Genomic DNA, 57671 nt, shown 5'->3' on the forward strand with positions numbered 1-57671 from the left:
GTTACCGCCCACCCGCCGCATTGGACCGCTACATCCGCCTCCGCGACCGCGAATGCCGGGCACCCGGCTGCAGCCGCCCCGCGCAGTGCGCGGACATCGACCACACCGAAGACTGGGCGAAGGGCGGAAACACCGACAAGGCCAACCTCGGCGGCTGGTGCGAACGCCACCACTACCTGAAAGATCAACCCGGCTGGCGATTCGAGCCGCAACCCGACGGCGCCATTGCCATCACCACCCCCACCGGCGGTACTTACCCCAGCCGACCCGAACCACTCCACGAACCCCGACCAGCGGGCACAGAGAAGTGCAGCGGCTGGCCGAGTTTCTAAGCGATGTCGAGCAGGTGTTCGATGCGGATGGGAAGGTCGCGCATGCGCTTTCCGGTGGCGTGGTGGACGGCGTTACGATGGCCGCCGCCGCGCCGATCATGCCCAGTTCGCCGATTCCCTTGACGCCGAGCGGATTCACCACCGAGTCGTCCACCTCGACGAATTCGATGTCGACGTCCGGGGCGTCCATGTTGACCGGGACCAGATACTCGCCGAGGCTGGCGTTCGCCCAGCCGAACCGTTCGGCCGCGCGCCGGTAGCACTCCAGCGCGCCGTCGCTGGACCACGGGTTCCCGCTCTCCGGATCGAGTTCGGCGTGGTTGCGGATCCGGATCTCCAGCGGATCGATGCCGAGGCGGTGCGCGACCTCGTCGAGCGTACACTCCAGCGCGATCATGCCGGACGCCTCGCCGGGCCCGCGGGTGAAGGTGGGCGACATGGTGTTGCCGCAGATCACCCGCACCTTCGCCGGTGGGATGCCCAGGTAGGCGGCGACTGTCCGCTGGGACGCCACGATCCCCTGGGTCGCGTCGTACAGGGTGAGCCGGTCGCCTCCTGTACGCGACCGCATCACGCGCACCCGGGAAGGTGGGCTCGAGTTCGAGGTTCGCCGTGCGGGTCAGCGCCGGTCCAGCAACTCCCCGAGCACGGCACGCAGGCGCGTGTGCGGCTCCGGATCGAGCGTCGCGGTGCGCCAGGCGAGGAACCCGTCCGGGCGAACCAGCGCCGCGCCGTCCGGCTCGATCCCGGCCGCGACGCAGAACTCCTCCTGCTGTTCGGCGGTCACCTCCGGGGCCTCGCCGCCGATCCGGTGGCACCGCAGGTCGATCCCGAACTCCCGCACCGCGGCGTCCGCGGCGAACCGCCACGGCCGGCCCCGCGGCCCGCACAGCAGCGTCCACGACGTGCCGATGAGGTCCACTGTGGACACCCGGCTCGCGCCGGAGCCCAGCCACACGTGCGGGAACCGGTACCCCGGCCACCCGCGGTTCTCCAGGACGTCCGGCGCACCGTCCGGCGTGCCGTCGGTGAGCACGGCCCCCTCGGGGTAGCCGTAGCACAGCATGCCGCGCAGGTAGGTGGCCGCCATCCTGGCGTGCAGATCGCTCAGGCCGTCCCGCTCGGACTGGAATCCCTCGTGCAGGCCGCGGGCCAGCGCCAGCGACGCCGTCGCCGCGACCCGGCGTTCCGGCTCGTAGGTGTCCAGCAGCCCCGGTCCGGCCACGCCGCCGAGCACCGCGGCGAGCTTCCAAGCCAGGTTGTGGCTGTCCTGGATGCCGGTGTTCATGCCCAGCGCACCGGCCGGGCTCTGCACGTGGGCGGCGTCGCCGACCAGGAAGATCCGGCCCTGCCGGAACGACGAGGCCATGCCGACGGCGGCCTCCCACGCGTTCACCTCGTGCAGCTCGATCTCGATGCTGTCGTCACCGATCGCGGCGTGCAGCAGCTCGACGGTCCGCTCCTCGGACAGCTCCGTGCGCTCGGCCGGTTTGCCCGGGTAGTCCATGATGGCCGTGGCCCACTGCTTCTCGCCGTCCATGGAGAACATCGCGGCGAAGACCTTGTCGTTGCGCACAAAGCACCCGTGCGCCTGCCATTCCTCCGCGAACCCGCCGAGATCCGCGCTGTAGAACGCGGTGTTGAGCTGTTCGATGACCTCCCGGTCCGGCATGGTGATGCCCAGCCGCTTGCGCACGCCGCTGCCGGCGCCGTCCGCGGCGACCAGGTAGTCGGCGGTGATCTCCCGCCGCGCGCCGGTGCCGGTGTCGGCGACCACGGCCCGCACCCCGGTGCCGTCGGCGGCGAAGTCGACCAGGCGGGTGTCGAACCGCACCGTGACGTCGCGGCGGCGGAGCTCGTCCAGCGCAACGTGGAGCAGCCGGCGGTGCCGCAGCTGCAACCGGGAATCGGCCGGGCTGGCGGTCTCGTGCCGCCGGAGGTAAGCCTCCGGCGCGTCGAGGCGGCCCATCGTCGTGCCCAACGCGCTGTCCCGGACCACACCGCGGGTCGCGCCGTAGCCGATCCAGCCCGCCTCCGCCACCGCGGGGCCCAGCCCCATCAGGCGGTATATCTCGTGGGTGCGCAGGCTCATCCCGGCCCGCGGCGGTTCCCTGGTGGGGTCGCGCTTGTCGATCACCAGCGGGCGGACGCCCCAGTGCGACAGGAAGACGGCGGTGGACACCCCGACCGGTCCGGCGCCGACGACCAGGACGGGCACGTGCTCAGCGGCCATGTCGTTCCCCCTCACCCCAGTTGAGCCCCAGCACTTTGCCAGCTCAAGTCGAGTTGAAGGCAAGCAGTCAACGAGAGCCGCCTCACCACCGGTGCCACACCCGGCCGGGGAGGCCGCGGATCAAGCCGGAATCGGGCGGCGATTCGGCGGCGATCAATTCCCGATCGCGTTCGCCTGCCGCGCCACCGGCCGCACTTACACTCACGACCCATGACCGAGGACGACCGATCGGCGATTCGCGCGGCCGATTCCGACCGCGAAAAGGTGGCGCGACTGCTGTACGACGCCATGAGCACCGGCCGGATCACCACGGAAGAACTGGAAAACCGGCTGGGCAAGGTCTATGCCGCCCGGACCATCGCGGAATTCGAACCCCTGCTCGCCGATCTGCCCGCCGGCGGCCGGGAAGAGCACGGCCCGCGGAAGTCGGTCGCCGTGATGTCCGGCCTCAGCCGCAAGGACGACTGGGTCCTGCCACCGAAACATTCCAGCCTGGCCTTCTGGGGCGGGGCCGACCTCGACCTGCGCCGCGCCCGGCTCACCGCGGGACACTCCACCATCAGCGCCGTGGCGATCATGGGCGGGATCAAGATCGTGGTGCCCGACGACGTGACCGTCGAGGTCGACGGCACGGGGCTGATGGGCGGGTTCCGCCTCGCCCGCGGCTCGGGACTCCCGCGGCCACCGGTGACCGCGCCGACGGTCCGCGTCACCGGGCTGGCCTTCTGGGGTTCGGTGAAGGTCGTTCGCAAGCCGCGGAATCCGTCCGGAAAACGCAGGCGCCGGTCACGGCAGTAGGGATTCCCTCATGAAGAACGTTTCACCGCCCCCGGAAATCGCCAAGCTCCCCCTGTTCCGGCAACTCTCCGCGGAAGAAACCGCGAAGGTCCTGCGCTACGGGCGCCGGGTGACCTTCCCGCAGGGCTGGCCGCTGATTTCCGAGGGCACGCCCGGAGACGCCGCCTACATACTGCTGGAAGGACAACTCACCGTCTGGCTGGGGCGCGAACTGGTCGCGACCCTGGACCCGGGCACCATCGTGGGCGAAACCTCCCTGCAGCAGGACACGTTGCGCGCGGCCACGGTGTCGGCGGCCACCCCGGTGCTGGCGCTGCGGCTGAGCTCGCGGAAGTTCGGCCGGCTCGTGGCGAAGCTGCCCGCGTTCGCCCGGGCGGTGGACGAGGCCATCGCGGGCCGGACCACCCGCGACTGACCGATCGGATCGACCGCGCACCCGCGGTGATCAGGCATCGCTGGGCCCGGGAACCCACCCCATGCGCTGTGCCCATTCGTCGGCGCGGCGGACCAGATCCCACACGTGCGGGTTCTTGGCCTCGGTGTAGCCGCCGCCGTCGTACCGGAAACGGGCCGCGAGGCGCCGCTTCACCGCGGCGAACCCGGCCGCCTCCTCCGGGTGTGCCCGGAGGAAGTCCCGGAGCAGCAAGGGAAACTGCTCGGAGAAGCTCCCCGCGCGCCGCACGTGGACATGTGTCCGGCGGGTGCCGGGGCGTTCCCGGAAGTACCGCTTCGTGCGTTCCGGGTTGTCCGCCCGGTATACGTACCCGAGTTCCTCCAGCGGGTCCCGGAACGCCGCGAGGGGTTCGAACGACACCACCGAAATCTGCACGTCGATCACCGGTTTGGCGGCCAGCCCGGGAACGGCGGTCGATCCGATGTGGTCGATCCGCACGGCCACCGCGCCCAGTGCGGCACGCAGCGCGGCGCCGAGTTCGGCGAAGCGCTCCGGCCACTCCGGGCCGTAGTCGGCGATCTCGATCACGCGGGTCATGGTCACAGTGTGGTCGCGGGGGTTCCCGTGGGCTATCCGGTGAGCGGCTTGAACGTCTTGCGCAGGTGCTGGATGTCGGTGGCGCTCCGGATCCAGGCGAGCGGGGCATAATGGCGTTCGACACCGTGCGGCGGGGAAAGCAGCGGCCGCCCGGCGGAGTCCCGCGGCCATTCCACGTCCGCGATGAGCGTCCGGGCGGGGATCAGCCAGTAGTCGCCGGGGACGTAGCTGCCACCGGACTGGAACCGCACCTGCACGCCGTCCTCCAGATCCAGCCAGGTGTCCTCGGCGACCCGGATCGCGCCCTCCTCCAGTTTCGGCGCGCCCCGGCCGGATGCCGCGCGGTGGTCCCACCGGCGCAGCAGCGGGTGCCGGGAGGTGTGGCGGGCCACCTGCGGGCGCGGTTCGGCGGAGAGACGGACGCGACGACCCGGCAGGTCGACCTCCTCGACCCGCAGCAGGGGCGCCACCTCTCCCCTGGCCGCGTACGCGTCGTCGGAGACTTCGGTCCAGTCGCCGACGTGCAGCGCGAGCTTGTCGTCGCGGCCCAGGGACGCCACGGTCACCCACGGGCCGTCGACCGAACGGATGCCGACCGCGACCGAACCGTTGTCCCGCGACCATTTGACCGTGGCCTTGCCCGCGTCGCCGCCGCGGTGGACCTCGACCCGGTAGAGCTGGTTCGCCGGTCCGCGGTAGGCGGCGTCCGGGGACAGGATGCACGGATCGTCCTCGACCCGGGCCGGTTTCTCGGTCCGCGCGGCGAGGTAGCTCGTGCGAGCCCGCCGGTCCCGCACCCATTTGTCGAACGCGGCCGCCGGATCGTTGCCGCCGTCGAGCACCAGCGGCCGCACCTGCCAGGCGACGCGGGTGCGGCCCGCGGTGTCGGGCAGCAGGGCGCCGAGCGCGGTCTCGGTGAGCGCGGGATCCTCCAGCACGGTCACGAACTGCTCGAAGGCCACCAGGTAGACCAGGAACGGGAACTTGTCCGGCAACGCGTCGGCCTCGCGTTCCGGGTCCAGGTAGGCGAAGGGCTGGTCCCAGTACGTCCACGGCCCGGGCTGCGCGGGAGCCGGGCCGTCCACCGGCCGCGGCGGCGCGGGCCGGGCCGAGTCCACCAGCACACCGTCCACATAGTACCGTCCACTGCGGATTTCCAGGCTGGCCGGATCCTTCTTCTCCGAGCGCGGCACGTACTTGATCTCGAAGCCGTCGGCCGGGCCGCCGTGCGCACCGATGACGTCGGCCGCGGTCCGGCGGGCCAGTGCGAGCTGGATCGCCGCCTGTTCGTTGGCGTCGGCGTCGAGCTGCACCCGGCCCTGTTGCAGCAGGACACCGGAATACTGTCCCGCCCGGTTCGTCAGCCGCGAGAAGTCGCCCTTCATGTCCATTCCTCCTAGGTGGCGTAAACGATTCCGGTGTCGGTGCCGGCCGGCGAGAACTCCAGCAGCCGGGCCCGCAGGTTGTCCGCGCGCTGCGGCTGGAAGAGGTCGTGGTAGACCCCGAGTTCCGAACCGTCCTCGGCGCCTCGGGCGATCTCCGGCGCGCAGCTCGCCGCGAGCTGCGCGTAGGCCGGGGTGCCGTAGCGGCGGCTGGTGAATTCGGGGCGCACCCGCTGCGCTTCCAGGGCACGCAGCGCGGGCAGCTCGCCCGGGTCGGCTTCGCCGCGCTCGGCGGCCTCGCGCAGTGCCGCCCAGACCAGGTCCGGCTGGCAGTGGTAGCGCCGGGGCGTCCGCGAACCCGGTGGCACGGAACAGAACCGCAGGCAGCCGAGCCCGCGCCGGGCCACGTTGACCCGCCCGTCGAAGACGCTGTTCTCCCCGATCCGGATGGCGTGCGTATGCACCTCGCCGAGCACCGTGCTCCGGTGGACGTGCAGGATCGCGTTGGCGGGCAGGCAGTCCGGCGCGGACAGCGCCTCGCGGTCCGGGCCGGTCGCGTCCAGCACGCTGTCCGCGAGGTGGATCGGGTTCGGTTCGGCGTGCACCTCGTCGGTGATCACCAGGATGGTGCCGAGGATCGAACGTTCGATCTGCAGGCAGGTTTCGGTGTTCTCCAGCACCACACTGGGTTCCTCGGGGTGGCTGGGTTCGCACCGCGGCTCCAGCGACCAGCCGGGGACCAGCGTGCTGTGCCGGATCACCACCGCGCCGACCGGCCCGGTCACGCTCACCCCGCGCCCGGTGACCAGCAGGCCGTCCAGGACGATCCGCGGCGGCGGCCGGTCGTCGTCCTCGCCGCACGGATTTCCGCGGATCTGCAGGGAATCCGGCCGGTTGCTGTACCAGTCGAGCAGCCGCAGCACCGGTCGCGCGCCCTCGGCCGCGCGGACTTCCAGCCGGTCCCCCGGGTCCAGGACGAACTCGAGCTGCTCCTGGTACGCGCCGCTGTGGGTGATCTCGATGATCGCCTCGGGCGCCCCGAAGTCCGCGTTGTCCCGCTTCCAGTGCTCGTAGGCCTGGGTGATCCGCTCGTGCTCCTCGCCGGGCCCGACGCGGTAGACGGCCACCGCCGGGCTGGTGGCCCGCGTCCGGGGGTACTCGCCGCCGCCGAGGTCGTCGGGGAACGCGTAGTGGTAGCTCACCCACACCCCGCGCTGCGGGGCGCCGCGCGAGCTGAACGCGATCCGCCCGAGCACCGGGTCGACCAGGACCTGGCCGCGGCGCGGCCGGTAGGCCCAGCGGGACAGATCGGCGACCACGATGTCGCGCAACGGCACCGGTTCGGCGTCGCCGTCGCGGTAGATGACGAAACTCTTGCCGGGCCCGTAGAAGTCGGCGAGCCGGTCGCGCAGCGCGCGCCGCCGGATGAACGCCGGGACGTTCTCCTCGGCGGCCAGGTGCGCCGGGGACGGCTCGGGCACCGGCCGGGTCACCAGCGGCACGTCGTTGCCGAGAATGGAGAACGTGTACAGGCTGCGCGCGCGGTCGATGCAGTACGCGGGCGCGCGGGTGATCGAGTACGGCTTCAGCCGCCAGACGAACAGCCCGACCTCCGGGGGCGCGTACCGGCCCTGCCTGCGCTCCCCGGTGATGCGCGGGGTCTCGACGGCGTGGGCCAGGCCGTCGAACGGGGTGCCGAGCAGATCGAGCCGGTCGCCTTGCCGCAGGTCGACGAGCGTGCCCCCGGCAGCCGTACGGACGTCCGCGCCGAACAGCCGTACCGGCTGGGTGGCGGCCACCAGCGGGAGGAACTCCACCGCGCGCGACGGCCAGCCGGCGACCGAGGCGGCGATCTCCTCCAGCAGCGGCAGGGTGCCCTTCCGCCGCCGCGCGGCGACCGTGTCGGCCACGTCGCGGCGCGGGGCGAGCCGGGCCGCGAGCTGCCGCGCCCCCTCCCCGGCGGCGAGGGCCTCGGCGTAGCCGCCGAGCAGCCGGTAGCCGACCAGGTCGCCGAGGTAGGGCACCACCCAGTCCTGGCAGGTCTCGATGAACCAGTTCTCGTACAGCTGCTCGACCTCGGCGGTGACCAGGTTCGCCTGTTCGGCGAGCACCGCGAGCAGTGCCCGCAGCGGCCCGCCGGTCTCGGCGTCGGAACGCCGGTGGTAGCGCGGCAGCAGTTCGAAAAGCCGGTCGGCGTCGGTCATGCTGGCTCCTTCGCGGGTCTGCGCGCGTCCGCGATCGGGTCGCCAGGGCGCGACTTGAGATCGCCCCGCACTTTGGCGGCCAGGGCGCCCTGCCGCCCCGATAGCGGGGCCTGTCGGCCGGGGCGCGCGCTGTGGTCGGCTTGAGTGCCGCGACTTGACTTGGGAGGTGTCATGCCTTGACCTCCTCGAGGATCAGCGTGTCCGGCACCGCCGGGGACAGCACCGCCAGTTGCGCGGGACGGATACCGCGGAACACCAGCACCGAGGTCCCCCCGGGCACCGGGCCCGCGTCGGTGATGTCCGGGTTGAGCCGCAGCAGTTCGGTGACCGTGATGCCGTTCCGCGCCGCGATCGCCCGCAGCGTCTCGTCCGGCGGCGCGACGACGTACCGGGTTTCGTCGAAGGTGGCCAGCCGGGCGGGGACGACCGGGCGCGGTTCGGTGAGCGTCTCGGCCAGCTCGGCCAGCCGCGCCGGGGTGATGTCGCCCGGGACCCCGGCGAACACGTCCACGTCGACGTGGTCCACCCCCGGCACCGACTGCGCGGCGACCACGACCTCGGACAGGTGGGCGGGCTGCCCGAGTTCCCGCCGGGCGAACCCGAGGCGGTCCAGGAGTGCGGCCCGGACGGCCGGTTCGACGGCGCGGAATTCGTGTCCGGTGGTTACCTTGATCCGGGCGGACACGACCAGCAGGACCAGTTCCCGCACCGCCACCGCGACCGGCAGCTGCGGCGAGCCGAGTTCGCTCAGCGCACCGTGCAGCGAGCGCACGATTCCCGAGGTCGCCTCGAGCGGAACGTCGTCCACCCCGGCCACGGTCACGTGCACGATCTCCCGGCCGCCGTCGGAGAGGCGCCGTGCGCTCGCCCGCCCGATCCCGGCCCGGGCCCGGGCGAAGTCCTGGTAGTCCGGCACCGACACGAGCCGGTCCAGCGCGGTGACCGCGAGCGGGATGCCGCGCCGGATCTGCCCGGTGTCGTCCGGATCGGCGCCGCCGGTCGCCGGGAGCGGATTGGTCACCCCGGACACCCACAGCGGCCGGGTGAGCAGCTGGATCACCTTGCCCGCGGCGACGTTCCCGGCCCGGCCGATGCCGATCCGGTAGCTCGCCACGACGTTCTCGTGACCGGTCGGCAGCCGCGCGCCGTGCACCCCGTCGCCGAAGGTCACCGTGGTCCGCCCGGTCCGGTCGGCGCCGGTGACGTAGACCTTCTCCGCGGGACCGCGCCCGGCGAGACTGTCCACTTCGGACCACAGCACGCCGTCCACCCGGATCTCCAGAGTGCTCCGGGCACCGCGTGGGTTGTCCGCGGGCAGCCAGGTGAGCGGGCCGGAGAACAGGGTGAAGCTCTGGTTGGTCTTGCTCGCGTCCCCGCTGCCGATGGGTTCGTTCTTCGACGCCCCGTGGGTGGCGGCGGTGACGTTCGCGTGCAGGTGCACGCTGTCCCGGCGGTAGGTGTAGGCCAGCGGCGCGGCCAGGGTGAGCACGGTGTGCACCGGATCGCCGGGGCGGTCGGGGTCCACCGTCTGCCGGACCGCGCCGATCATGGCGAGTTCGGTGCCGCGCACCCCGCGGGTGTCCGGGATGTCGGTGCGCTCGCCGGTCACCACGATCCACCGGCCGGGTTCCAGCGCCTGGTACAGCGCGGCCAGTTCGATCTCGCGGCCGCCGACGTCCGCGGTGATGGGCTCGGTGGCCAGGTGCAGCGATTCGCCGCGCACGTACACCGTGGTGTCGCGGATGTGCGAGAGCAGCGTGTCCTGCGCGTCCAGCCAGTCGGCGTCCAGCGTCAGCTCGGTGACCTTGCCGGTGATCCCGAAATCCGCCCGGGACACCACGCGGACGCCGCGCACGCGGGTGATCACCTCGCTCAGCGCGCGGTCGCCGGGCACGCCGCCGTCCTGCCCCTTGCGCGGCCGCTGCACGACCACCCAGGTGTCCGGTGCGATGCCTTCGTACTGCGCGTCGAGCGCGAGCACGTTGCGGGCGGTCAGCGCGAGCGACGCCTCGAACGAGACCTGCACGGTGGACGGGGCTCCCTCGCCCGCGGCCGTCCGGCGCACGGTCACCTGCAGTTCGCCGTGGGCCGCGCGCCGCAGCTCGCCTTCGGCCAGCCGGAAGTCCAGGGTCGTGCCGTTGCCGATGGTCACGTGCACCAGCCCGTCGGCCACCCGGGAGACGAACACCGTGCGCTGCGGCAGGTTCGGCCGGAAACCGAGGACGACGCCCTGTTCGTCCGAAGTGGACTCCCGCACGGTGATCGCGACCCGGCCTGGGCCGAAGTCGAACTCGGTGTCCGCGGTCAGCCGCTGCTCGGACCGGGAGGTCTGCCCGGCGTCGGCCCAGGTGAACACGCCGCGTTCGGGCACGGTCCCGGCGTCATCGTAGAGCACGGTGACGCCGAGGACCTGGTTGCCGAGCAGCGGCCATTCGACGTGCCCAATGAGCCGGCCCGCGTCGTCGTAGTCCGGTTTCAGCGGGGCGGTCGCGCCGAACGGGGTCGCCGTCACGCGCATCGCCTGCAGGTCCTGCAACCGTTGCGGTGCGGTGAGATCGACCCGTTGCCACGCCGGGTAGAGCGTTTCGCGCAGCCGCGCGTCGAGCAGCGCGAGCAGCCGCGCGCCCAGGTCCGAACCGGGGGCGAACAGCTCGCCGGGATCCCGGGGCAGCTCCCGGGGATCGGCCGGGGGCCGCGAAGGCGGCGTGCGCAGCGCGCCGAGCAGCGCCCCGAGCCCGGCGACCGCGGGCGAGTCCGGCGGCCCGGCGTCGGCGCCCAGGCGCAGCGCGTCGTACAGCGACTCGGGTTCCGGCCGGGGCTGGGCCGGTTCCAGCCGCGCCACCGCGGCCCGCAGCGCCACCAGTTCGGCCTGCCGTCCGGTGAGCCACTGGTGCACGTTCTCGTACTGTCGGGCCAGCGCGAGGGTCTCGTCGAGCCGGGCCAGCACGTCGTCGAGGCGTTCGCCGTATTCGGTGGGCGTGGTGATCTTCCTCGGCAGGTCCGCGTCGACGGGGGCGAGCACGTCTTCGGTGAACCGGCGCACGATCCGGCTGCGGTCGTACATCTGGTCGGCTCGCGCGGCCGCCACGAACGCGTGGAACCGCGCGGTGAGCCCGGCGAAATCCGGCAGCGCGGGTTCGGGCAGCCCGACCACGGTGATGCCCGCCTTCGCGTCGGTCTCCACGCGGGGCACCACGAGCAGCGACTGCCGTTCGCGTTCGGTGCCGAAGACGAACAGCAGCCGGTCGCCGGGTTTGACGTTCGTCGCGGTCCCGGCGAGGTGCACCTGCCCGCGTTTGCCCAGCCCCTCCAGGGAAAGCTGGTACGGACGCCGCGACCGCACCGCGAGGTCGTTCCACGCCCAGCGGGCGGGCAGGTCCGCGCCGGTCTCGAACGGCACCGCCTCCTCGCCCGGACCGGGCACGCTCTGGCTGCGCGCGCCGCGCGGGATCGTGACCTCGGTGTCCTCGCCGAGGCGGGGATCCTGGTCGAGCGTGTACGCGAGGTACGTCCCGGCCGAGACGCCCGGCCGCGGCAGGTGGCCGACGAGCCTGCCGAGCAGCCGCAGCGAGCGTTCGTCGGTCGCGGTGCGGAGGTAGCCCTCGTTCGCGATCCGTTCGGTGTAGAAGGTGAGCAGATCGGCCAGCATCGCCCAGCCGTCCAGCAGCGCGATCGAATAGTCCGATGTGGACCGTACGGTGAGCCCGGCCAGCGCCGGGTAGGCCGGGCTGGACAACCGCGCGAGCATGCTGGCGAGGAACTCGCCGTGGGTGCCCGCGCGGAACGCGATTTCGCTGAGCCCCGGCGGATTGGCCACCGCGACCGGCGTGGCGACCTGGGTTCCTTCGCAACAACCGCAGCCACTCATCGCGCGCCTCCGTGTTTGTTCGAAACGCGCGACCGCGATCGCGTTGACAGGGCGCGACCTGCGTACTTCGGCTTGCGGTCAGCGTCGACGGGCGCCCTGCCCCCGCGATAGCGGGGCCTTCGGCCGGGGCGCGTTCGGCTGTTCACCTCATGCAGGCATCGCATGTTTTCGTCATCTCCGTCCGAACACGATCGTCAGCTTTCCGTTCTCCGGCCGGGCGGAATCGTTGTCCAGTTGCGCGATCTCCAGCGGCCCCAAGGGAAGCAACCCGTCCTCGAGTTCACCGCCCGCCGGGCGGAACTGCCGTTTGAGCTTGGTGACCAGGACACTCGCCACCCCCGGCACGGCGCTCACGGCCGCGACGATCCGGCTCGCGCGCACCGGTTCGCCGAAGGTCAGCGCGTCGGGGTGGAAGAACCCGAGCCGCCCCCCGTCGAGCACCCCGGTGCCGAGGACGCGGCGCACGGCGGCGCCCACGGTGCCCCGGTGGTGCCCGGGCTCGGCGCAGACGGTCAGCTCCAGTTCCACCGGCACCAGCTGGGCCGGGACGACGGCGAGCTGGTGCCCGATCCGCCGGTAGGACTCCAGCGCGGCGGTGGCCGCGTCGATCAGGCCGGGATCGGCGGTTCCCGCGCCGACCGGGTCGAGCGCGACCCGGATCTCCTCACCGGTGCCGGTCCACCGCAGCTGCGCGGCGGCCCGTCGCACGCCGAAGACCGCGCTTGCGAGTTCGGCGTAGTCGGCGGCGGTGACCGCGCGGAGTTTGGTGCGGCGCAAGGCGAGCGGGGCGAGTTGGCGCACCTGGTCCAGGGGTTCCGGTTCGGTCCCGCCGGTCGCGGGCAGCGGATTGCGGACCCCGGTGATCCCTTCCCCGTCGCCGGCCCCGCAGCACAGCACGAGGTGGTTGACCGCCTCGGCGCCGACGTTCCCGGCGATCCCGTTGCCGACGCGGTACCGGACCTTCAGCAGTCCGCCCGGCGGCGGTGGGCTGCCGTGGCCGTGTTCCCCGAACCGCAGCGCGAGCCTGCCGTCGTCCTCGAGTTCACCGACGAAATGGCGATCGCGGGGACCGCTGGCGAGCAGATCGCGGCGCGGCAGCCAGGGTCCGGACTCGTCCGCCCGCACCTCGACCGCGGGCAGCGCCGCGCGCGGATCCTGGGCGACGGCGGCAGAGGCAGGTCCGGACAACAAGGGGTCGGCGGAATCGAGCCCGTCGGCGTGGTCGGCTCCCCAGCTCTCGCCGATCTCCCAGACGGCGTCCGCGCCGAGCACTTCCCCGGCCCGCGCCCGGCGGGTCAGCGCGGCCAGCCGCCGGAGCTTTCCCGCCAGCAGCCGGTCGAACCGGGCGATCAGCTCCGCGAGCGCGCGCTCCGGGTGCTCTTCGAGGTCCACCTCGTCCAGGACCTCGGCGGTGAACAGCGCGGTCAGCGCGGCGAGCTGCGCGTCGGTCGGCCGCTCGCCGCCGCGCACCTGGCGCCACACCCGATCGAGCCAGGACCGCACCCGGCCCGGAATCGCTTCGAGCGACCGCGCCTGCGCCCGGGCGATCCGCGCGGGATCGGGGAACGCGGTCCGCTGGGTGACCGGCGCCTCGCGCAGCCGGGGCCGGAACCGCGGTCGCAGCGCGGGATAGGTGACCTGGGCGAGCAGCGTTTCCAGCATCGCGGCCTGATCCGGCGCGGGCGCGTCGGCCACGAGCCCGGACCGGTCCACGGCGGCCTGGCCGAGCAGCGGAACGAGTCCGGACAGTTCGTCGGCGTCCAGTGGCGTTCCCGCGCGGGCCTTCGCCAGCAGCGCGTGGATCAGCTCGGCGGCCGGAGCGGTCTCGCCCCGATCCGGGCAGCCGAACGCGGGCGGCGCGCAGGAAGGCGCGGGGACCGCCGCGGGCGGCACCGGGATCTCCTCCGGTTCGCCGACGCAGTAGGTGAGGTCCCGGCCGTGATCGACGAGCACCACGTTCCCGGTCGCCACGCTCACGTCGGTGAGCAACGCGCAGTCCGGGCCGCCGCGTGCGGACAGGCACAGGGCGAACCCGAGCGCGTCCTCGGGATCCCAGGTGACCTCCAGCACCGGCTGGTCGTACAACTCGTCGACGGCGGGCGTGACCGAGGTGAGGCGCACGGCCTGGCGGTGCGCCGGATCCGCGTCGGCCGGGGCGCCGGTGCGCGGGCCGAGCACCTCCTCGAGGACGAGCACGTCCCCGGGCCGCAGTCGCAGCGCACGCCGCCGGTGCGCGGATTCTTCCCGGATTTCCTCTTCGGTGTGCCGCAGCCACGCGTCGGCGAGCGTCGCCGAGGTGGCGCCCGCGGGCAGGCAGCACTCCGCCTCGCCCCAGGTGTAGAACGGGATCCGGTTGTGCGTCGGCCGCACGGTCACCGCGCCGGGGCGCAGCGGTTCGAACACCTCCACCGCGGCCGCGGGCGGCAGGGCCGCCAGGTCCTCGTCGGAGATCACCGTGCCGAGGTCCGGCCGGTCGCGCGGATCGAGCGAGCCGAGGTCGACCGCGACGAACCGGTAGTCGCCGGGGTTCAGCGTGACCTTCCGGTCCGCGCGCAGGGCCACCCAGGCGCGGGCGTTGCAGCCGTCGTGCATCGCGTAGTCCACCAGCCGGACGTGCCGCCGCACCGAGACCCGGCGGCGGGCGGTGTCCAGGTACGCCTCGGCGGCCACCGCGTCCTGCTGGTAGGAGATCTGGTCGCCGACGTAGGCCAGGACCTCGGCGAGGGTGACGCCGAGGTCGGGCGCGTGCCGTTCGACCCAGTTCCCCGCGGTGAGCGTCATCCGGTCCAGCAGCGACCGCCGCAGGCTCGCGTAGTCCCGCGCGGTGTAGTCGATGACGGGCTCGTTCTTGTCCGGTGGTGGGCAAGGTTCCGCTTCCGCGCAGTCGAAATCGGTCGGGCAGGCGGGGCGGAAGGTGAACTCCGCCGAGGCGTAACGCGGATCGAAACCGCGGTACGGCGTGGTTCCCGGCCGCCCGTGCGGGCCCGCCTCGACAATGCTCAGAATGTAGGTCGAGGTGTCCCCGGCGGTGTTCACGGTGATGTGCACGAGATCGTCGAGGTCGGGATCGTCGGCGAGTTCGACCCGCACGTCCACCGCGTGGATGCCGGTGATCCGGCGGCCGCCGTCGATGCGGACGTTCGCCGGGCCGAGCCGTCGCGGCGCCCGGCCGAGGAAGGCCGCGGTGAGGACCGTGCCGTCGTCGTTCGCCTCGACCCAGTCCAGGCCGTTGTAGCGGGCCGCGCGCACGTCGCTCCGGCGCTGATCGGTCCGGCAGTCCACTGTGGTCACGACGGGCCCCCGTTCCCGAAGACGTCGGTGCGCCGGGTGCCGGTCGCGAGCACCACGTAGTCGAGCCGGATCCGCACCACGTTGTCCTCGCTGACGATCTCCAGCGTCTCGATCTCGATCACGTCGCCGAGCCAGCGCTGCAGCGCGGCCTGCACCGACAGCTGCAGGGTCGACGCGAGTTCCGGGCTGTTCGGTTCGAAGACCAGATCGAGCAGGCCGCACCCGAAGTCGGGCCGCATGACCCGTTCGCCGGGGCTGGTGAACAGCAGTTGCCGGATCATCTGCCGGACGTGGTCGTCGTAGGACGCGGTCGCGGTGCGGCCCTGGCTGTCCACCCGGTACGGGAACGCGAGGTCCGTCCTCATCGGCCTGCTCCCCGTTCCTGGACGACCGAGATCAGCGGCGGCCCCTGCGGGATCCGGTCCGCGGTCTGGCAGACGCCCGTCGATCCGCGCAGCAGCACCGGCGAACCGCCGACCGTGAGCCGTTCGCTCGGCTGCGTCCACTGGATGGTCACGCAGGGCTGCGGTTTCCCGGCGACGGTGAACGGGCAGCCGGTGACCGTGTAGAAGTGCGCGATCGTGGCGACGGCGTGCCCGTCGACGAGCGTCCGCGTCTGCCCGGGCCGCGGGGTGGCGTGCCCACCGTGCGGGCAGGTGATGGTCGCGTTGACGGACAACAGGTTTCCCGGCATCTTCTGCCTCCTTCAGGTCTCAGGTGATGGCGAAGGCGCCCTCGTTGATGGTCACGGTGGAACCGGCGAGGGCGATCGACGCGCCTTTGCCGTTGGAGATCGTGATGCCCGAGTCGTTGACCACGATCGACGCGCCCGCGGCGGTGCGCAGCGTGATCCCCGGCCCTCCGGGGAGATCGGACATCAGCAGCAGGTTGCCGCGCGGGGTGCGCACCACGAGGTTCGGCTGGTTCGGATCGCCTTCGAGCGCCGGTTCCGGCACCTCCTCGCCCGCGCCGTACCAGCAGCCGACCCAGATCGGGTAGCTCACGTCGCCCTGTTCGAACTCGACCCAGACCCCGGCGCCGACCGTGGGCACGGTGTAGACGCCGGTTTGCCGCCCGGCCACCGGGAAGCACGGCATCGCCCAGGAGGAGGTGGCGTCGCCGAGGACGTCCGGCACCCGGACCTGGATGCGGCCCTGGCGCATCGGGTCCACGTTGTTGACGACGGTTCCTCGGTACTTGCCGAGATACCGGGTGTCTTCGGGCATGTTTCCCTCCAGCTACGGGATGGCCGTGGAGTGCAAAGCGATCAGGCCCTCCCGGGCGAGCGTGAAGTTCTGCGTGTAGGAGCCGCGTTGCAGGTTGTGGGTGACGCTCTTGACGTAGTAGCGGCCGTCGTAGGTGATGCCCGCGCCGCGCACGCCGACCAGTTCGCGCGGGCGCAGCACGTACCCGTAGCGCACGACGTCGAGCTGCCCGGAACCGCTGACCGCGTCCGAGGATTCGATGACCTTCGCCAGCGTTTCGGCGAACGCCTGCGGGGCGTCCTTCTTCGCGGTGTCGTCGATGACCCGCTTCTTCAGCGCGGGCGCCGGGCGGCGGGCCAGCGGCGGGCGCAGCACGCTGACCTCGGGCACCGGGAGCACGGTGTCGGTCCGGGTCGCCGGGATCTGCACGCGCGCCACCGGTTCCTCCCGCGCCGCGCCGTCGAAACCGAACGTCAACTGATCCACTGTGGACAGATGGTCCATGTTGACGTTGATCGCGTGCTGCGGGACGCCGAGGCGGACCTCCGGCCCCCAGTAGCCCCGGCTGACCCCGGGGACCGGCCCGGGGTCGAGGTAGAAGACGTACCCGTTGGCCTTGGCCAGTTCGTTGACGTACGCGAGGTCGGTGCCCTTCTGGAAGTCGATGCGCTGGGTCGGCATCGGGGCCTGCGGGATGAGTTCGGGGATCACCTGCGGCGTGATGCCGTACTGCGCGTACCGGCCGATGATCGCGGAGACCCGGGCGGCCGGGCCCATCGCGGGGAACGGGACGCCCGCGCGTTCCTCGAGATCCATCAGCACGGTCAGGTCCTCGCCGGTGACGGTCAGCGTGGACTGGCCGGGGACGCCCGAGATCGCCACCTCCTGGCGGGTGATCACGCCGTCCATGAGCACGGAGACCGTGCCGGACACGGTGACCGCGAGGACGACCCGGACCTGCGGGTCGAAGGCGCCGCCGGGCAGCAGTTCGCGGCTGATCACCCCGCGGTGGCTCAGGTCGAAGGAGAGCTGGAACCCGCTGCGCTGGCCGGCGGTGACGGTGACCTGCGCGGACAGCAGCGCGTCGGTGACCGGCTGCGGGACGGGTGCCACGATCCGCGGCCCCATCAGCAGGGTGAGGTGGATCGGCGCGATCTCGGGCATCGGTCACTGACCCGCTGTTCCGGGCACACCCTCGGGCAGGGTGATGCGGATCCGGCGACCGGGCGTGCCGGTCAGCTCGCGCGGATCGAGCACGGGATTCGCGTCGGCGATGCGCCACCACTGCCCGGCGTCGCCGAGGTAGCGGTCGGCGAGCACGTCGGACCGGTCGCCCTCGCGCACCTCGTGCACCCGGACCGTGGTGAACACGTCCGGCTGGGGCGGCAGCCGGGGTTTCAGGTAGGGGACCTCCTGCCCGCCGCGGGTGCGGTGGACGGCGGATTCGACGCCGTGATAGCGGCTGGTACGCGGATAGGGCGAGGTCATCGGATTCGTCATCGCGGTCCCCTTTTGGTCAGATCCCGGTGAGTCCCAGCGTTTCCAGGCGCCCGGACGCGGCGGCCCCGGCCAGTCGTTCCTTCTGCGCCAGATGCGCCAGGTACAGCTCGGCGCCCCGGTGCCCGGCCGGCAGGTCACTCGACGACAGCACCCGCAGGCCGAGGTTGACGATCGCGCGGATCGGGTTGAGGTCGACGTCGAAGGTGTCCTCGGTGATGGCGAGTTCGGTCAGCCGCACCGGAAGTACCCGGTTGCCGCCCCAGGTGAACAACGTCAGCGGGCTCTCCACCGGCGTGATCTCCAGCGTCCCCGCCTCCGCGAGCACCTGATTGGCCCGGATCCGCGCACTCGGCGCGTTGATCAGCATCTCCAGGGTGGCCAGCTGCGGGTGAATCCCCTGCGGGGCGGGGACTTCCAACTGATCGGTCGCGTCGATCTCGGCGGTGAACTTCCACGTCTCGATCGCGGGCCCCTTGAGCCGCAACGCCTCGGTCCGATCCCCCTGCTCGGCCCCGGCCGCCTGCGGCGCGAGGGAACGCTCCAGGGTCTCCGGATTGAACTGCATCACGATGACCCGCTGCGGGGTGCCGCGCAGGGGATCCACGATCACGATCCCCGACCGCACCGGCTTGGGTATGTCGAGATAACCGGTCATGATCCGTCCTCTCGATCACCGCGCGCGGCGAGGTCCTTGAGGGCACGCAGGCTTGCTGCCCGCCCCTCTTCGGCGTCGGCGGCGATGCCACCCGACTCCAGGTATGACGGCAGGCCGACCCAATTCCGCAACGCGGCCAGCGGCGGCAGGCCCGCCTCCCTCGCCTCGGCCAGCCGGGACCGCCACCAGGTTCCGGCCCGCAGGCCGTCCGCACCGGCGGACGCCCGCCTGACATAGCCCGCCGCGTCCTCGGTCTCCGCCGCCCACAGATAACCCAGCACCTGGTCGTCCAGCGTGATCGGGAGGTATCGGACCGCACCCTCGGCTGACGCCGGGTAGCCCGCGACCGGAGTCGCTTTGCGCGCGAGTGACGGATTCGCGAGTTCCAGCAGAGCCTGTGAGTTCGGCGCCCACCGCTCCACCGTGCCTGGTGAGATCCCGCCCGCCTCGGTGTCTTCGGGTTCGCCGACCCATCGCCGCAAGGCCTCGCGCGGCGTCAGCCCGTCTGCCTCGGCCCGATCGAGCCGCTCGTACCACCGGAGATCCGCGTCGGCCGAGTTCGTCACCTTGCGCACGAAGGATGCGTCGTCATCCGCCGCCGACGCCCAGAGGTAACCGATGACCTCGCCGGACTTGGTGACCGGAACGTAGAAGATCCCGTCCGGAGCGGCGTCCTCTCCGCCTTCCTCGCGAACCGGTTCCCGGGAACGCCCCGCGCGCCAGCCCCGCGGCCGCTGACCGCCCGGATCGAGCCGTGACGGCGGCGAGCCCGCGTCGGACAGCACGACGACGTGCGACAGGTCCTCCCCTTCGACGTGGAACGCGGAATCCTCCAGTGCACGCAGGTTGCGCGCTTCTTCTTCCCGGGCGCCCGCCGGGATTCCGCCGCCGATCGGGTGCTCCGCCCGGCCCGCCCACCGGTGCAGGGCTTGCCGCCAGGTGAGTCCGTCGTCGTGGGCTTCGATCAGCCTTTCCGTCCACACCTTCGCGGCGTCGAATCCGGTCGAGCCGGCGGCCCGGCGCTGGATGTAGTCACCGTGGTCGAGCACGTCCGACGCCCAGACATATCCGATCACTTCGCCGTGCCGGGTCACCGGAAAGTAATGCACAGGCGTTTCCTCCACGGTAAGCCTGTCCATTTCGTTTCCGTTGTTCTCGTTCATCGTTCGCTACCCTTTTTCGATCGGTCACGGCGTCGGCAAGTGGACTTCGGCGTAGATGTGCCAGGTGGGGTCCCGCCGGTTGGAACGGCTGGGATCGACCACATGCGTGATCGTATACCGCGTTCCGGGTGCGAGGATCAGCTCGCGTTGGCGCGGGTAGATGCTGGTAACGCCGACCCAAAGTCCTCTCGCTCCTTTGGGCACACGGAGATGGAGCTGGTACTTGAACATTCCGAACGCCGCGCTCGCCCCGACGGATGTCGACATGAGCCCCGGCTCGGTTCTCTCTTCGGGTGGATCCAGGCCGAGCTTCGGTTTCGCGGGATCCCCGCCGAGGAAACGCACTCCGGTCAATCCGCGATGGACGACGACGTCTTCGCCCACCGGCTGGTTCACCGCACGCCGGACGTTGTCGAGGTCGGATTGGATCTCGGCCTCGGTGGGGAAATGCCCGTCGAACAGTTCGACCACACGATCGTAGAAGCTCTTCTTCGCCAACAACTCGTTCAGCTTCTTGCCCATCAGATCGGTGTTCTTCCCACTGCCTCCGGCAGCCGTGACCTCACCGAGCAGTGCCAGTTGCTCGCGGCTGAGCCGGGACGACCTGGACACCGCCAGGACCTGCGCGACCGTGGGCTCGGCGCCGCCGAAAACCGCGCGCAGGCGCTCCCCCTTCTTGCCCGAGCGAAGAATGTCGCGCAACACCTCCTCCCTGTTCCCCGCCGTCGCTATATCGCTGAGCAGGCGAAGTTGCTTGCGGCTTCGCACCGGGTTCCGCGCCACGTTCTGAACCTGCTCCGGGGTGGGAGTCGCACCGCCGAAGACATTGCGGATCTTCGTCCCCTTACCGGTCTGCCCCTTCCATCGTTCAAGCACTTCGCTCGGCGTCGCGCCGCGGGCGACGAGCCGCAACATCTGGTTGTAGGGAATGCCGAACTTCGTGTACCGGAGCAAAGCGTGCATCAGCTCGCTCGGCATGTTCTCGAAATCTCCCCGGAGATGCTTTTCCCCGAACTTCTCCCCTTCCACGTCGTTGAGTTCACGCCAGATTCCGTCGGTGGGACTCGCCGAAGGGTTCAGCGTGGCCACGACCCGGAAATTCGGCCTGCCCACGGTCGTCAGCCCGGTCAGGCGGTACCAGATCCGCATCCCGGCCAGTACGCCGTTGAGCACCCGTTCGTAGACGCCCCGGCGAAGCAGCGAGACCAGCTTGGGGCGGATACGTGCGACGATCAGCGCGAGCCGTTGGTCCTTGGTCTGTTCCTCGTTCTTCCGGCGCTGATCCTCGTGGCGGCGACGGTCTTCCTGGCGCTGCTTCTGCCGGTCCTTCAACCGGTCCCGGGTGCGCTGGAACTTGTCGCGGAGTTTCTTCGCCCCGTTCTTCAAAGCCCGGCCGAGTTTGCTGTTCGCCACCTTGCGCCCCACCTTGCGCAGGGCTTGGCCGACCTTGCGCAGGCCGTTGCGGACCGTGTGCTTCACCCGGTTCAGCGCCGCCCGGGCCGGGCTCACCCGGCGCGGCGGGGTTTCCCGTTCGTCTTCCCGGCGACGGTCACGCCGCCGGGAAGGTCGGCGGGCTTCCGGGCGGCGTTCGGGAACGCGGCGGCCGGGGCCCGTGCCGGGACGTCCCGGGCGGCGAGTTCGCGGCGGCGCGCCGGGGCGGCGGGCGGCGCCCGGGCCCGCGGGGCGAGCCGGGCGGCGGGGCGGGCGGAGTGCCTGGCTCGCCGATTTCAGGCCGCGGCGGGCCGAGTTGACCGCGGTTCCGGCGGCCTTGCGGGCGCCCTTTCCCGCGCGGCCGAGACCGGCCGTGATCTTCTTGGCCATTCCTTGCAGGGTCCGGCCGACGCCCTTGGCGGCCATCGCGAGCTTCGCCATCAGGAAGTTGGTGATGAACTCCAGCAGGGCCACCACGCCCGCGGCCACCGCGGCGGCGAACAGGCAGGCGGCGGGGCCGGATTTGACCGCCATCAGGAACGCGATGAACGCGCCGATCGCGGCGAGGATCTTGCTGATCGTGCCCCAGGCGGCCATCAAGCCCTGCACGACGGCGAGCACCGCGCCCGCGGCGGGGACGATCAGCGAGACCAGCCGCTCGATGATGACCATGATGATGATCATCGGCAGCGAGGCGATCAGCGCGTCCCAGGCCATCTTCCCAATCTGGGCCATCGAAACGCAGCCCTTGATCAGCACGTTGATGACCGCTTTGCCGAGCCCGAGGATCGATTCGACCTTCTCGTTGAACCACCGCTTGACCGCGCTCTTGATCGCGCCCCAGAGGTGGTTCTGGATGCCCTCCTTGGCCGAGCTGCCCAGTTTGCCCAGCCACGGCCCGACTCCCATGGACGCGATGTCGGCGATGATCGCGGCGAACTTCCCGAGCAGCTGGATCGCGGCCTTCGCGAACTCGATGGCCGCGTTGACCACGCCCTCGACGATCTTCACCGCGGCCTTGAGCCCGGCCTCCAGCAACCGGAGCAATCCGGTCAGCGCCTGGGCCAGCTTGTTGAGCAGGAACTCGACGCCCGCCTTGAGCGCGTCCGCGAGCTTGTTCACCACCGCGATCGCCGCGTCGCGCAGGGTCTCGATCGCCTTGCGGATGCGTGCGGCGAGTTCGGGGAAGAACACCGCGAGCACGTCGCACAACTTGATCAGGATGTTCGCCAGCGTGTTGATCAGTCCGATGATCGCGTTGCGCGCCAGGTCGATCAGCCCGGTGACGATCTTGGTGAACTCCTTGACGATGGTGTTGACCAACTTCACCGCCGCGTCGAAGATCGCGGTGATCGCGTTCAGCAACCCCTCGAAGAAGCTCTTGACCTTCGACGCGATCCAGCCGAAGATCCCGCCCTCGGACTCCTCCTTCTTGCGTTCCTTCTCCTTGCGTGCCTTCTCCTCGGCCTGTTCGCGCTCGCGGGCGATCCGGTCGTTGTCCTCCTTCTGCTTCGCCTCGTTCTTCTGGTCGGTTTCGGTCTTCTCCTGGACGATCCCGGCGCGCGACTTCTCGTGTTCCTTGCCCGCCTCGGCGCCGGTCTCCTCGATCTTCTTGTCCTGCTCGCCGCGCCACTCCTCGCGTTTGGCCGCCGCGTCCTCGGCGACCTTGCCCCGCTCCGCCGCCTGCGCCTGCGCGTTCTCCTGGACGGCCTGGGTCACCTCCGCCTGGTGCTGGGCGTTCGCCTGTGCCTGCGCCTGCTGCTGGTTCTGCCGCTCGGCGCCCATCTGGGCCTGCCCCTGGGCGACCCCGGCCTGGATCTGCGGCCCGCGTTCCTGTTGCGCGACAACGGCGACGCCCGGTTCCTCAGCGCCCGGTCCGCCGGGTCCGGCGGGTCCCGCGGGCCCGCCGCCGGAGGGCACCTGCGCGGTCAGCGTCTCGGCCGGTGCGTTCGGGAAGATCTGGTCCTCGCCGAGCGGTTTCGCGGCCTCCTCCCGGCCGCCCGCGTGGATCTCCTGCGAGGACTTGGTGAGTTCCGCGGCCTGCTGGTCGGTCCGGACCGGATCGGTCTCGCCCTTGAGCTCCACCTTCTGCACCGGGCCCACGGTCGTGTGCAGCGCCGGATCGGTGGTCGGCACGTTGTCGACCGCCTGCTCGACGTTGCGGACCTCCCGCTCGGACAGTTTGCCGTCGGTGCCCCCGGCGACCTGGGGCCGCTGCGCCTGCGCCGCCGGATCGGTGCCCTGAACCTCCTTCGCCTGCTGCTTCTTCTGCTGCTCCGCGCGTTCGGCCTCGGCCTTCTCCAGCCGGACCCGCTCGGCATCGCCGGGCGGGGCGGCCTCCGGCGGGCCCGACATGGTTCGCGGGGCGCCGGAGGGACGCTGCATCGTCGGTGGCGCCGCGGCGAGCGCGTTCTGCTGCTCACCCACGTCCCGGCTGACCGCACTGTCCACTCCGGACAGTGAGCTGCGCATCTTGTCCGGGGGCAGCGTGCCGACGGTGGCCAGGGCCGCCTCCGGGGGCTGCCCGGACACGTCCGATGGCGCGGGCTGCTGCTCGGCCGGTGGCGGGGCCGCACCCGCCGCGCCGCCGCCCCCACCGGCGCAGCCGCCTTCCCCACCCTCGGGTTTGGCGCCTTCGGTGGTCGGCTCGGGCGCACCGGCGCACGCGCCGCCGCCGGGCTCCAGGGACGCCTCGGGCGCGATCGGCGGGGCACCCGCCTCGGCGCCGGGCTCGGCGACGCCGGGAGCTTCCGGCTGCTGGGCCAGTTCGGGCCGCCCCGCGTCGGCACCGATGGGTGGGCCGCCACCGCCGACGGGCGCGGGACCGGCGACCGGTCCGGGCCGCGCGGGTTCGGGTGCGGCGGGTTCCGGGCCCGCCGGTCCGGGTGCGGCGAGTTCCGGGGCCGCCGGTTCCGGTTCCTGTTCCGGCGCACCAGGCATCCGCGACCCGGCACTCGGAGCTTCGGGTTCGGCGGGCTCCGCCGGGGTGATCGGCGTTCGGTCCGCGGTCTCCGCGCGCGGTTCCGGGCCGACCTCGGCGTCGAGCGGCTGCGGAGCGGGCGGTTCCTCGGCCGCTTCCGGCGGTTCCGGCGGGGGCTGGGGCGCCGGGGCGGGACCGGCCTCGGCGGCTTCCGGCTCGGGCGTCGGCTCCTCGTCTTCTTCCTGCTGTTCGGCCTTGGTCGGCGGGGGCGCCGGAAAACTCGGCGGTTCCGGTGGCCGGGGCGCCGGTCCGCCTTCCCGCGCGTTCGTCCGCTCGGCGGTCGGGACGTGGGACAGATCCAGATCGGCGGCGGGCAGGTAGTCCTCGGGCTTGAGCTCGGGCCGCTCCGGACGTGCCGCCTCGGGCGCTTCGGGTGCGGGTTCCGGCGCGTCCACCTCGGTTTCGGCGGCGGGTTCGAGGCCGAGCGGTTTCTCCTGCTCCTCCAGTCGTTCCTCGTCCTCGCGCCGGTCGGCCAGGCCGTGCCGCACGAGCGGGCTGTCCGGCTGGGCCGCGGCCTGCTCCACCCGTTCCGGTCGTGCCGGGCCCGGCTGGGCATCGGCGATCCCGGTTTCGGCGGCCGGGGCGGCCCCGGCCGCGGGGCCCTGACCCGGCGGTGGTGCGGCGCCCGGTGCGCCCGGCGCCTGCGCGATCGGCTGCGCGGCGGCCGCCGCCTCGGCGTCCTTCGGCGCTTCCTCGGTCTTCTCGCCCTCTTCCTTCTCCTTCTGCTTGCCTTTCTCGCCCTTCTCCTCGTCCTCTTTCTCCTCGTCTTCCTTCTTCTCGTCCTCTTCCTTCTTTTCCTTGTCCTGTTCCTTCTCGTCCTTCTCCTGCTCCTCTTCCTCGTCCTGCTCCGGCTCCTCGCCCTTCCCGTCCTCGGTTTCCGGAGCCGGTTCGACGGGCTCCTCGTCCGGTTCGGACTTCTCGTCCGCATCCCGCTGCTCGTCCTGCTCGGCTTCGCTCTGCCCGGCCTCCGCGGTGTCGTGGCGCTCGATGTCACGGCGTTCGGCCGCGTCCGTCACCGGTTCCGGGGTCCCCGCCGAATCGACCGGTCCACCGGCCGCCGCCGCGTCCGCCTCTTCGACGAGTTCGAGCACTCGCCGGTACTCCGCCGACGGCAGCCGGGATTCGAGGCGGGTCAGCACGAGATCCCGCAGCACCGGGGCGAGGCGGCCCAGTTGCAGCCGCACCCGGCCGGAGGCGTCGGTGGCGTCCCCGCGCAGGCTGCGCAGCAACCCGGCCACCAGCCGATCCACGACGGCGGCCGGATCGAGTTGCTCGGCGCGGTGCTGTTCGGCGGTTCCCCGGGTGTACCGCAGCCAGGAAGCGACCTGGCTGCCGCGCTCGCGCAACTCCGGCGACCGCTCCCGCACCCCCTCCTCGGCCTCGAGTTCGACCGCGTCGCGCGGTGTGCTCAGCGATCCCGGCTCGCGGCCCAGGCGCAGAGGCCCCGGCGCGTGCGGCACCTGGACGGTGTGCAGCAACTCGTGCGCGAGCAGCCGCCGTCCCGCCGAGGTCTCGGGATGGAACCGCCCCTCCGCGAAGAACACGTCCTGGCCGACCGCTACCGCGTCCGCGCCCAGCAGTTCGGCCAGCGCCGCGGCGTCGGGATCGGTGTGGATGCGGACCCGGCTGAAGTCGTGGCCGAGCCGGGCCTCCAGTTCCCGGCGCAGCCCCACGTCGAGCGGTTGCCCCGCACCGGAGACGATGTCCTTCGGTTCCGGCGGGCGGGACGCGGCCGCGCGCTCGGTCTCCCGTTTGCGGGAAACCTGCTGCCGCGCCACCGCCGTCCTCATCTGAGTCCCTCGGTGACCGCACGCGCGAGCGCCACGCCGAGGCCGCGCGGCGAGGTGACCGGTGGCAGCGCGGGCAGCTCCAGTTCCGCCACGTCCTGGTCCTGATCGACCGAAAGGACCTCGCTCAGTCCACTTCGGACACTCAGCAGCCGGACGAGTTCCCGCTGGAACGCGGCCGCCACGCGATCGCGGTTGACCGGACCGAAACCGTCGAACAGCAGCTCGTCGATCTCGATCAGCACCTGATCCGGTTCCCTCACACCCATCCCGCGACCTCCCCCGGGGTCAGCGAACGCTCCAGCTTCAGGTACTCGGTGCGGGACGCGGCGAGCAGATGCCGCATGCGCAGCGGGGAATCCTCGTCCGCGGCCAGGAACGCCGCGGACAGCGCGATGTTGCGGATGCTGCCGCCGGTCACCGTGAGCTGGGCGAGGCGAGCGAAGTCGATCCCCTCGGCGGGGGTCCGGCGGGGTATGACGTGCCGCCAGATCTCCTCGCGTTCGGTCACCGACGGGAACGGGAACTCCACCACGAACCGGATGCGGCGGAGAAACGCCTGGTCCAGCGCCTTCTTCAGGTTGGTGGTGAGGATCGCCAGCCCGCGGTAAGCCTCCATCCGCATCAGCAGGTAGCTGACCTCGAGGTTGGCGTAGCGGTCGTGGCTGTCCTTGACCTCGCTGCGTTTCCCGAACAACGCGTCCGCCTCGTCGAACAGCAGCACCGCGCCACCGCGTTCGGCCGCGTCGAAGACCCGCCGCAGGTTCTTCTCGGTCTCCCCGATGTACTTGCTGACGACCTGGGACAGATCGATCACGAACAGGTCCAGCCCCAGTTCCGCGGCCACCACCTCGGCGGCGAGGGTCTTCCCGGTGCCGCTGCCGCCGGAGAACAGCGCGGTGACCCCGAGTCCCCGGCGCAGCACGGCTTCGAAGCCCCAGTCCTGGTACACCGTGCCCCGCGCCCGCACGTGGGCGACGATCTCGGTGAGGACGCGACGCTGCTGCCCCGTCAGCACCAGATCGTCCCACCGCGCGCGGGGTTCGATGCGGTGCCCGAGTTCGTCGAGCGCCATCCGCGCTTCGGCGAGCCCCGCCTCCCACGCCCGCGCGCGCAGCTCCCCCGGTTCCCGCGACGCGGCCCCGCCCGCCGCGCGGATCACGTGCGCGGGCAAGGAGAACTGGGCGACCAGCCGTTTGAGTTCGTCCTCGGTGAGCGTGCGCGGCGAACCGTTCCCGGCCGAGAGCGCGGCCGCCCAGAGGTCCTGCTGTTCCGAAGGGGTCAGCGCCGGGATCGGGAACCGCGTGCGGCGGTCGTGCCCCGGCAGCGGATCCGTGCTGGCGAGCAGGACCGGCACCCCGAGCGGTTCGGCGAACGCCTCGGCCACGGCCCGGCGTTCCGCGGAAAGGTCGTCGCAGTCGACGAGCAGCGCGGCGGGCAGCAGCACGGCTTCCCGTTCCCACAACCGGCCCAGCGCGTCCCGGTCGCGCGGATCCGCGGGCAGGTCCGCCCCTTCGACGACGTGCAGGGTGAGGCCGGACGCGCGCGCCGCGGCCGCGGCCACCTCCCGCCGCGTCCGCCGGTCGGCGCCGACGAGTTCCCCGTGCGCGCGGGCGGTCGCCGCCCAGCTCGCCGCCACCCGTTCGGCCACCCGGGCGTGCGACGGGGGCAGCGCGTCCGGTTCCCCGGCGGGCGCGACCAGGCCGTGCAACCGGGTGTCCAGGTACGGGATCCCGGCGAGGAAGTGCAGGATCCGTTCGTCGATCCGCAACCGCGCGGTGGCCAGGGCACCGGAGTCGTCGAGTTCGATCAGCCGCCAGCGGCGCAGCGGCGCGACCGGGGTGAGCGCGCCCCAGTGCGGCTCGGCGAACGCGGCGAGCGCGAGGGAGAAGGTCGGGTACGCGCGCTGCGGATCGCCGCTCGCCGCCGCGCAGCGGGCCCCGGTGGTCGGGTCGATCTCCACGGCCGCGGCGAGCACGAGCACATCCCGCTCGAACGCGGTGAGCCCGAAGCACGAGCACACCGTGCCGAGCGCGCCGGCGTCGTCCGGGCGGGGCGGCTCCGGCCCCGCGTCCCGGCGTCCGGCGTGCGCGTCCACCCGGGCCAGCACGGCGCGCACGGCCTCGGCGAGCGCCTGCCGGTGCGGTTCCTCCCGGGTGGTGGCCATGACCTCACGCCCCCAGGGTGACCGTCGGCGCGCGCAGATCGCCCTGCGGCAGCGTGGGCACCCCGTCGACCTGCGCCCGCACCAGGTAGCTCGCGCGCCGCACGGTCGGCAGCGGCACGCGGACGGTGTCCTCCGCGCCGGGCGGCCGGTCGAGCGGAACGGGTGCGGTGAGCCGGTAGCTCGCCGCGGCCCGGTCCGCCGGCGGGTCCAACTCGTCGAGCAGGATCTGCACCCGCTGGTCGCGGCGGACCGGCATGTCGAACCGGACGGTCAGGATCGGCGGCGTGCCCCCGGATTCCACCGGTTCCAGTACCCGGGGCTGCCGGACGACCGGGACCACGTTGGACTCGATCACCTTGCGCAGCAAGCGGTCCTCGGCACGCAGATCGTGCACCACCTGGACCGGGTAGATCCCGGGCGGCAGCGCGCGCACCGGCTCCCCGGCCAGGGTGAACACCACGCGCTCGTTCCCGACGCTCGTCGGCGCCACCACCAGGTCGCCGATGCGCACGGCGACACCGTCGCCGGTCAGCGCGGCGCCTTCGAGCCACACCTCGCTCCCGGCCGGCACCGGCCCTTCGACCGGCAGGTCCGAGGACCCCTGGGGCCGCGACACCAGCCGCTCGATCACCGGGCGGCCACCGGCGACCGCGCGCACCGTGCGCCGCAGCACCGGTTTGCCCGCGACCGGCGTTCCCCGGCCGTCCACCACCACGGCCGTGGCCTCGTACACCACGGAAAGCGCGTACGGGGTCTGGAAGAGCATCGACCAGAGCTTCGACAGATCGTCCAGATCCAGCTTGCTCGGGGTGAACCGGACCGCCTGCGGTGAACTGGCGAGATCCGCCCCGGCCAGGTAGGGCCGGGCCGCCGCGCTCTCGATGTCCACCCGCGACAGAATCGGTTCCTCGTTCAGGCCGCGCACGATGGAGCCGAGCATGCGCTGCGGTTCGAGGGTGTCCTCGTTGCCGTAGCAGCTGATCAGGTAGTGCAGGTCCAGGGCGGCGTGTGCCTTGGCGATCAGCGTGCCGTCGGCGGCTCTCGTGGGCGCGTCCCGGTTGCGCAGCGCGGCGTTCGGCGTGATCTGGTACAGGAACACCGTGACGAGCGGCTCCGCGGGCGGTTCGGCGGGCGGTTTCACCGGCCGGACGCGCGCGCCGATCGGATCGCCGTCGGCCTGCAACGCCCGGGCGATCAACTGGCACAACGCCTCGGTGGCCTGCGCGATGGCGAGGTGGTTGCTCATCGACTCCTCCTCGCCAGGTACCGGTCGAGTCCGACTTCCGGCGCCGGACGCGCGGTTCGCGGCGGCGGCTTCGGGGGCTGCGCACCGGCGGCCGTCACCGCGAGCTTGCCGATGGTGACCCGCACGACCCGTTCCGCGGCGGGCTGTTCCCCCCGGCGCTCGGCGTCCCGAGCGGCCTCGGCCGCCACGACCTCGCGCACCGGACGCGCGCGGGTTTTGTCCACAACGGACGGTCGGACCGGTTCGTTCGCGCGAGCCACGGGGAGTTCCGGCCGGGGTTCCGGGGAGTCCGGCGGAACCGGCGCGGGGGCGACCAGGGTGCGGTGGATCTCCAGGTGTTCGACGACCTGCCGCACGGTCTCGGTCACCTGCGCCCGCCGGACCGGTTCCGCGCGCACCTCGCCGCGCCGTTCCGGTGGCGCACCGGCCGGACGCGGTGCGGGGGCACTGCCCGACAAGGGTGGCGCGCTCGCCCGGGGCGGCGCCGGGCGCGGTTCGGGCGCGGTTTCCGGTTCCGGTGCCGTGGCACGGGTTTCGTCGAGGACGACGAGTTCGTCCCACTCCAGCGGCTGGGCCCGTTCGAACGGGTTGGGCAGCCGCGGCCGGACCTTCGGCGCGGGCTCCGATTCGGCGAACCCGGCCCGCGTCACCAAGCGGTCGAAGAAATCACGCATGTCCGGCCAGCTCCAGGTAGTAACGCCGCCGCAGCGGGCTCAGCGCCAGGATTTCCGGTTCGCTCCAGCCGACCGCGCGCGCGAGCTGGTAGACCTCGAGCAGCGTCGCGCGGGCCCAGGAATCCAGCTCCGCCCACAGGCAGGACGCGATGTCCAGTTCGGCCCGGTTCCGGTGGCCGCATTCCGGGCAGATGACGTCCAGCCGGATGTCGGCGCACGGATCCGCCTCCGCCGCGGTCTCGGTCAGCCGCCGCTGGATGTCGGCGGGCAGTTCCCCGGACGGCATCGGCTTTCCCGCCCGCTTCGCCTCCGCCACGCACCGCGACAGCAGCACCGCGCGTGCCTCGGCGGCGGTCGCGGCCCGGGCCGCCGCGAGCAGGTCACCAGACGTGGGCAGCCGCAGGACGACCGTCCAGTCGCCGCTGGTGACCACGATCGGTTCCGGGTCCGGGGCCCGCATCCCGGTCACCGCCTCGGTGTCGAAGTCGAACTCCAGTTCCTCGGCGCATTCCGGGCAGGCGTACCGCACCGGGATCCGGGCGCCGAACAGCGATCGGCGCAGCGCGAACAGGTCCACGTCGCGCCGGCCCACCGGCACCGCGAGCAGTTCGTCCACAGTGGCCGGACGGGCCACCGCGTGCAGCAGCAGCGCGCGCTCGGCATCCCCCGCCGCCGCACCCGACTCCCACACGGCGAGCAGGTCCTTCCCCGGCAGCATCGCTAGGCCGGGAGCGTGAACGAAGGCTCTTCCGGTTCCGGCACCTCGGCGTCCCGTTCCCAGCCCTCGCATTCCAGCTTCAGGCTCTGGATGGCGACCGCGTTGGCGTTCGCGTCCATCTCACCCAGGATCTGGTACTCGCTCGGCCACGCGCGGTAGATCTTGTAGGCCACCGCGACCTGACCGGCCTCGTTGAGCACCTGGATGACGATGTTCTTGCGGAAGTCCCGCAACGACGACTCGGTGCCGCGGCCCGCGCCGACCAGCCAGACCTTGTTGGCCCAGCGGTCGAACTCCGGATCGTGCGTGACGCCGCGCTCCAGGGTGATCGCCTCGAACTCGATCCGTCCCGCGGACTTCCGGGGCGAACTGGAGTCGCCGCCGCTGCGGTGCTTGACGACCTCGGAGGTCCGCTTCAACGGGCTGATCTTGCTGACCCCGGCGACCGTCTTCCCGTCCCACAGCACGAGGAACTTGAAGTTCTTGTACGGGTCGAAACGTTGTGCGTTAACGGTGAACTCAGCCATGACAACCGCCCCTAGACCTGGATTTGGCCAGCCATCTGCTCGATCTTGATGATCACGAACTCCGCGGGCTTGAGCGGCGCGAAGCCGACGAGGATGTTGACCACGCCGCGGTTGATGTCGTCCTGCGTGGTCGTGGTCCGGTCGCATTTCACGAAGTAGGCGTCGCGCGCGGAGGCGCCCTGGAACGCGCCCTGCAGGAACAGCGTGTGCAGGAACGCGCCCACGTTGAGCCGGATCTGGCTCCAGAGCGGTTCGTCGTTCGGTTCGAACACCACCCATTTCGTGCCGCGGTACAGGCTTTCCTCAAGGAAGAGCGCGGTCCGCCGGACCGGGACGTACTTCCACTGCGAGGCGAGCTGATCGGCGCCCGCGAGGGTGCGCGCGCCCCACACCACCGGCCCGATGACCGGGAAACCGCGCAGCGCGTTCAGGCCGAGCGGGTTGATCAGGCCGTTCTCCTCGTCGGTGAGCGGTACGGTCAGCGCGCGTACCCCGGACAGCCCGGCCTCGGTGCCCGCGGGCGCCTTCCACACCCCGCGATCGGTGTCGGTCCGCGCGTAGATTCCCGCGATGGCCCCGGAGGGCGGGAAGTCCCGCAGCCGTCCGGTGAGCGAATCGGTCAGCTGGATGTGCGGGAAGTACAGCGCCGCGTGGTCGCTGCGGACCGCGTCGAATGCGGCGAGGCCCGCCCGCGCCTTCTCCAGCGTGGTCCAGGAGCTCGGGCTGTCCACGATGAAGAACATGCGCTTGGTCTCGCACAGGGCGATCGCCTGCTCGATCACCGCGATCCGCGTGCTGTCGAGTTCGGGCCCGGCGAGTTCGGGAATCACCAACAGGTTCACGTCTTCCACGGCGCGCAGGGCGTGGATCCCGGTCTTCTGGTCCGCGTTGCCGATGAAGTCGGCGCCGGTGGGAGCCGTGCCGTCCGCGCCCCCGGTGAGCGGATACGCGGGCGCGCGCACCGATCCGGCCAGGCCCAGGGTGGTCGCCGCCTGGCCGGACAACCGGAGCTCACCGGCGGGCGTGCCGGCGAGCGCCTGCAAGCGCTTTCCCCGGACGTGCACGCGCGCCGCGGCGAAGTCGCGGTTGCTCGCGGCGACCCCGCGGAGCTTGCGTTCCAGCAGCAGCGCCAGTTCGGCCAGGTTCTTCGGTTTGGGATCGTCGGCGGTGTAGAGCGTGAACGTGTGCGTCTCGTCGCCGACCGCCGCGTCGAGCGGCTGGTCGGCCACATCGGGCAGGGGCCCCTCGAACGGGTTCGAGACCGTGCCCGAGTAGGCCGGTGTCGCGGCATCGCTTTCGACGGTCAGCGTGACCGCTTCGGAAGCGGAGTTGACCACGGCCGCGGCGAACCGCGGTGATTCCGCGTCGATCGACAGGTCGCGGAAGGTTTCGCGCACCGCCCCGCTCGAATCGAAGATCCGGAGGTCGAAGCCGTCCGGTGTGGAGCCCGGGTCGACCGCGACCCGGAGTCCGTCACCCCAGACTCCCGGATCCCGGGCGAAGGCCCGGAAGGACGCGGCCTGCCCGGTGCCCGCGACTTCGACCTGGGACTTCACCGCGTCGTGCGCCAGGCGCAGCACGACCGCGACGGAGCCGCCCTTGAGAAAGAACTGCTGGACCGCGTAACTCACCGGACTGGCCGCGGCGAGCCCGCCGAACCGGCGCTCGTAGTCGGCGAAGCTGGTGATCGTGACCGGGGTGTCCACCGGGCCGCGGGCGGTGTAGCCGACGAACGCCGTGACCGACGTCGAGACTCCGGTGATCGTGCGGACGGTGCTGGGAAGTTCTTCGATGTAGACGCCTGGGTAGGTGGGTGTAACCGGCATGGCACCTCCATTGCGTGGAGGGCACCACAGCAGACGAGAAGAATGAGAAGCGTGCGAAACCCTGGCGGCGTCGCGTGAATTCGGCGCCGTCACCCCGGGGACACCTCTTGCCCTCCCACCAGTGGTGCCACTTCAGCCCGCTACAAGTCCTACCGCCGTTCCGAAGCAGTGTCAATGATCACACAAGATCTAAAATGATCCAGTGGAAAACGACCTTTTCCGAAAATGATCTCCCGAACTCGACCGAAGATCGACTTAAGCGATCTTGCTGGCATACAAGGAAGATCGACATCACCGGCCCGCGCGGAGTCTGTTCGGAAATGGACGGTCGCCCCTGAAAATCGCGCGCGATAATTGGTCAGTTCCTAACCGCCGGTTTTCGAAAGATCGGCTCGCTGCCATTTCCGGCGGCGCGCACCTCGGCGGCGACGGCGGCCACGATCGCCGCGGCACCGGCCAGGCCCGCGAGGTGGCAGGGTTCGCCGAGGACGACAACGCCGACCAAGTAGGCGACCACCGGTACGGCGTAGGCGTAGGTGCTCACCACGGCGACCGGGGCCGCGCGCAGGAGCCGGTTGTAGAGCGCGAACCCGGCAAGCGAGTCGACGAGCACCAGATACCCGAAGGCGAGCCAGGAACCGGCGCTGACCGCCGCGGGCGTCAGGTCGCCGGGCTCACCCAGGACGGCACCGAGGACGAGGAGCACCGACCCACCTGACAGCAGCTGGACGACGGTCGCGGCTCGCGGCTCGGGCAACGAGGCCGACCGCGACGCCCACAGCGTCCCACCGGCCCAGGCGATCGCGGCGCCGACCACGACCAGGCTCCACACCGACCAGGCGACGCCACCGCCCGAATCGGCGACCAGCACCGCCGCCACCCCGGCGAACCCGAGCAGCAGCCGGGCCACCCCGGCCACGCCCGGCCGGTCGCCGATCGCGGCCCGCAGCACCACGACCCACAAGGGGACGGCGGCGACCAGCAGCGCGGCGGTCCCGGCGAACACGTGCCGCACGGCGACCGCGATCGCGCCCTGGGCGCCGAGCAGGCAGGTTCCGATTCCCGCGGCGGCGACCGCCTGCCGCCGGGTCAGCCCGCGCAGCGCCGCCGGGCGCGCGGCGGCGAGCACGGCCCCGGCCACCACGAAGATCGTTCCCGAGGCCAGCAGCGGCGGCAGCGTGCCCACCATCACCCGCATCGCCGGCAACGACGTACCCCAGCACAGCCACAGTCCGATCATCGCCACGAGCACCTCACCAGCACAGCCGAACAGTGGCTATGTGTCCAACGACTACTCGTCATACGCCGCATGCGCTGAGATCATGGCCGGATGGAACTGACGGTCAGGCAGGTCGAAGCCCTGCTCGCCCTGGAGGAACACGGCAGTTTCACCCTCGCCGGGCGCGCCCTCGGGCTGACCCAGTCCGCGATGAGCCGTGCCGTCGCCGCCCTCGAGCGCCGTATCGGCGGGCCGCTCGTGCACCGCGGACCGGACGGCGCCGCGCTGACCGCGCTGGGCCGCCAAGCCGCCGAACACGCCCGCGCCGCCCTCGGGCACCTGCGCGCGATCGAAGCCCTCGGCGGGCGGGCGGACGCGCCGCGGTTGCGCGTCGGCGCCGTCGCCAGCGCCCTGGTCCGGCTGGTGCCCGGCGCCCTCGTCCGCCTCACCCGCGAATGGCCGGCCAGCGACGTCCTCACCGTCCGGGGCGACGACGACGAACTCGCCGCCTGGCTGGCCGCCGACACCATCGACCTCGCCGTCACCACGCGGCCCCGGGACGCTCGGGACGCAACGGCGACCGAGGTCGAGCTGACCGATCAGTTCCTCGCCGTCCTGCCCCGCCACCACTTGCTGGCCCGCGGCGACCGGGTCGGGCTCGCCGAGTTCGCGCGCGCGGGCGTCGCCGATCCCGGCGGCACCTGCGGTCCCCTGCTCGCCGCGGGATTCGCCGCGCACGGCGTCGCCTGGCGGCCCGACCACGTCGTGCGCGATGTCGCCACCGTGCTGGCCATGGCCGCGGCCGGGATCACCGCCGGGGTGGTGCCCGCGCTGGCCGCCCCGCGCCCCGCGCCCGCGGGCGTGACCCTGCTGCCGCTCGACCCGCCCCTGCGCCGGACCCTCTACGTCCGCCACCGCACCGGCGATCGGCACGCCGCGACGTTCGCCGACCTCCTCGCGGCGGAGACCTAGGCCGTGTTTCGGAAGTTGCGAGCCGCGTGACGGCCCGGCGGCACTCCGCCAGCAGGAGGACCTGCTGACGGAGTTCTTGACGTACCTGCCGCGACCCCGGCGGGCCCGTTGCTAGAGCTGCGTGGCGTTCACGGGGAACTTGCGCAGCGTGAGGGGCTCCTCCGATTGGCCCTCTTCGTGGAACTTGACGGGTTGTGCCAGGCGCAGCACAGCGCCCCGCGGCGGGAAGTTGGCGAGGCTGCCGTTGAGCTTGAGCCGGTTGGACGCCACGAGCGACTCGGTGGGTTTGTTGGCCCGTTGCAGCTCTATGACGAGCGGGGTCGCGAGGATCAGCTTGAACGGACGGTCATCGCCGGAGACGAGCCGGAGCCGCCCAGCGGCGACCTCGTCTTCGTCCAGCCAGTCCAGGCGGATGTCGGTGAGCTCGACGGGGTTGCCGGGCTCGCGCAGGTCGGCGTGCAGCTTGGTTTCGAGCGTGCGCAGCTTGCGGGAGAACTTCGGGTTGTCGGGGTTGGCCTCGACCCGGACCTTGATCCGGCCTTGGTAGACGCCGCGGGACTCGGGTTTGCCTGTATCGGTGGTGAAGACCAGCACCCCTTTCTCGCCCTTCTTGGTGGTCAGTTTGATGGCGAACTCGCTGCCGACAGCGGGCAGCGTCGGCGCCGCCTGATCACCCCACGCCGCTGGGACGCCGGTCAGCCCCAGGGCCGCGGTGCCGCCCGCCACGGCGGCGGCGGTGAAGAAACCCCGTCTGCTCAGGCCACCGGCGGAGCTGTTGTCATCACAAACAGACATAACTGTCCCCTTGCTCTTGCTACTGCGCTGCGATATTTCCACTTGGCAAAGTAGACAGCGACATTTGGGGGCGACACCGAGAGCACCCGATCGTGTATAAGGCACGAGGTCTCCGGTGAGGCAAGGGTTTTCTTGGTCGTTAGCTCCTCTACCGGAGACCTCGCCTATCTGATCAACGACACCGTCACCCGGCTCCCGACTTCTGAAAACACGGCCTAGCCGCGGGAAAGCGCTTCGAGCGGTTCCGCCGTGCGCACCCGCCGCCGCTCCAGTGCCACCGCGCCGCCGAACAGCACCAGCACGACGAGGTATCCCTGGATCAGGACACCGGGGCCGCCACCGGTCGGCGGCAGCACCAGGGCGAACACGGCGCTGACCCCCGCGAGAACCCACCTCGCCGAGCTGGTGCGCGCGCTCGCGGCCAGCGGCAGGACCGTCCACAAGAGATACCAGGGCTGCACCACGGGCCCGGTGACCAGCACTGCAGCGAACGCGGAACCGAGGCCGTACAAGGGATGCGGGCGGCCGCGAAACGTCCGCCACCACAGCACGGCCGCGACCACGGCGCCGATCACCGCGCCGACCGCGACCACCACCCCGATCGCCGCCGACGTCAGCGAGAGGCCACCGAGCGCGCCGATACCGCCGATCAGGAAGCCGAGCTGATTGGTCGGCGCCAGCCAGCTGTGCACGTGCCCCGAGGCGCCCACGGCACCGAGCCATCCCGTCCCCAGCCCGGTCACGGCGGAAATCGCGAGCGAACCGGCCACCACCCCGGCGAGCAGGCCGAAACCCAGCGCGACCCGGCGACCGGTCGTGCTCCCCCACCGCCGGATCAGCCCAGCCCCGGCGAAGAACACCGCGGCCACCGCCACGACCTTGACGTTCGCCGCGACGATGAGCACCGCGAGCCCCGCGACGGCGCGGCCCGGGCGCGCCGCGCCGAGGGTGATCTCCATCCCGGCGAGCACCAGACCGAGCATGATCCCCTCGTTGTGCACCCCGGCGACGACATGCCACAGCACCAACGGGTTGAGCAGGCCCAGCCACACCGCGGTGCTCGGGGCGACCCCGGCGCGACGAGCCAGCCGGGGCAGCGCCCAGGCCATCAGGGCGACCCCGGCGAGCTCGACCAGTCGATGCGCCACCACGGTCAGCACGACATCGTCCCCGGCCACCTGGGCGATCACCCGGGACAACGCGACGAACGCGGGCCCGTACGGCGCGGGCGTGTCCCGCCAGAGGTGCCCGACCCGTTCCGTCACCGGCGAATCCGCGCCCAGCGCCTCGGCCGAGCCGAGCAGGTAGGGATCAAGCCCCTTGGCCGCGATCACACCCTGCGCCAGGTAACTGAACACGTCACCGCTGAACAGGGGACGCGCCAGCAACAGCGGAGCGCACCAGGACACCCCGATCCAGTAAAGGCGGCGAACGGAAACCTCGGCCACCCACCGTCCAATGTGGAGCCAAGCCAGCACCACCAGGGTCATCCCGGTCAAGCCCAGCGCCAGAACCACCGCGGTCGGCCCCGGAATCCCGGACGCGGCAACGGTCAGCACGGCGGCGCCACCCGTGCCCACCCACCGAACCGCCGTCACCGCCCGTCCGGATGGCAAGAAAAGGCCCCCATACTCCTCGGGGCCCCGCCCCTGTCGCTACCCCGTCGATTGGGTGATCAGCATAGGGGCCGCCTCGCCATGGCCCTGCCACGGTCGGGCGAGCGTGGTCAGCGCTACCGCGGCGAGCAGGCCGAAACCCAGTACCACGACGGCCATCGACAGCGCGGTGGTGTTGCCCAGCACGCCGGGTAGTGGTGCGGCCGCGGCGCCGAGCGTGAACTGGGCGCCGCCGAGCAGGCCGGAGGCGGCTCCCGGGGCATCGCCACCGACCGCGAGGATGATGGTGGTCGACGCGGGCAGCAGCAATCCGAACCCGAAGGTCAGGCCGAACAGGCAGGCCCAGGTGACCGGGAACGTGCTGATGCCGATGGCGAGCAGGATCACCTGCGTGCTCATCGAGGCCACCGTGATGACCACGCCGATGACGAGCAGGGAGTTCAGCCGGACGCGCCCGGCCAGCCGTCCGAATATCGCACCGGCCACCACGGTGCCGACGGCGTTCGTGGCGAAGACGAGGCCGTACGCGCTGGGCGACAAGCCGTAGCCGTCTTGGAAGACGAACGGCGAGCCGGTGATGTAGGCGAACAGGGCGGCCAGTCCACACCCCATGACGAGGAGATAGCCGACCAGTTCGCGCCGCCGAAGCAATCCCCCCATCGCGGCGAGCACGGCCCGCAGGCCGCCGGACCGGCGCCGCTCGGCGGGGAGCGATTCGGGCACCCACGCCCAGACCGCGATCAGCAACAACAGCCCGGTCACGGCCAGCGCCACGAACACCAGACGCCACGAGCCGACGCCGAGAATGAAGCCTCCGACGACCGGCGCCAGCACCGGCGCGGTCATCCCGATCACGCTCAGCGTCGACAGCCGGCGGGCTGCCTGGGCGCCGGTGAACCGGTCGCTGACGACCGCCCGCCCGATGACGAGCCCCGCGCCGCCGGAGATCCCTTGCAGCAGCCGGGCGACGTCGAACACGGCGATGGACGGGGCGAGCGCGCAGACCAAGGACAACACGGTGAACATGCCGGAACCGGCCAGGAGCAAGCGCCGCCGCCCCATCGCGTCGCTGACCGGACCGAGCACGACCTGGCCGACGGCGAGCCCGACGAGGCAGGCCGTCAGGGAGAGCTGGACCGCCGTTCCCGTGGTTCCGAACGAGGTGACGATCTGCGGGAAGCCGGGCGCGTACATGTCGGTGGCGAACGGCGATACCGCCGAGAGTCCACCGAGGACGACCACGAGCCGCCCCGTTCCGGTCCGCGGAGTGGCGGAATCGATACTGACCACGTGCCCCATCGTCGGCGCGGGGACCGCGCCGCGGTGTGGAGCGGCGGGCTCGAAGATGTGGAGAGCGGTGCTTTCCTACGGGCGTCCGGAGTGCGCCCGCCGGAACCGGGCGGGGGTGGTGCCCCGGTCGCGCCGGAAGGCGTAACCGAAGTTGCTGGGCGAGGCGTAGCCGACCTCGTGCCCGATCCGGGCCACCGGCCAATCGGTCTCGACGAGCAACGTCACGGCCCGGTCGAGGCAGCGACGTCGGTGGTACTCCAGCACCGACGTCCCGTACAGCGCGCGGAACCCGGTGGTGAGGCGCCGGACCGACATCGACGACGCGCGGGCCAGTTCGGCCAGCGTCGGCGGTGCGTGCCGTTCCCGCCAGAGCAGTTCGGGGACGCGGCGCAACGCGGCCACCTCGTGGTCGTCCAAAGCGAGGTTCCGGGCGTCCGCGGGCGGCACGGTGACCGCGAACTCGTCGATCAACGCGGCCAGCGCCGCCACGAGCCGCGATTCCAGGAACAGCAGGCGCCCCGGGGACCAGCGCCGGTGCAGGAAGATCTCCTCCAGCGGGCCGGCCACCGGGCGCAACGCCGCCGACCGGCCCAGATACTGCTCGCGCGCGATGTTCTCCGGTCGGTTGTCCGGCAGGGCGCCCGCGCCGGAGCCGCCGAGGTAGGACTCCAGCCCGGTCCAGGTCCCGGCGATCGACACCGCTCGGTACCGCTCGCCGTCACCGTGTGCGACGACGCCGTCGGTGGCGCACCGGGGGCTCAGCGCCACCGAGCGGGCCCGCAGGGCGCCGGTGCCGCCGCTCGCCTCGCTGACGTGCATGCGTCCGTCGACGCAGTACTCCAGCTCGAAGTGGTCCCCCGGGAACGCGTACCCGACCTGGTGCCCGCCGGTGAACGCGACGTCGTAGCGGACGATGTGGAAACCGCTCCGCAACGACGTCACCTCGATCGTGCCGTCGCCGACCTCCGGGCGGAGCCGATGCCGGACGGTGCCGTCGCCGCTCTCGTCGGCCTGAGCGATCGACGCGTAGTACGCCGCGTGCGCCGCGTCCAACTCGGTGGAACCGACCGCGCCGGTGAGCTGATGAACCCTGGTCACAAGTCCGCAGGTTAGCCTGCGACGCCTCGGGCCAGGATGCTGATCCTGCCGCGGTAGACCTTGTCGGTGCGGGTCCATCCGCAGACGTAGACGGCGCTGCCGTCCGGGTTCGCGGCCACTCCCGCGACCCCGATGACCCCGCCCTTGATGACGACGGTCTCGACCACGGTACGAGTGCGGGTGTCGATCACCGACACCGAATGATCGAACTCGTTGGTTACGTAGACGCTCCGGCCGTCCGGGCTCACCGCGACGCCTTCCGGTTCGCTGCCCACGGCGATCCTGCCGGTCACGGTGTTGCGGACGGTGTCGATCACCGATACCGAACCGTTCCCGGCGTCGGCGACGTAGGCCGTCCGGCCATTCGGCGCGATCGCGATCCCGGTCGGGTACCGGCCCACGGCAATCGTCCCGGTGACCGTCTTGCCGGCGGTGTCGATGACCGACACCAGGCCCGTGGTGTGGTCGCTGACGTAGGCGGTGCGGCCGTTCGGAGTGATCGCCACCCTGTCCAGGAGTTGACCGACCGGAATGGTCGCGGTCACGGCATGACTGCTGGTGTCGATGACCGAGACCGCGCCGTAGTTGACGCCGTCGCGCCAGGTCCAGCCGGCGACGTAGGCGGACCCGCCGTCCGGGCTGATCGCCACCCCGGAGGCATGCGCACCGACCGGAACGGTCGCCGTGACGGTATTGCTCGCGGTGTCGAAAACCGACACCGCGCCGGTGCCGTAGTGCGCGACATAGGCGAATTCGCCGTTCGGGGTCACCGCGATTCCGTCCGGGCCCGCGCCCACCCCCACGGTCGCGCGGACCTTCGCGGTGGCGGTATCGATCACCACCACCGCGCCCCCGCCCATGCGGCCGTCGGTGACGTAGGCGGTCCGGCCGCTCGGCGAGAACGCCACGTCGGTGAGGCGATGACCAACGGAGATCGTGCGCTGCACTCCGGTGGCGGACCGGGCATCCGCCGCCACCGGACTCGCCGCCACACCCGCCACCGCGATCAACACACCGAGCACACCCCGTCCCAGTTGGTTTGCCGATAACATCCACGACCTCCAAGACAGCTCGTCGAAGTTGGGAGAACCGAGCTTCCGCCCGCGTGAGCAGCTGTAGCGGAAACCGGATGTCCGGTGTCGACTCCGGCACAAAGGACAACCAGAACCGGACAACCGCGGCAAGTTCTGAGCTTTTCCACAGACAACCGCGAATGATCTTGTCGGTCCTTGGTGGGATGCTGGTTGGGTCGAAGGTAGAGACGGGGGCAGGGAGGATGCCACGATGAGCGTGAGGCCGACCAGAACCACTCAGACCGCGTCGCACTGGGGTGTGTACCGGGTGGAGACCGACGTGGGCACCGGCGAGGTCGTGTCGACCACGGGGGTTCCGTTCGATCCCGATCCCTCGCCGATCCAGGCCAGCCTGCCGGCGGTCGTGCGCGATCGGCTGCGCATCGATCAGCCCTACGTCCGCGAGGGCTATCTGCGCGGCCGGGGTGCGCGCCGGGCCGACCGGGGGCGCGAAGGTTTTGTCCCGGTCAGCTGGGACAAGGCGTTGGAACTGGTATGCGAAGCATTGCTGGAGACCCGGGAGCGGCTGGGCAACGAATCGATCTACGGCGGCTCCTACGGCTGGGCCAGCGCGGGCCGCTTGCACCACGCGCCGAGTGTGTTGAAGCGTTTTCTCGGGTTGTTCGGCGGTTATACCGACAAGAGCGGCAACCACAGCTTCGGCGCGGCGATGGGCATCATGCCCTACGTCTTGGGCCGTGCGGATATCAGCAATCTCGTCGTGCGCTGGCCCGAAGTGGTGGCGAATACCCGGCTGCTGGTGCTGTTCGGTGGCGCGGCGTTGAAGAACACCCAGATCGACGCCGGGGGCGCGGTCAACCACGACAACGCGGACTGGTTCCAGGCCGCCCGCGCGGCCGGTGTCGAGATCGTCTGCGTCAGCCCGTCCCGTCAGGACGTGACCGGCTCCGCCGCACCGGAGTGGATCCCCATCCGGCCCAATACGGACCTCGCCCTGCTGCTCGGCCTGGCCGGCACCCTGGTCGCCCACGACCTGGTCGACCGGGAGTTCGTCGCCCGCTGGTGCGCGGGCTACGCCGAGTTCGAGCACTACCTGACCGGCCAGGCCGACGGCCAGCGCAAGGACGCGCACTGGGCGTCCCGGATCACCGGGGTGCCCGCCGACACGATCGACCGGCTGGCCCGCCGGATGGCGGCGACCCGCACGCTGGTGAACACGAGTTGGTCGGTGCAGCGCGCGGACCACGGCGAGCAACCGGTGTGGGCGACCGTGGCCCTGGCCGGCCTGCTGGGCCAGATCGGCCTGCCCGGCGGCGGTTTCAGCCTGGGATTCGGCGCGACCAGCGGGATCAACCTCGACCGCCCGGCCGGGATCCCGCGCCCGACGCTTCCGCTCGGGACCAACCCGGTGTCCACGCGGATACCGGTGGGCCGGGTCTCGGACCTGCTGCTGAACCCCGGCGGAACGTTGCCGCACAACGGGGAAACCGTCCGGCTGCCGCAGATCGAGGTCGTGTACTCCGCCGGTGGGAACCCGTTCCACCACAACCTCAACATCAACCGGTTCCTGGCCGCGTGGCAGCGCCCCGGCACGGTGATCGTGCACGAACCCTGGTGGACACCACCGGCCCGGTACGCCGACATCGTGCTGCCCTCGACCACCACGCTGGAACGCAACGACATCCAGGCCGCCGACCACAGCAGGTTCTGGATCGCGATGCACCAGGCCATGCCGCCGTATCGGTTGGCGCGCAACGACTTGGACGTCTTCGGCGAACTGGCTGACCGGCTCGGCTTCGGGCCGGACTACCATGCCGGGCGCGACGAAATGCAGTGGCTGCGGCACATGTACGACGAGGCTTCCGCCCTCGCCACCGAGCGCGGTTTCACCCCGCCCGGCTTCGACGAGTTCTGGGCCGCCGGGAAGTACGAGTTCACCGACGAGCGGGAACACCCGGTGCTGCTCGGAGATTTCCGTGCCGACCCCGAGGCGAACCCGCTGAACACCCCGTCCGGCCGGATCGAACTGGTCAGCGAAACGATCCGGTCGTACCGGTACGAGGACTGCCCCGCACACCCGACCTGGCTGGAACCGGCGGAGTGGCTCGGCGGCCCGACCGCGGCGCGCTACCCCCTGCACCTGCTGAGCAACCAGCCGGCACATCGCCTGCACAGCCAGCTCGACAACGCGCCACTGAGCCGCACGGCCAAAGTCGCCGACCGCGAGCCGATCCTGCTCAACGCCGAGGACGCCGAACGGCGTGGCCTGCGGGAGGGCGACGTGGTTCGGGTGTTCAACGACCGGGGCGCCTTCCTCGCCGGAGTGCTGATCGCCGGCTCGGACACGCTGCTGCCCGGAGTCGCCCAGATCGCCACCGGAGCCTGGTACGACCCGGTGACGCCAGGCGTGCCGGACGCGTTGGAAAAGCACGGAAACCCGAACGTCGTCACCCTGGACAAGGGCACTTCCCAGCTGGCCCAGGGCTCGGCCGCGCAGACCTGCCTGGTGGAAGTCGAGCGCTACGACAATCCGCCCCCGGTCACCGCGTTCGACCCGCCCCCGATGAAAAACCCGGCGCCCGCAACCTGAGCATGGGTTCGTGAAGGGCGACGGCCCGCCCGCGGCTCAACGCGGGCGGGCCGTGCCCCGGCGGGTCACTCCTTGTCGCACAGTGCGGCGTCGAGGACGTCGAGCCGGGTTGGCGTGTCGTTGTTGAGGACCGCGGTGTTGGTGACGATGGCGGCATGCCGGCCGTCGTCGGTGGCCATGGTCGCCGAGGAGTACCCGGTGGTCAGGTCACCGAGGAGTCCCCAGGCTCGGCCGCCGCAGCTCAGATCGTGGCCCCACAAGCCGAGACCGTAGTGCTCGCTGCCAGGCCAATCGGTGGCCACCGTCTTGCGCATCTCGGCGAGGCCGGCGGCGGACACGACTTTGCCGTCCGCGAGCCCCTGGTCGAACACGGCGAGGTCGGACAGGGTGGAGATCATGCCGCCGGCGGTGCTCCAGCGCGTCGGTTCGGCGGGGCCGGTTCCCCAGTCGCCGAAGGTGGTGTCCAGCCACAGGAAGACGGGCCCGGCGGTGCCGCCCCGGTAGCCGTGGACGTACGCCCCGGGCAGCGACTTGTCCCCGGGCGCCGGGAGGCTGGTCTGGTTCAGGCCGAGGGGCCGGACGATCCGGGCGGTGATCGCGTCCCGGGCGGGCATGCCGGTGACTTGCTCGATGAGCAGCCCCGCGATGTAGTAGTTGATGTTGGAGTAGTTCCAGGCAGGCTCGGTCTTGGGCGGGTTGCCGGCGAGCCCGGCGCGGACCAGTTCCCGCAGATCGTAGGTGCCGTCGGGCTTGGCCCTGGCATTGCCGGAGTCGCCGTTGATCCCGCTGGTCTGCTGGAGAAGTTGCCGGACGGTGATGCGGTTGCCGTCATAGCCGTTGCCGGCGACCACGCCGGGCAGGTAGCGCTCGATCGGCGCGTCCAACGCCACCTTGCCCTCGTCGACCAGTTGCACCACCACGGCGGCCGTGAACGTCTTGGTCTGGCTGGCGATCCGGAAGGCGTCGTTCGGGCCGATGATCTGGTTGGTGTTGACCACCTTGGGCCCGACGTGCAGGTCCCAACTGCGGCTCGCGTCGCCGGCGTGCACGGCGGCGCCCGGCCCCGCATGCGCCCGGTAACTCACCAGCGCCGCCTGGACACCGGCATGGCCGTCGTCCTGCCCCGCCACCGCCGACCCCGGCACGCCCAACGTGGCAAGGACGGCGACAGCGCCGAGCGCCACCCCCACCCGCCGCATCCCAGTTCTGGCCATCCTCACTCCTTCGCGATCCGGCAACGCCGATCCACCGACGACGGATCGCGTGCACCCCAGCTACCGGCCCGCACCGTAAGCACAACCGATGAAATCCCGATGAAACGGGCTCATCGCGGAAGAGGGTGCAGTCGGTTTCGAGGTTGCCTGCATGGATTCCACGCTCGGCTGCACTCCTATCGGGGCGCGGGCGAGGCGTGCGCCGGGGACGAGCTATGCACCGGCGTTGCCATCGCGCAGGGAACGGATCATGCTCCGCAGGATCCGGAACGCGTCTGACTGCTCGGTCTCGGTCAGGCCGGCCAGCATTCTGACCTCGACGGACCGGACCGCTACGGTCGCCTTCTCCAGGCTCCGCCGGCCGCGAGGCGTGAGCCGCGTGGGAAGCACCTTCCCGACGGGTGCCTCTGCGGGCCTGGTCACGTAGCCGTCTCGTTCCAGGGCCTGGAGCAGCACGTTCATCGTCTGCCGGGTCACGAACGCGCCCCGCGCGAGCTCGGAGTTCGACAAGCCCGGTCGTTGAGCCAGCAGCTCGAGGCAGGAGTAGTGCGTCACGCTCATCCCGAGCGGCCGCAGCACCTCCTCCATGGCTGCGCGCAGGGCGCTCGACGCCTCTTTCAGCAGGTAGCCCAGCGACGTCCTCAGGTCGACACCGTCTTGACTCATGTCAGTACTCTGACATAGATTGGCCCGTGTCAGGAACCTGACACGAAAAGAAGGAGCATCATCATGCCCGCCACCGGCCCCGACTTCATCTCGCTCCAAGCGCGCGACCTGGACGCTTCGCAGGCGTTCTACGAGCACTACCTCGGCCTGGTCCGCTCGCAGACCGGACCTCCGCACGCCGTCGTCTTCGAGACGAAGCCCATCGCGTTCGCACTCCGCGACGTCATTCCCGGCACCGATCTCGCATCCGTTGCCCAGCCCGGCATCGGTGCCGCGATCTGGCTCCACGCCACAGACGTCCAGGCCATTCACGATGCGCTGGTCGCCGACGGTCACACCATCGTCTCCGCACCGATCGACGGCCCCTTCGGCCGGACATTCACCTTCGCCGACCCCGACGGCTACCAGATCACGCTCCACGACCGCGCCTGACAAGCCAAACGCCACGGAAGGCGCCTGGTCAGCGGGTGCCGGACGCGATGAGGATCGGGGCCATGCCGAAGAACCGGTCACGCTTGGCCCGGTCGCGTTGGCCGGCCAGCCAGGACGGCCCCTCGGGGTCGTTGGACGTGCGGCGCAGCAGGTGCATCATCACGTCGATGTCGGTGAACACCGCGAGGTGACCCTCCACCGCGACGTCGCGGAAACCGGTGTCCAGCAACAGGTTGCGGTATCGGCGGGCGGCCAGCGGCTGCGGGATGCCCTCGGACAGCGCGGCCATCACGCGCCGGGTCAGCACCGGGTCGTCGGAGTCGACGGCGATGCCTTCCCAGTCCTGGCCGAGCAGCACGATCCGCCCGCCGGGCGCCAGCACCCGGGCCGCCTCGGCCACGGCGGCCGCCGGGTCGGGCAGGGCGTGCAGCACCTTGTCGGCCCGGTACCCCCGCAGCGAACCGTCGGCGTACGGCAGCGACTCCGCGGAGCCCAGCCGGAACTCCGATTTCGGATAGCGGTCCCCCGCGACCTCGATCATGTCCGGATCCGGGTCCAGGCCCGCCGCGGCCACCCCGAGTGCGGCGAGTTCCGCCACCGCGAGGCCCGTACCGCAGCCCACGTCCAGGACGGCCTCCCCCGCCCGGGCGTCCAGCAGCTGGTAGGAGCGCTGCCGAAGGCCCGCCGAGGCGGGCAGCTGGTCGAGCTGATCGAGGGCGAGAACGAAGTCGTTGACCATGCGCCGAGTCTGCAATTTCATGTCAACATGAAGTCAAGTCTGACCATCGGGCAACTCGCCGCGCGGTTCGGGCTGGCCACCCACGTGCTCCGGCACTGGGAGTCGATGGGCCTGCTCGAACCGTCCCGCCGCGCGGGCGGGCACCGCCGGTACGGCGAGGAAGACCTGGAACGCGTGGTGTTCATCCTCAGGGCCAAGGACGTCGGCCTGAGCCTGGACGACATGCGCGAGTTCCTGCACGCACCCGCCAAAGCCGATCGCATCGCGTTGCTCAGGACGCAGCAGGCCCGGCTCGAGCAACGCATTCGCGCCGCGCAGGAAGCGTTGCAACTGCTCGGGCACGCGGTGCGATGCGAGCACGAGGACATCATCCGCTGCCCGAACTTCCGCGAAATGCTGCGCCAGGGCATCGCACCGGGGTGATTTCTTGGTCCGTTGGAGCCGCGGGTATTTCTTCTTGTAGTACAGGCAGCGAGGCTCTCGACGCCCGCCTCGCCTCTCATGTGCGTTCCTTCCATGAATGATCAGCCGCGCCTGGCGCTCAGGAGATTCCGCGGAGGGGGCCGGTGGGCTCAGAAGCCCGCGGCCTGGTAGGCGGTGAAGTCGCTGGGCGGCGCGACGTCCACTTCGGGGCAGGTCTTCTGCCGGGTCTGGGCCCATTGGGTCAGGTAGAACACTTCGCGGCCGGTGTCCTTGATCGCGCGGGCGATGCCTTCGGCGGCCGTCTTGTCGTTGTAGTAGCTCTCGCCGATGATCCAGCCCTGCGAGTACCCGTTCGCCGACATTTCGTTGTGCGCCTCGACGAACTGCCGGTATTCGTCGCCGGACCAGTCGTCGCCGTACAGGTGGACGTCGAACACATCCGGTGCGTTTCCGCCGTACACGTTCGGGATCTCGCGGGCCCGGCCGGCGACCCACACCGTCATCGAGAAGCCGACGGTGTCGCTTTTGCCATAGGCCGCGGTGTAGTCGGCCCACAGCCGACGGGCGTACTTGGCGACCTTGATCTCCTGGGGTGACGGCTTCTCCCGGTCGATCAACGGCATGCCCTCGTTCAGCAGATCCAGCCGGTACGGTATTCCCGCATTCTTGACGATCGCGCGGACGTTGCGAATCAACGAGAAGCTTTCCCGGTACCGTTCTTCGAACTGTTCCTCAGTCCACCAGTGCGGGTCCGCTTCCGCGCCGATGGGGTGGAAGCCGACCTCGATTTCCTGGAAACCGAGTTTCTTGACCACCGCGAGCAAATCGGCGAAGTTCTTGCGGTTCCGCGGGGAAAGATTGCCGCCGGTGGAGTCCATCACCGCGCCGGACTCCGGGCCGGGACGGTGGAACACGGCGAACCGCAGGCGTCGCTGACCGGCCGCGTAGAGCTCCGCGAGCTGGGCCTGGATGACCTGCGGCGCGCGGTGGTAAGCGTTGATCACGTTGTAGGGTTCCCGGTCGCACCCACCGGGATCGTGGTCGATTCGGTAGAAGTTGTAGTTCGACCCGCCGCGTCCGGTGGTGACCGGTGTGGCGGCGTCCGCGGCGGGGGCCACCGCGGTGCCCCCGAGGATGAGCGCGCTGAGCAGGATGAGGCCGTGTCGGATCACGGTGTGAGCCTGGCAAGCACCCGGGCGCCCAGCAAGCATTTCGACGTGGCTCTAACCCCTCACGGGCACAGCCGCGGGTGGGGCATGTCCGCCACGTACTGGGACCACTGTTCCGGGCTCAGCGGCGGGCTGGCCTGGGTGCAGATGCGCTGGGCGACATCGTCGGCATTGGTGCTCCACAGCCGGGTCGTGCGGTCGTCCCCGGTGGTGATCAACCGGCGGCCGTCCGGGCTGAACACCACCGCGTTCACCGGAGCGGTGTGCCCGGTCAGCACGGCGAGCGCCTGCGCTTTCGCCCGGTTCGACACGTCCCAGACCCGGGAGGTCTGGTCGTCGGCGGCGGTGGCGACCAACCGGCCGTCCGGGCTGAAGGTCACCACGGTCACCGAGTCCGCGTGCCCGGTGAGTTCCCCGGCGAGGACCGGTACCCGGGGATCGCCGATGTCCAGCAGGTGCACGGTGTGGTCCTCGGAGGATGTGGCGATCGTCTTGCCGTCCGGGCTGAAGGCCACCCCGGTGACCGCGTTGCTGTGGTCGGTGAGCCGCGCCCGGAAGCCCGGCGCCCCGGGATCGGAGACGTCCCAGATCCGGCCGGTGTAGTCGTCGCTGCCGGTGGCGAGCAGGCGGCCGTCCGGGCTGAAGGCCAGCCCGGAAATGGCGTTCTCGTGCCCGGTCAGCACCGAAAGTCGTACCGGCCGGGCCGGATCCGAGGTGTCCCACAGGGTCACGTTCCGGTCCCGGCCGGCCAGCGCCAGGACGCGGCCGTCCGAACGGAACACCGCCGCGTAGACGGTCGCCACCTCGCCCAGGGGCGCGATCGGGCGGGGATGCGCGGGATCCGCGACATCCCAAAGCCGGGTGACGCGGTCGTCCCCGGCGACGGCGAGCACGCGTCCGCGCGGATCGTATGCGACCACGCGGATCTTGCCGGGCAGGTCGTCGGCGAGCACACCCATCGGCCGCTGGTCCGCCGTCGACCACAGGCGGACCCGCCCGTCCTCGCCGCCGACCGCGATCTGCGGCCGGTGCGGGTCATGGGCCACCGTCGTGGTGCCCGCGGTGTTCGGGACGACCGGTGACGGGAGGTGCCACAGCCAGAGCCCGCCGAGGTCGTTGCCGGTGGCCAGGAGCCGGCCGCCGGCGCCGAATCCGGCGCGCCGGGCCGGTGCGGGCTGGGCCATCGAGGTGAGCTGGCTCGCGTCCGCGGCGTTCCAGGTCCGGACGGTCTGGTCGTCGCTCGCGGTGGCGACGGTGGTCCCGTCCGGGTGGAACGACAGGCCGCGGATCGCGTTGTCGTGCCCGGTGAGCGTCGCCTTCCGGACCGGTTGCCGGGGGTCGGTGACCGTCCACAGGTGCACGGTGCGGTCGTCGCTGCCGGTCCCCAGCGTGGCACCGTCCGGGCTGAACGCGAGCGCGCGAATGGTCGCGATGTGCGTGGTCAGGGTCGCCACCTGGACCGGCGGGCCGGACAGGTCCCACAGCTGGCTGGTGAAGTCGTCGCTGCCGGTGACCAGCAGCCGCCCGGCGGGGGCGAAAGCCAGGCTCCGCACGGCTTTCGCGTGCGTGCGCAGGATGCCCAGATCGACCGGTCGCGCCGGATCGGCCACGTTCCACAGGCCGATGCCGCCGTCCTCCCGGCCGATCGCGAGCAGCGTCCCGTCCGCGCTCAACGCCAGCGCGTTGCCCTGACCGGTCCCGGGCACGGTGCCGAGCAGCACCGGGTGCTCGGTGGACGCCGTCGACCACAGCCTGGTCTCGTCCACCCCGTCGGCGGTGGCGAGCAGGCCGTTCGCGGGACTGATCGCCAGCGCGGTGACCCACTCGGCGGTGGCCTTGAGCACGGCGCGCGGGACCGGTTCGCCGGAACCCGAGACGTCGAAGAACCGGGTGGCGCCATCGAGTCCGGCGGTGATCAGGGTGTGGCCGTCGGCGGTGAAAACCAGGTCGGTGATGGAGCCGGGATGCGGTTTGGTCCTGGTGACGTAGGTGCTCCCGGACGCGCTCAGCAGGCTTCCCCTCGCCTGCGGGGTGTCCGCGACGCGGTACGCGGCGAGGCTGAGCTGGGTGGCCAGCGACGGATCGGTTTGCCGCAACTGGTTGGCTTCGGTGGCCAGCTCGCGGGAGACCGCGATGTCCCGGTGGTGGTCGGCGATGTCGCGCTGGATGACCGCGAGGACGCCGGCGACCGCGGCCAGCACGGTGAGGACCGCGAGCCCGGTGACCAGCAGCCGGAGCCGGCGAGTGTGGCGCCGCTCCTTCGCCAGGGTGGCGTCCTCCAGTTCCCGGCTCGCGGTGAGGAAGTCGCGTTCCAGCGTGCCGAGCTGGTCGTCGTGGTCGCGTGCCCAATCCGAAGCCAGGGTGAGCCGCGGACCGCGGTAGAGCAGGCTCGGATGCCGCTGCTCGGTGTCCCAGATACCGGCCGCTTCGATGAGCTGATGCTGCACCCGCAACCCCGCGCGGTCGGATTCGATCCAGTGCCGCAGGCGGGGCCAGGCGTGCAGCAACGCCTCGTGCGCGATCGTCACGGTGTCCGCGTCCACCGTGAGCAGCCGGGCCGCCGCCAGCTCCTGCAGCGCGGCCCAGGTCTCCTCGGCGGATTGCGCCAGCAGCCGTTCCCGGTCGGCGGGGCGGCGGGTGTCCTGCTCGTGCTCGCCGACCCGGACCAGCCGGAGCAGCAGCCTCCGCGCCGCCTCGCGCTCGCGCGGATCGAGGGTCTCGTACGCCTTTTCGGCCGTCGACGCGACCGCGTCGCCGATCCCCCCGGTCCGCCGGTATCCGGCGACGGTCAACGTGGTGCCTTCGCGTTCTTCCCAGGTGGCGAGCAACGCGTGGGACAGCAGCGGCAACGAACCCGCGGCGTTCGTGCCGACGTCGGCCACCAGCAGCTCGACCAGCCCGGCTTCCAGGGTCAGCCCGGCCATCTCGGCCGGTCCGGTGATCGTCGCCCGCAGTTCGGCGACCGTCATCGGCCCCACGGTGATCTGGTGGTGGCGCAGCACCTCGAGCAGCCCGGGGTGGGACAGGCAGCGGCCGTAGAAGTCGGCGCGCAGGCAGAACACGACCAGCACCCCGGTGTCCGCCAGATCGGCCAGCATCGTGATGAACGCCTGCCGTTCCGCGTCGTCCTGGCAGAGGGTGAACAGCTCTTCGAACTGGTCGACGAAAACCACCTTCGGCGAGGCGTCCGGCCCGCCGAGCGAGTTCGACCGGCGCTCGAACTCGGCACCGGGTGCGGCGGTGGGCGTCATCACCAGGACCGGCCAGCCCGCCGAACCGGGCAGCGCGTCCCGCGCCAGCGCGGGTAACAACCCGGCACGGACCAGCGAGGACTTCCCGACCCCGGACGGCCCGACGACGGCGACCGGCTTCCGGTGCTCGAGCGCGCCGGCGACACCGTCGAGCAGTTCCCGGGTCGCCCGCTCCCGGCCGAAGAACCAGGCAGCGTCACCGGAATCGAAGGAGGCGAGCCCCAGGTACGGGCATTCCGGCCGCTGCGCGGCCTCGGCCAGTTCCACCAGCCGCCCGGACGCGCCGAGGGCCTCGTCGAGACGCCGGGCGAGGTCGGTCGCCGCGGGCTTCGCCCCGGTTTCGATCTTGCTCAGGTAGCCCTTGCTGTAGTGCGTCAGTTTCGACAGGCCGGCGAGCGAGATCCCCCGCTCGTTCCGGATGCGACGCAACTCCGCCCCGAACGGCGGGGACTGGCCCATGCTTCCACCACTCCTGGTCAGTCGGTGTTTCCCACCGCCACCGCGGAAGAGGCAACATCCTGCCCCTTCTCACGCCTGCCCGCGCTGGCGATGATCGCCAACGCGGTCGCCAGACACGCTAGCGACCGCGCGAGGGAAATGGGGAGTGGAATGCGGGTACGAACACTCGAACCGGGCAGGATTCCGGTGCTGCGGGCGCTGCTCGGCCCGACCCGCGCGCGAACGCTGGCCGCGACCGCCGCCGGGTGCACCACCACCGAGATCGCCCGCTGGGCGAACGTCTCCACCGCTTCGGCCAGCTACCACGCGTCCATCCTGCGGAACGCCGGCCTGATCCGGACGCAACGCCGCGGCGCCGCGGTCCGGCACACGATCACCGCGCTGGGCGCGGCCCTGCTCGTGGGCGGCTCCGACGAAACCGAATGTCTCTCGCAAGAGAACGAAGACAGCGCGGCCCGCACGGCACGGTGACCTGCACGGGCCACCGGTATTCGACCCACCGACCAATGCCGTTGTCCGGTCGGCAAGATGCATCCGGCGGCCTGCGGCGAAGCCGCAATCGCCACCCCGAACTCGCGCATCGAATACGTACCGCGTGGGCCGGATCAGTACGCGGGGTTGACCGTCAGGAGCCGGTTCGGTGAGCCCCTCGGGTCGGAGACCGCGTTCTTGGTGGAGTCGTTCAGCAACGCGGTCGCCACCTGATCGGGCGTCAGCGCGGGGTTGCGGGAGAGCTGCATCGCCGCCGCGCCGGACACGTGCGGTGTCGCCATCGAGGTGCCGGACAGGTCGGCCCAGTCGGTGTCGCTGCCATTGCTCGCCGAGGTGATGCTCTCGCCCGGCGCGAACAGGTCGACGCAGCTTCCGTAGTTGGAGAAGTACGAGCGGGCGTCGTACCAGTCGCTCGACGCGACGGTCAACGCCTCCCGCACCCGCGAGGGCGAGTGCCGGCACGCGTCGTCGGACTCGTTGCCCGCCGCCACCACCGCCACCACGCCGTCGGCGACGGTCCGGCGCACGGCGTCCTCGATCACCCGGTCCGGGGCGTCGCCGCCGAGGCTCATGTTCGCCACGGCCGGACCGGACACGTGGTGGGCCACCACCCAGTCCAACGCCTCCGCCACGTCCTCGCTGCTGCCGTTGCCGGCGCAGTCGAACACCTTCGCCGAGACCAGCCGGACGTCCTTGGCCACGCCGTAGTTCAGCCCGCCGACGGTGCCGGCGACGTGCGTGCCGTGCCCGTGGCAGTCCTGGTTCTGGTTGTCGACGGTATTCGTGCCCCACACCGCGCGTCCGCCGAAGTCCCGGTGGCTGACCCGGATTCCGGTGTCGACCACGTACGCGGTGACGTTCGACGCCGTGTTGGGGTACCGGTAGTTGTCGTCCAGCGGCAGACGCCGCTGATCGATCCGATCCAGGCCCCACGAGGGCGGATTGCGCTGTTCTCCGGCGACTTTCACCCGCTGGTTCTGCTGCACGTAGGACACCGCCGGATCGGCGGCGAGCCGCCGCGCGTCGCGGGCCGTCATCCGCACCGAGAACCCTGGGAACACATGGGAAAACGTGCGCACGACCGTACCCGAGTACCGGGCCGCCAGCTCGGCCGCCGCGCGTTCTCCCTTGAGCACCACCACATAACTGCCGTCGATCGCGCCGGGTGCGCCCGCCCCCAGCACAGCGGCCGCCGCGGTGGGCGTGCCACCCACCAGGCCACCGGTTGCCACCGCCGTGGCCGTCAACCAGGCTACCGTCCTCATCGCACCTCCCGTGCGTCTCCCGGACAACAGCAGGCTACGGCCGGACGACCGCGCCGATCGGAGAATTGCTCCATGCTGGCGGGAATAGACACCGAACGGCCGCCCTACCTTCGTTCGGGGTCTGGTTCGAATGGCCGCTCCGGTGGCACGCCGCGGTCCACGGGTGCGGGTTCGTCCCTCCACTGTGGCCAGTCGATGGGGCGGCGCGCCTTCGCCGGACCATGGGGATTCCGGTGTCCTGTCTGTGATGTACAAGGCCATGTCCGCATAGTCGAAGGTGATGGCGAACGGCTTGAAGAAGTTATGGGTGATGTTCGTTCACGTTCTCGGTCACGGTGTCACACTCTCCGCACGCGCCGCGCCGATTACCGGGGCGCGGCATCTCCCTGGCGTGTCCGCAATTCCACATAATGCTCGGCAGTCGCTGAAAACAGCCTGACCGGGAACTGAGGAAACCGTGCGAAGCGCACTCACCCAAGCGTTGTCGTCGCGGGGGTCGTCCGCACGTCCCTGGGCCCGGCGCCCGCGGTGGTGCGCCAGTGCTGTTCGGCGGCGCGGAGGATGTCGTTGCCGAGTTGTTCGAGGAATCGGCCCGCGGTGGCGAGCCGGGTTCCGACAGCGGTGTCGGTCCCGAAGATGTCGGCGCCGCGCAGGGCAGTGGTGGCGAATCGCTGGTTGGCGCGGACGCCGACCACCGCGGAGCGAAGGCCCGCGTTTTCGTCGAGGAAGTACCGGTGGCGGCGACTCCGGCTGTCGCGGTCGCGGCGGATCAGCCCGTGCTGGTGCAGCAGGCCGACCGCGTGCGAGATGGTCGCCGCGCTGACCCGCAGGTGCTGGGCCAGTTCGGCGGCGGTGTGGCTGCCGGTCTCGGAGATGAACAGGCAGGCCATCACACCGGCGGCGGTGCGCGGCAGGCCGGTCTCGATGAGCACCGCGGTGAGCTCGGCGACGAACGCGGCTGTCGCGGCGGGATCGGGGCCGGTCTGCTCGCCGAGTGCCTGCGTCGCGGGCGGATGCGGGCGGCGCCGGGCGCGGTGGGTGGTCGCGAGCTGGGCCAGGTCCGCGCGGTAGCGGCCCGGCCCGCCGTTGCGGGCGACCTCGCGGCTCACCGTCGAGGTGGGACGGCCGAGGCGGCGGGCGATGTCGGCGTAATCCAGGCCCCGCGCCAGCCCCTCGGCGATCCGTCGCCGGTCGGTGCTGGTCAGCCTGCGTCCTGGCATCCGGTCGGCTCCTCCGCTGCGGTCGTCGCGCGGCCAGTATGCGTGCCGCTCGTCGAGCGTTGCAACACGCTGCCGTATCGCGTGCATTAGGCGGCAGCGTCATTGCAATGATCATCACGGCGATGAGCTGCGCGAACAGCGCGAATCCGAGAGGAGTCTCGTTGACCGGGATTTCGGCTCGTCCCTAATGTCCCGAGCCGACGGCAATCCATTGTCTGGAGAATCCGATGAGAGCTAAAGGCATCACTTACGACACCGGCTTCACGCCCAGTGGGCGGAGTTCGCGGCCCGTCTTCGACGCGGAGGCGGTGCGACGGGAAATCCGTGTCATCGCCGACGAGTTGCACTGCGACGCCGTGCGGATCACCGGCGGCGACCCCGACCGGCTGGCGGTCGCCGCCGGGCACGCCGCCGACGCCGGACTGGAGGTCTGGTTCTCCCCGTTCCCCTGCGAACTGTCCGCCGCGGAACTGGTGCCGTACTTCGCCGACTGCGCGGACCGCGCCCAGGAAGTGGACGCGGACGTCTTCGTCACCGGCTGCGAGCTGAGCCTGTTCACCCCCGGCTTCTTCCCGGGAGACAACAGCCTCGCCAGGATCGACACCCTGGTGGGCGGCGCCCCTGAGGCACTGGCCAAGGTCGCCGAGGTGCCCGTCAAGCTGGACCCGTTGCTCGCCGACGCTGCGGCGGCGGTGCGCGAACGGTTCCGCGGCAAGATCACCTACGCCTCCGGAATATGGGAACAGATCGATTGGACGCCCTTCGACATCGTGAGCGCGGACGCCTACGGCGACCCCGGGGACGTCTTCCGCCGGGGCTTGCGGGAATATTTCCGGCACGGTAAGCCGCTCGCGGCAACCGAGTTCGGCTGCTGCACCTACCGGGGCGCAGCCGAGCGCGGCGGCATGGGCTGGGTCGATGTCGTCGATCACGACGCCGATCCGCCCCACATCAAGGGCGACTACGTCCGGGACGAAGAGGAACAGGCCCGCTACCTGCGCGAGATGCTGGCAGTCTTCGACGAGGAAGGTGTGGACACCGCCTTCTGGTTCACCTTCGCCGGCTACGAGTACCCGCACCACCCGGACCCGCGCTTCGACCTCGACCTGGCCTCCTACGGGGTCTGCAAACTCCTGCCCGACGGCAGCCTCGCCCCCAAGCGGTCCTTCCACGCCATGGCCAAGGCATACCGGTGAAGCGCCGCACGGCTACCCGGTGAACACACCACATATCGGCAGAAGCTTCTCGGGCGCGCGATGAAAGGGCGGTGAAAGCGCTTGCCGTCAGCCTGGCGGTGCGTGGACCAGATCGAAAGGGCGAGACGGTGAGCCGAGGGGCGCGATCCGCTGCGGCGCTGGCATTGGCGGCGTTGCTCGCGGCCGGTGGGTGCACGTCGACCGACGAGCCCCCGCCCGTACGGCCGAATCATCCCAAGACCGCGGTGCCCGCGGACCGTGATGACCGCGCGGTCGTCGCCGCGCTGCGCCGGATCGACCCGTGCGCCCTGATCGAGCCGGCGGCGGGTGTTCCCGCCGGGGCGTCGGCCACAGCGGACGGACCCCACGACTGCCGGCTCCGGGCGGGAGGCAGCAAGCTCGTCGCGGTGGTACTCGGCACGCCCCTGGAACCACGGGAGCGGTACGACCTGCAACTGCTCGACTTCGGCGGGGTGAAGGGGTATTTCGACCCCGGCCGGGGCGGCATGTGCCGGGCGTACCTTCCGGTGAGCTTCAGCAAGGCGATCCAGTTCCGCGCCGACCGGATCGGCTCGCGCTGCGAGCAGGTGAAGGCACTCGCCGCGGCCGCGGCGGCGAAACTAAACGCACCGGAGTCGCTCACCAACTCGCTGCCGCTGGCCACCTGGGACGCGTGCACCGCGCTCGCCAGCCTGCGCTCGTCCGCCGAGCCCGCGCCCGGCGAATTCATCGACGGCATCGACAAGTGCACGGCCGCCGGACCCCAGGTGACCGTGCGGCTGGACTACGGCGACGACCCCGGGGCGGAAGCGGAAACCGCCGAACAGAAGATCATCACCATCGCCGGGAAACGGGTCCGCTCCTACGCCATTCCGCAGTGCGTGCTCGCCTGGAGCCAGCAACCGGCGGCACCGGGTAACCGGACGGCGAATGTGGAGATCACGGCGTCCACCTGCGAGCAGGCGCGTTCCCTCGCGGAGACGGCGATCCGCAGGCTGGGTGAAGCGCCACCGCCCGCCACCACGCCGCAGCATCCGTTGACCTACCGGATGGACGAGCCGGACGTCGCCGCGGCGGGCGCGTGTGCCGACACCAGGGACGCGGTCGACTGCGAGCCGTACCACGAGATCGGGCTGCCCGCTGGTAGGGACGCGGTGCTTCGCGTGGCCGCGGTGGACCCGAACGCGCAGTGCGCCCTCGCGCTCGGCCCGGTGCGCGGCCATTTCGGCCCCGCGATGACCCCGGTGACCATGAAACGATCGGACACCGCCGCATCCCGCCAATGCCTGTTCGTCGAACCGTCCCACGGAATCGAGGTCGGCGTGCACCTCGCGGTCACCCCCGACGACCCGCCGCCCTTCCCCCGGAACGGCGGCGGGGACATCACGCTCGCCGGGCGCACCGGGACCGCGACCGACCTCGAGGACACCCCCAGCGGCGCGGGGCGCGGGCTTTCGATCCCGCTCGGCGACCAGCCGGACTCGGGCGCGCTCCGCGTCTGGGTACGGCTGGCGCCACCCCGTGGTACGGAGCCGAAGCAGCCCGTCGACGCC

At 71.4% G+C, this 57671-nt stretch carries 44 protein-coding genes (1 of these 44 running past the window's edge); 9 read left to right on the forward strand and 35 right to left on the reverse strand.

The features are described 5' to 3' along the window. Positions 1-231 precede the first annotated feature (231 nt). Both FXO23_RS38220 and FXO23_RS38225 read right to left on the reverse strand, forming a co-directional pair. The gene (locus tag FXO23_RS38220; RefSeq protein WP_218952280.1) at positions 232-903 is read right to left on the reverse strand and encodes a molybdopterin cofactor-binding domain-containing protein; all 672 of its coding nucleotides are present in this window, start codon (positions 901-903) and stop codon (positions 232-234) included. A 48-nt stretch (positions 904-951) separates the two neighbouring features. Next, positions 952-2565: an FAD-dependent monooxygenase gene (locus FXO23_RS38225; protein ID WP_158891551.1), complete on the reverse strand. Its 1614-nt coding sequence runs from the start codon at positions 2563-2565 to the stop codon at positions 952-954. A gap of 210 nt (positions 2566-2775) precedes the next feature. Here FXO23_RS38225 and FXO23_RS38230 point away from each other — a divergent pair, with 210 nt between their 5' ends. After that, entirely contained in the window at positions 2776-3363 is a 588-nt protein-coding gene (locus FXO23_RS38230) for a DUF1707 SHOCT-like domain-containing protein (protein WP_158891553.1), read from the forward strand. A gap of 10 nt (positions 3364-3373) precedes the next feature. Next, positions 3374-3778, forward strand: coding sequence for a cyclic nucleotide-binding domain-containing protein (locus FXO23_RS38235; protein ID WP_158891555.1), 405 nt, complete (start codon positions 3374-3376; stop codon positions 3776-3778). Positions 3779-3808: 30 nt separating this feature from the next. Here the strand turns inward: FXO23_RS38235 and FXO23_RS38240 are convergent, their stop codons facing one another. From FXO23_RS38240 to FXO23_RS38340, 21 genes are all read right to left on the reverse strand, one after another. Continuing rightward, on the reverse strand, positions 3809-4354 hold the full coding sequence (locus tag FXO23_RS38240) for a GrpB family protein (RefSeq protein ID WP_158891557.1): 546 nt from the start codon (positions 4352-4354) through the stop codon (positions 3809-3811). Positions 4355-4386: 32 nt separating this feature from the next. Continuing rightward, on the reverse strand, positions 4387-5739 hold the full coding sequence (locus FXO23_RS38245) for a DUF6519 domain-containing protein (protein ID WP_158891559.1): 1353 nt from the start codon (positions 5737-5739) through the stop codon (positions 4387-4389). An 11-nt stretch (positions 5740-5750) separates the two neighbouring features. Continuing rightward, positions 5751-7940: a hypothetical protein gene (locus FXO23_RS38250; protein WP_158891561.1), complete on the reverse strand. Its 2190-nt coding sequence runs from the start codon at positions 7938-7940 to the stop codon at positions 5751-5753. Between the two features lie 169 nt (positions 7941-8109). After that, positions 8110-11808 carry a putative baseplate assembly protein gene (locus tag FXO23_RS38255; protein WP_158891563.1) on the reverse strand — a complete coding sequence of 1233 codons (3699 nt, stop codon included), beginning with the start codon at positions 11806-11808 and terminating at the stop codon, positions 8110-8112. A 171-nt stretch (positions 11809-11979) separates the two neighbouring features. After that, entirely contained in the window at positions 11980-15099 is a 3120-nt protein-coding gene (locus FXO23_RS38260; RefSeq protein ID WP_218952281.1) for a putative baseplate assembly protein, read from the reverse strand. After that, a complete protein-coding gene (locus FXO23_RS38265) occupies positions 15096-15464 on the reverse strand; it encodes a GPW/gp25 family protein (protein WP_158891565.1) in 369 nt (122 codons plus the stop codon). The genes FXO23_RS38260 and FXO23_RS38265 overlap by 4 nt, the downstream gene beginning before the upstream one ends. Then, positions 15461-15793 (reverse strand): hypothetical protein, encoded by a 333-nt coding sequence (locus FXO23_RS38270; protein ID WP_158891567.1) that lies wholly within the window; start codon positions 15791-15793, stop codon positions 15461-15463. The genes FXO23_RS38265 and FXO23_RS38270 overlap by 4 nt, the downstream gene beginning before the upstream one ends. A 19-nt stretch (positions 15794-15812) precedes the next feature. Continuing rightward, on the reverse strand, positions 15813-16325 hold the full coding sequence (locus FXO23_RS38275) for a phage baseplate assembly protein V (RefSeq protein WP_158891569.1): 513 nt from the start codon (positions 16323-16325) through the stop codon (positions 15813-15815). 12 nt (positions 16326-16337) lie between these two features. Next, positions 16338-17468, reverse strand: coding sequence for a hypothetical protein (locus FXO23_RS38280; RefSeq protein ID WP_158891571.1), 1131 nt, complete (start codon positions 17466-17468; stop codon positions 16338-16340). 3 nt (positions 17469-17471) lie between these two features. Beyond that, the gene (locus FXO23_RS38285) at positions 17472-17804 is read right to left on the reverse strand and encodes a LysM peptidoglycan-binding domain-containing protein (protein ID WP_158891573.1); all 333 of its coding nucleotides are present in this window, start codon (positions 17802-17804) and stop codon (positions 17472-17474) included. A 16-nt stretch (positions 17805-17820) separates the two neighbouring features. Then, positions 17821-18459: a hypothetical protein gene (locus FXO23_RS38290; protein ID WP_158891575.1), complete on the reverse strand. Its 639-nt coding sequence runs from the start codon at positions 18457-18459 to the stop codon at positions 17821-17823. Continuing rightward, entirely contained in the window at positions 18456-19568 is a 1113-nt protein-coding gene (locus tag FXO23_RS38295) for a hypothetical protein (RefSeq protein WP_158891577.1), read from the reverse strand. Before FXO23_RS38295 ends, FXO23_RS38290 begins: the two co-directional genes overlap by 4 nt. 78 nt (positions 19569-19646) lie before the next feature. Beyond that, on the reverse strand, positions 19647-25823 hold the full coding sequence (locus FXO23_RS38300) for an eCIS core domain-containing protein (protein ID WP_158891579.1): 6177 nt from the start codon (positions 25821-25823) through the stop codon (positions 19647-19649). After that, positions 25820-26089, reverse strand: a complete 270-nt coding sequence (locus tag FXO23_RS38305; RefSeq protein ID WP_158891581.1) for a hypothetical protein — start codon at positions 26087-26089, stop codon at positions 25820-25822. The genes FXO23_RS38300 and FXO23_RS38305 overlap by 4 nt, the downstream gene beginning before the upstream one ends. Next, the gene (locus FXO23_RS38310; RefSeq protein ID WP_158891583.1) at positions 26080-27987 is read right to left on the reverse strand and encodes an ATP-binding protein; all 1908 of its coding nucleotides are present in this window, start codon (positions 27985-27987) and stop codon (positions 26080-26082) included. Before FXO23_RS38310 ends, FXO23_RS38305 begins: the two co-directional genes overlap by 10 nt. 4 nt (positions 27988-27991) lie before the next feature. Next, a complete protein-coding gene (locus tag FXO23_RS38315) occupies positions 27992-29233 on the reverse strand; it encodes a Pvc16 family protein (protein WP_158891585.1) in 1242 nt (413 codons plus the stop codon). After that, the gene (locus FXO23_RS38320; protein ID WP_158891587.1) at positions 29230-29907 is read right to left on the reverse strand and encodes a hypothetical protein; all 678 of its coding nucleotides are present in this window, start codon (positions 29905-29907) and stop codon (positions 29230-29232) included. Before FXO23_RS38320 ends, FXO23_RS38315 begins: the two co-directional genes overlap by 4 nt. Then, complete coding sequence (locus tag FXO23_RS38325; RefSeq protein WP_158891589.1) at positions 29900-30625, reverse strand: T4 family baseplate hub assembly chaperone; 726 nt, start codon at positions 30623-30625, stop codon at positions 29900-29902. The genes FXO23_RS38320 and FXO23_RS38325 overlap by 8 nt, the downstream gene beginning before the upstream one ends. Positions 30626-30627: 2 nt before the next feature. Continuing rightward, positions 30628-31152, reverse strand: coding sequence for a phage tail protein (locus FXO23_RS38330; RefSeq protein ID WP_158891591.1), 525 nt, complete (start codon positions 31150-31152; stop codon positions 30628-30630). Between the two features lie 11 nt (positions 31153-31163). Beyond that, complete coding sequence (locus FXO23_RS38335; RefSeq protein ID WP_158891593.1) at positions 31164-32978, reverse strand: phage tail sheath C-terminal domain-containing protein; 1815 nt, start codon at positions 32976-32978, stop codon at positions 31164-31166. A 358-nt stretch (positions 32979-33336) separates the two neighbouring features. Further along, a complete protein-coding gene (locus FXO23_RS38340; protein ID WP_158891595.1) occupies positions 33337-34218 on the reverse strand; it encodes an EamA family transporter in 882 nt (293 codons plus the stop codon). Positions 34219-34308: 90 nt separating this feature from the next. Between FXO23_RS38340 and FXO23_RS38345 the strand changes: the two genes are divergently transcribed. Next, entirely contained in the window at positions 34309-35169 is an 861-nt protein-coding gene (locus FXO23_RS38345; protein WP_158891597.1) for a LysR family transcriptional regulator, read from the forward strand. A gap of 111 nt (positions 35170-35280) precedes the next feature. On the opposite strand, the gene FXO23_RS38350 is transcribed toward FXO23_RS38345, so the two are convergent. The 5 genes from FXO23_RS38350 to FXO23_RS38370 all read right to left on the reverse strand — a co-directional run bounded on the left by FXO23_RS38350 (position 35281) and on the right by FXO23_RS38370 (position 40981). Beyond that, positions 35281-35964 (reverse strand): twin-arginine translocation signal domain-containing protein, encoded by a 684-nt coding sequence (locus tag FXO23_RS38350; protein ID WP_158891599.1) that lies wholly within the window; start codon positions 35962-35964, stop codon positions 35281-35283. A 215-nt stretch (positions 35965-36179) separates the two neighbouring features. After that, positions 36180-37562 (reverse strand): polyprenol phosphomannose-dependent alpha 1,6 mannosyltransferase MptB, encoded by a 1383-nt coding sequence (gene mptB, locus FXO23_RS38355; RefSeq protein WP_246258272.1) that lies wholly within the window; start codon positions 37560-37562, stop codon positions 36180-36182. A gap of 57 nt (positions 37563-37619) precedes the next feature. After that, entirely contained in the window at positions 37620-38870 is a 1251-nt protein-coding gene (locus tag FXO23_RS38360) for a multidrug effflux MFS transporter (protein WP_246258273.1), read from the reverse strand. A 75-nt stretch (positions 38871-38945) separates the two neighbouring features. Beyond that, positions 38946-39968: a helix-turn-helix domain-containing protein gene (locus tag FXO23_RS38365; protein WP_158891605.1), complete on the reverse strand. Its 1023-nt coding sequence runs from the start codon at positions 39966-39968 to the stop codon at positions 38946-38948. A gap of 11 nt (positions 39969-39979) precedes the next feature. Beyond that, positions 39980-40981, reverse strand: coding sequence for a beta-propeller fold lactonase family protein (locus tag FXO23_RS38370; RefSeq protein WP_158891607.1), 1002 nt, complete (start codon positions 40979-40981; stop codon positions 39980-39982). A 271-nt stretch (positions 40982-41252) separates the two neighbouring features. On the opposite strand from FXO23_RS38370, the gene FXO23_RS38375 reads away from it, so the two are divergent. After that, positions 41253-43592, forward strand: coding sequence for a molybdopterin-dependent oxidoreductase (locus FXO23_RS38375; protein WP_158891609.1), 2340 nt, complete (start codon positions 41253-41255; stop codon positions 43590-43592). A gap of 65 nt (positions 43593-43657) precedes the next feature. Here FXO23_RS38375 and FXO23_RS38380 read toward each other — a convergent pair whose 3' ends face one another. Both FXO23_RS38380 and FXO23_RS38385 read right to left on the reverse strand, forming a co-directional pair. After that, complete coding sequence (locus FXO23_RS38380; RefSeq protein ID WP_158891611.1) at positions 43658-44806, reverse strand: serine hydrolase domain-containing protein; 1149 nt, start codon at positions 44804-44806, stop codon at positions 43658-43660. A 213-nt stretch (positions 44807-45019) separates the two neighbouring features. Further along, positions 45020-45472 carry a MarR family winged helix-turn-helix transcriptional regulator gene (locus tag FXO23_RS38385; RefSeq protein WP_158891612.1) on the reverse strand — a complete coding sequence of 151 codons (453 nt, stop codon included), beginning with the start codon at positions 45470-45472 and terminating at the stop codon, positions 45020-45022. 63 nt (positions 45473-45535) lie between these two features. On the opposite strand from FXO23_RS38385, the gene FXO23_RS38390 reads away from it, so the two are divergent. After that, complete coding sequence (locus tag FXO23_RS38390; protein ID WP_158891614.1) at positions 45536-45904, forward strand: VOC family protein; 369 nt, start codon at positions 45536-45538, stop codon at positions 45902-45904. 28 nt (positions 45905-45932) lie between these two features. Here the strand turns inward: FXO23_RS38390 and FXO23_RS38395 are convergent, their stop codons facing one another. Next, complete coding sequence (locus tag FXO23_RS38395) at positions 45933-46664, reverse strand: methyltransferase domain-containing protein (protein ID WP_246258274.1); 732 nt, start codon at positions 46662-46664, stop codon at positions 45933-45935. A 6-nt stretch (positions 46665-46670) separates the two neighbouring features. Here FXO23_RS38395 and FXO23_RS38400 point away from each other — a divergent pair, with 6 nt between their 5' ends. Then, the gene (locus FXO23_RS38400) at positions 46671-47066 is read left to right on the forward strand and encodes a MerR family transcriptional regulator (RefSeq protein WP_158891618.1); all 396 of its coding nucleotides are present in this window, start codon (positions 46671-46673) and stop codon (positions 47064-47066) included. A 149-nt stretch (positions 47067-47215) separates the two neighbouring features. Here the strand turns inward: FXO23_RS38400 and FXO23_RS38405 are convergent, their stop codons facing one another. Both FXO23_RS38405 and FXO23_RS38410 read right to left on the reverse strand, forming a co-directional pair. After that, the gene (locus tag FXO23_RS38405; protein ID WP_158891620.1) at positions 47216-48238 is read right to left on the reverse strand and encodes a hypothetical protein; all 1023 of its coding nucleotides are present in this window, start codon (positions 48236-48238) and stop codon (positions 47216-47218) included. Positions 48239-48297: 59 nt separating this feature from the next. Further along, positions 48298-51945, reverse strand: coding sequence for an nSTAND1 domain-containing NTPase (locus FXO23_RS38410; protein WP_158891622.1), 3648 nt, complete (start codon positions 51943-51945; stop codon positions 48298-48300). Positions 51946-52095: 150 nt separating this feature from the next. Here FXO23_RS38410 and FXO23_RS38415 point away from each other — a divergent pair, with 150 nt between their 5' ends. Further along, the gene (locus FXO23_RS38415) at positions 52096-52416 is read left to right on the forward strand and encodes a helix-turn-helix domain-containing protein (protein ID WP_218952283.1); all 321 of its coding nucleotides are present in this window, start codon (positions 52096-52098) and stop codon (positions 52414-52416) included. A 134-nt stretch (positions 52417-52550) separates the two neighbouring features. Here the strand turns inward: FXO23_RS38415 and FXO23_RS38420 are convergent, their stop codons facing one another. Together FXO23_RS38420 and FXO23_RS38425 are read right to left on the reverse strand one after the other, a co-directional pair. Continuing rightward, on the reverse strand, positions 52551-53702 hold the full coding sequence (locus FXO23_RS38420; protein ID WP_158891626.1) for a S8 family peptidase: 1152 nt from the start codon (positions 53700-53702) through the stop codon (positions 52551-52553). 470 nt (positions 53703-54172) lie between these two features. Next, entirely contained in the window at positions 54173-54922 is a 750-nt protein-coding gene (locus FXO23_RS38425) for a MarR family transcriptional regulator (protein WP_158891628.1), read from the reverse strand. A gap of 227 nt (positions 54923-55149) precedes the next feature. On the opposite strand from FXO23_RS38425, the gene FXO23_RS38430 reads away from it, so the two are divergent. Beyond that, on the forward strand, positions 55150-56118 hold the full coding sequence (locus FXO23_RS38430; RefSeq protein ID WP_158891630.1) for a glycoside hydrolase family 113 protein: 969 nt from the start codon (positions 55150-55152) through the stop codon (positions 56116-56118). A gap of 128 nt (positions 56119-56246) precedes the next feature. Then, positions 56247-57671, forward strand: partial view of a hypothetical protein gene (locus tag FXO23_RS38435; RefSeq protein ID WP_158891632.1) — the 5' portion only. 60 nt of this gene lie beyond the right edge of the window; the window shows 1425 of its 1485 coding nt (coding positions 1-1425); its start codon is at positions 56247-56249; its stop codon lies beyond the right edge, outside the window.

It is taken from the genome of Amycolatopsis anabasis (assembly GCF_009765355.1).
Lineage (GTDB): Bacteria > Actinomycetota > Actinomycetes > Mycobacteriales > Pseudonocardiaceae > Amycolatopsis > Amycolatopsis anabasis.

Bases quoted from the DNA above. Each gene is read 5' to 3' on its own strand.
- FXO23_RS38220 (WP_218952280.1), bottom strand. From the start codon at position 903: ATGCGGTCGCGTACAGGAGGCGACCGGCTCACCCTGTACGACGCGACC.
- FXO23_RS38225 (WP_158891551.1), bottom strand. From the start codon at position 2,565: ATGGCCGCTGAGCACGTGCCCGTCCTGGTCGTCGGCGCCGGACCGGTC.
- FXO23_RS38230 (WP_158891553.1), top strand. From the start codon at position 2,776: ATGACCGAGGACGACCGATCGGCGATTCGCGCGGCCGATTCCGACCGC.
- FXO23_RS38235 (WP_158891555.1), top strand. From the start codon at position 3,374: ATGAAGAACGTTTCACCGCCCCCGGAAATCGCCAAGCTCCCCCTGTTC.
- FXO23_RS38240 (WP_158891557.1), bottom strand. From the start codon at position 4,354: ATGACCCGCGTGATCGAGATCGCCGACTACGGCCCGGAGTGGCCGGAG.
- FXO23_RS38245 (WP_158891559.1), bottom strand. From the start codon at position 5,739: ATGAAGGGCGACTTCTCGCGGCTGACGAACCGGGCGGGACAGTATTCC.
- FXO23_RS38250 (WP_158891561.1), bottom strand. From the start codon at position 7,940: ATGACCGACGCCGACCGGCTTTTCGAACTGCTGCCGCGCTACCACCGG.
- FXO23_RS38255 (WP_158891563.1), bottom strand. From the start codon at position 11,808: ATGAGTGGCTGCGGTTGTTGCGAAGGAACCCAGGTCGCCACGCCGGTC.
- FXO23_RS38265 (WP_158891565.1), bottom strand. From the start codon at position 15,464: ATGAGGACGGACCTCGCGTTCCCGTACCGGGTGGACAGCCAGGGCCGC.
- FXO23_RS38270 (WP_158891567.1), bottom strand. From the start codon at position 15,793: ATGCCGGGAAACCTGTTGTCCGTCAACGCGACCATCACCTGCCCGCAC.
- FXO23_RS38275 (WP_158891569.1), bottom strand. From the start codon at position 16,325: ATGCCCGAAGACACCCGGTATCTCGGCAAGTACCGAGGAACCGTCGTC.
- FXO23_RS38280 (WP_158891571.1), bottom strand. From the start codon at position 17,468: ATGCCCGAGATCGCGCCGATCCACCTCACCCTGCTGATGGGGCCGCGG.
- FXO23_RS38285 (WP_158891573.1), bottom strand. From the start codon at position 17,804: ATGACGAATCCGATGACCTCGCCCTATCCGCGTACCAGCCGCTATCAC.
- FXO23_RS38290 (WP_158891575.1), bottom strand. From the start codon at position 18,459: ATGACCGGTTATCTCGACATACCCAAGCCGGTGCGGTCGGGGATCGTG.
- FXO23_RS38300 (WP_158891579.1), bottom strand. From the start codon at position 25,823: ATGAGGACGGCGGTGGCGCGGCAGCAGGTTTCCCGCAAACGGGAGACC.
- FXO23_RS38305 (WP_158891581.1), bottom strand. From the start codon at position 26,089: ATGGGTGTGAGGGAACCGGATCAGGTGCTGATCGAGATCGACGAGCTG.
- FXO23_RS38310 (WP_158891583.1), bottom strand. From the start codon at position 27,987: ATGGCCACCACCCGGGAGGAACCGCACCGGCAGGCGCTCGCCGAGGCC.
- FXO23_RS38315 (WP_158891585.1), bottom strand. From the start codon at position 29,233: ATGAGCAACCACCTCGCCATCGCGCAGGCCACCGAGGCGTTGTGCCAG.
- FXO23_RS38320 (WP_158891587.1), bottom strand. From the start codon at position 29,907: ATGCGTGATTTCTTCGACCGCTTGGTGACGCGGGCCGGGTTCGCCGAA.
- FXO23_RS38325 (WP_158891589.1), bottom strand. From the start codon at position 30,625: ATGCTGCCGGGGAAGGACCTGCTCGCCGTGTGGGAGTCGGGTGCGGCG.
- FXO23_RS38330 (WP_158891591.1), bottom strand. From the start codon at position 31,152: ATGGCTGAGTTCACCGTTAACGCACAACGTTTCGACCCGTACAAGAAC.
- FXO23_RS38335 (WP_158891593.1), bottom strand. From the start codon at position 32,978: ATGCCGGTTACACCCACCTACCCAGGCGTCTACATCGAAGAACTTCCC.
- FXO23_RS38340 (WP_158891595.1), bottom strand. From the start codon at position 34,218: ATGATCGGACTGTGGCTGTGCTGGGGTACGTCGTTGCCGGCGATGCGG.
- FXO23_RS38345 (WP_158891597.1), top strand. From the start codon at position 34,309: ATGGAACTGACGGTCAGGCAGGTCGAAGCCCTGCTCGCCCTGGAGGAA.
- FXO23_RS38350 (WP_158891599.1), bottom strand. From the start codon at position 35,964: ATGTCTGTTTGTGATGACAACAGCTCCGCCGGTGGCCTGAGCAGACGG.
- FXO23_RS38375 (WP_158891609.1), top strand. From the start codon at position 41,253: ATGAGCGTGAGGCCGACCAGAACCACTCAGACCGCGTCGCACTGGGGT.
- FXO23_RS38380 (WP_158891611.1), bottom strand. From the start codon at position 44,806: ATGGCCAGAACTGGGATGCGGCGGGTGGGGGTGGCGCTCGGCGCTGTC.
- FXO23_RS38385 (WP_158891612.1), bottom strand. From the start codon at position 45,472: ATGAGTCAAGACGGTGTCGACCTGAGGACGTCGCTGGGCTACCTGCTG.
- FXO23_RS38390 (WP_158891614.1), top strand. From the start codon at position 45,536: ATGCCCGCCACCGGCCCCGACTTCATCTCGCTCCAAGCGCGCGACCTG.
- FXO23_RS38395 (WP_246258274.1), bottom strand. From the start codon at position 46,664: ATGAAATTGCAGACTCGGCGCATGGTCAACGACTTCGTTCTCGCCCTC.
- FXO23_RS38400 (WP_158891618.1), top strand. From the start codon at position 46,671: ATGAAGTCAAGTCTGACCATCGGGCAACTCGCCGCGCGGTTCGGGCTG.
- FXO23_RS38410 (WP_158891622.1), bottom strand. From the start codon at position 51,945: ATGGGCCAGTCCCCGCCGTTCGGGGCGGAGTTGCGTCGCATCCGGAAC.
- FXO23_RS38415 (WP_218952283.1), top strand. From the start codon at position 52,096: ATGCGGGTACGAACACTCGAACCGGGCAGGATTCCGGTGCTGCGGGCG.
- FXO23_RS38420 (WP_158891626.1), bottom strand. From the start codon at position 53,702: ATGAGGACGGTAGCCTGGTTGACGGCCACGGCGGTGGCAACCGGTGGC.
- FXO23_RS38425 (WP_158891628.1), bottom strand. From the start codon at position 54,922: ATGCCAGGACGCAGGCTGACCAGCACCGACCGGCGACGGATCGCCGAG.
- FXO23_RS38430 (WP_158891630.1), top strand. From the start codon at position 55,150: ATGAGAGCTAAAGGCATCACTTACGACACCGGCTTCACGCCCAGTGGG.